Source organism: Bradyrhizobium sediminis, from assembly GCF_018736105.1.
Taxonomy (GTDB): domain Bacteria; phylum Pseudomonadota; class Alphaproteobacteria; order Rhizobiales; family Xanthobacteraceae; genus Bradyrhizobium.
Genome location: NZ_CP076135.1, coordinates 4042953 through 4098759, shown reverse-complemented (window position 1 = coordinate 4098759; position 55807 = coordinate 4042953). Strand labels below are relative to the sequence as shown.

Annotated in this window: 59 protein-coding genes (2 of these 59 only partly in view); 36 read left to right on the top strand and 23 right to left on the bottom strand. The window is 61.8% G+C overall.

What is annotated here, in order from left to right; all coding sequences use genetic code 11:
* A protein-coding gene (locus KMZ68_RS19725; protein ID WP_215612842.1) for a cytochrome b5 domain-containing protein crosses the window boundary here: on the top strand, positions 1-1136 show its 3' portion. It extends 547 nt beyond the left edge of the window; the window shows 1136 of its 1683 coding nt (coding positions 548-1683); its start codon lies beyond the left edge, outside the window; it ends in the stop codon at positions 1134-1136.
* 188 nt (positions 1137-1324) lie between these two features.
* Here the strand turns inward: KMZ68_RS19725 and KMZ68_RS19720 are convergent, their stop codons facing one another.
* Positions 1325-1843, bottom strand: a complete 519-nt coding sequence (locus KMZ68_RS19720) for a winged helix-turn-helix transcriptional regulator (protein WP_215612841.1) — start codon at positions 1841-1843, stop codon at positions 1325-1327.
* Between the two features lie 222 nt (positions 1844-2065).
* Here KMZ68_RS19720 and KMZ68_RS19715 point away from each other — a divergent pair, with 222 nt between their 5' ends.
* From KMZ68_RS19715 to KMZ68_RS19705, 3 genes are all read left to right on the top strand, one after another.
* Positions 2066-2722, top strand: coding sequence for a 2-hydroxychromene-2-carboxylate isomerase (locus KMZ68_RS19715; RefSeq protein ID WP_215612840.1), 657 nt, complete (start codon positions 2066-2068; stop codon positions 2720-2722).
* 29 nt (positions 2723-2751) lie between these two features.
* Positions 2752-3489 carry an SDR family oxidoreductase gene (locus KMZ68_RS19710; RefSeq protein ID WP_215612839.1) on the top strand — a complete coding sequence of 246 codons (738 nt, stop codon included), beginning with the start codon at positions 2752-2754 and terminating at the stop codon, positions 3487-3489.
* A gap of 77 nt (positions 3490-3566) precedes the next feature.
* Positions 3567-4574: an NAD(P)H-dependent flavin oxidoreductase gene (locus tag KMZ68_RS19705; RefSeq protein WP_215612838.1), complete on the top strand. Its 1008-nt coding sequence runs from the start codon at positions 3567-3569 to the stop codon at positions 4572-4574.
* Positions 4575-5342: 768 nt separating this feature from the next.
* Here KMZ68_RS19705 and KMZ68_RS19700 read toward each other — a convergent pair.
* A complete protein-coding gene (locus KMZ68_RS19700; protein ID WP_215612837.1) occupies positions 5343-6245 on the bottom strand; it encodes an NAD(P)-dependent oxidoreductase in 903 nt (300 codons plus the stop codon).
* Positions 6246-6455: 210 nt separating this feature from the next.
* On the opposite strand from KMZ68_RS19700, the gene KMZ68_RS19695 reads away from it, so the two are divergent.
* Genes KMZ68_RS19695 through KMZ68_RS19685 form a run of 3 tightly spaced genes read left to right on the top strand, consistent with a single transcriptional unit; the run spans position 6456 to position 8920 of the window.
* Positions 6456-7658 (top strand): acyl-CoA dehydrogenase family protein, encoded by a 1203-nt coding sequence (locus KMZ68_RS19695; protein ID WP_249779418.1) that lies wholly within the window; start codon positions 6456-6458, stop codon positions 7656-7658.
* A gap of 9 nt (positions 7659-7667) precedes the next feature.
* On the top strand, positions 7668-8222 hold the full coding sequence (locus KMZ68_RS19690) for a flavin reductase family protein (protein ID WP_215612836.1): 555 nt from the start codon (positions 7668-7670) through the stop codon (positions 8220-8222).
* Positions 8219-8920, top strand: coding sequence for a TetR/AcrR family transcriptional regulator (locus KMZ68_RS19685; RefSeq protein ID WP_215612835.1), 702 nt, complete (start codon positions 8219-8221; stop codon positions 8918-8920). Before KMZ68_RS19690 ends, KMZ68_RS19685 begins: the two co-directional genes overlap by 4 nt.
* A gap of 25 nt (positions 8921-8945) precedes the next feature.
* Here KMZ68_RS19685 and KMZ68_RS19680 read toward each other — a convergent pair whose 3' ends face one another.
* The gene (locus tag KMZ68_RS19680) at positions 8946-9821 is read right to left on the bottom strand and encodes a polysaccharide deacetylase family protein (RefSeq protein WP_215612834.1); all 876 of its coding nucleotides are present in this window, start codon (positions 9819-9821) and stop codon (positions 8946-8948) included.
* A 23-nt stretch (positions 9822-9844) separates the two neighbouring features.
* Positions 9845-10951, bottom strand: a complete 1107-nt coding sequence (locus KMZ68_RS19675) for an LLM class flavin-dependent oxidoreductase (RefSeq protein WP_215612833.1) — start codon at positions 10949-10951, stop codon at positions 9845-9847.
* Between the two features lie 185 nt (positions 10952-11136).
* On the opposite strand from KMZ68_RS19675, the gene KMZ68_RS19670 reads away from it, so the two are divergent.
* From KMZ68_RS19670 to KMZ68_RS19630, 9 genes are all read left to right on the top strand, one after another.
* The gene (locus tag KMZ68_RS19670) at positions 11137-12018 is read left to right on the top strand and encodes an FAD binding domain-containing protein (RefSeq protein WP_215612832.1); all 882 of its coding nucleotides are present in this window, start codon (positions 11137-11139) and stop codon (positions 12016-12018) included.
* Positions 12015-12500 carry a (2Fe-2S)-binding protein gene (locus KMZ68_RS19665; protein ID WP_249779417.1) on the top strand — a complete coding sequence of 162 codons (486 nt, stop codon included), beginning with the start codon at positions 12015-12017 and terminating at the stop codon, positions 12498-12500. Before KMZ68_RS19670 ends, KMZ68_RS19665 begins: the two co-directional genes overlap by 4 nt.
* A complete protein-coding gene (locus KMZ68_RS19660; protein WP_215612830.1) occupies positions 12497-14890 on the top strand; it encodes a xanthine dehydrogenase family protein molybdopterin-binding subunit in 2394 nt (797 codons plus the stop codon). The genes KMZ68_RS19665 and KMZ68_RS19660 overlap by 4 nt, the downstream gene beginning before the upstream one ends.
* A 214-nt stretch (positions 14891-15104) precedes the next feature.
* On the top strand, positions 15105-16349 hold the full coding sequence (locus KMZ68_RS19655; protein ID WP_215612829.1) for an amino acid ABC transporter substrate-binding protein: 1245 nt from the start codon (positions 15105-15107) through the stop codon (positions 16347-16349).
* A gap of 137 nt (positions 16350-16486) precedes the next feature.
* Entirely contained in the window at positions 16487-17368 is an 882-nt protein-coding gene (locus KMZ68_RS19650) for a branched-chain amino acid ABC transporter permease (protein WP_215612828.1), read from the top strand.
* On the top strand, positions 17365-18324 hold the full coding sequence (locus KMZ68_RS19645; RefSeq protein ID WP_215612827.1) for a branched-chain amino acid ABC transporter permease: 960 nt from the start codon (positions 17365-17367) through the stop codon (positions 18322-18324). Before KMZ68_RS19650 ends, KMZ68_RS19645 begins: the two co-directional genes overlap by 4 nt.
* Positions 18324-19067: an ABC transporter ATP-binding protein gene (locus KMZ68_RS19640; RefSeq protein WP_249779416.1), complete on the top strand. Its 744-nt coding sequence runs from the start codon at positions 18324-18326 to the stop codon at positions 19065-19067. The genes KMZ68_RS19645 and KMZ68_RS19640 overlap by 1 nt, the downstream gene beginning before the upstream one ends.
* Positions 19057-19794 (top strand): ABC transporter ATP-binding protein, encoded by a 738-nt coding sequence (locus KMZ68_RS19635; RefSeq protein ID WP_215612825.1) that lies wholly within the window; start codon positions 19057-19059, stop codon positions 19792-19794. Before KMZ68_RS19640 ends, KMZ68_RS19635 begins: the two co-directional genes overlap by 11 nt.
* Positions 19795-20106: 312 nt before the next feature.
* Positions 20107-21699, top strand: coding sequence for an NAD-dependent malic enzyme (locus tag KMZ68_RS19630; RefSeq protein ID WP_215616403.1), 1593 nt, complete (start codon positions 20107-20109; stop codon positions 21697-21699).
* Positions 21700-21763: 64 nt separating this feature from the next.
* Here KMZ68_RS19630 and KMZ68_RS19625 read toward each other — a convergent pair whose 3' ends face one another.
* Complete coding sequence (locus KMZ68_RS19625) at positions 21764-22918, bottom strand: zinc-dependent alcohol dehydrogenase (protein WP_215612824.1); 1155 nt, start codon at positions 22916-22918, stop codon at positions 21764-21766.
* Between the two features lie 169 nt (positions 22919-23087).
* Here KMZ68_RS19625 and KMZ68_RS19620 point away from each other — a divergent pair, with 169 nt between their 5' ends.
* Complete coding sequence (locus KMZ68_RS19620; protein ID WP_215612823.1) at positions 23088-23276, top strand: hypothetical protein; 189 nt, start codon at positions 23088-23090, stop codon at positions 23274-23276.
* A 135-nt stretch (positions 23277-23411) separates the two neighbouring features.
* Here KMZ68_RS19620 and KMZ68_RS19615 read toward each other — a convergent pair whose 3' ends face one another.
* The 3 genes from KMZ68_RS19615 to KMZ68_RS19605 all read right to left on the bottom strand — a co-directional run bounded on the left by KMZ68_RS19615 (position 23412) and on the right by KMZ68_RS19605 (position 24875).
* A complete protein-coding gene (locus KMZ68_RS19615; RefSeq protein ID WP_215612822.1) occupies positions 23412-23606 on the bottom strand; it encodes a hypothetical protein in 195 nt (64 codons plus the stop codon).
* A 204-nt stretch (positions 23607-23810) separates the two neighbouring features.
* Positions 23811-24086: a hypothetical protein gene (locus tag KMZ68_RS19610; protein WP_215612821.1), complete on the bottom strand. Its 276-nt coding sequence runs from the start codon at positions 24084-24086 to the stop codon at positions 23811-23813.
* Between the two features lie 150 nt (positions 24087-24236).
* Entirely contained in the window at positions 24237-24875 is a 639-nt protein-coding gene (locus tag KMZ68_RS19605) for a LexA family transcriptional regulator (RefSeq protein ID WP_215612820.1), read from the bottom strand.
* A gap of 223 nt (positions 24876-25098) precedes the next feature.
* Here KMZ68_RS19605 and KMZ68_RS19600 point away from each other — a divergent pair, with 223 nt between their 5' ends.
* The 6 genes from KMZ68_RS19600 (at position 25099) to KMZ68_RS19575 (ending at position 29178) form a co-directional block, all read left to right on the top strand.
* Entirely contained in the window at positions 25099-25566 is a 468-nt protein-coding gene (locus KMZ68_RS19600) for a GcrA family cell cycle regulator (protein ID WP_249779415.1), read from the top strand.
* The gene (locus KMZ68_RS19595) at positions 25563-25742 is read left to right on the top strand and encodes a hypothetical protein (RefSeq protein WP_215612818.1); all 180 of its coding nucleotides are present in this window, start codon (positions 25563-25565) and stop codon (positions 25740-25742) included. Before KMZ68_RS19600 ends, KMZ68_RS19595 begins: the two co-directional genes overlap by 4 nt.
* Positions 25743-25885: 143 nt before the next feature.
* Positions 25886-26437, top strand: coding sequence for a DUF6456 domain-containing protein (locus tag KMZ68_RS19590; protein ID WP_215612817.1), 552 nt, complete (start codon positions 25886-25888; stop codon positions 26435-26437).
* Positions 26438-26533: 96 nt separating this feature from the next.
* Positions 26534-27154, top strand: a complete 621-nt coding sequence (locus KMZ68_RS19585) for a TRAP transporter large permease subunit (RefSeq protein ID WP_249779414.1) — start codon at positions 26534-26536, stop codon at positions 27152-27154.
* A 126-nt stretch (positions 27155-27280) separates the two neighbouring features.
* The gene (locus KMZ68_RS19580) at positions 27281-28546 is read left to right on the top strand and encodes a CaiB/BaiF CoA transferase family protein (RefSeq protein WP_215612816.1); all 1266 of its coding nucleotides are present in this window, start codon (positions 27281-27283) and stop codon (positions 28544-28546) included.
* 233 nt (positions 28547-28779) lie between these two features.
* Positions 28780-29178 (top strand): hypothetical protein, encoded by a 399-nt coding sequence (locus KMZ68_RS19575; protein ID WP_215612815.1) that lies wholly within the window; start codon positions 28780-28782, stop codon positions 29176-29178.
* Positions 29179-29368: 190 nt separating this feature from the next.
* Here the strand turns inward: KMZ68_RS19575 and KMZ68_RS19570 are convergent, their stop codons facing one another.
* On the bottom strand, positions 29369-29554 hold the full coding sequence (locus KMZ68_RS19570; RefSeq protein ID WP_215612814.1) for a hypothetical protein: 186 nt from the start codon (positions 29552-29554) through the stop codon (positions 29369-29371).
* A 25-nt stretch (positions 29555-29579) separates the two neighbouring features.
* Here KMZ68_RS19570 and KMZ68_RS19565 point away from each other — a divergent pair, with 25 nt between their 5' ends.
* Positions 29580-29765: a hypothetical protein gene (locus KMZ68_RS19565; RefSeq protein WP_215612813.1), complete on the top strand. Its 186-nt coding sequence runs from the start codon at positions 29580-29582 to the stop codon at positions 29763-29765.
* Between the two features lie 33 nt (positions 29766-29798).
* Here the strand turns inward: KMZ68_RS19565 and KMZ68_RS19560 are convergent, their stop codons facing one another.
* The 4 genes from KMZ68_RS19560 to KMZ68_RS19545 all read right to left on the bottom strand — a co-directional run bounded on the left by KMZ68_RS19560 (position 29799) and on the right by KMZ68_RS19545 (position 32900).
* The gene (locus KMZ68_RS19560) at positions 29799-30119 is read right to left on the bottom strand and encodes a cupin domain-containing protein (RefSeq protein ID WP_215612812.1); all 321 of its coding nucleotides are present in this window, start codon (positions 30117-30119) and stop codon (positions 29799-29801) included.
* Positions 30116-30802, bottom strand: a complete 687-nt coding sequence (locus tag KMZ68_RS19555) for a YqcI/YcgG family protein (RefSeq protein WP_249779413.1) — start codon at positions 30800-30802, stop codon at positions 30116-30118. The genes KMZ68_RS19560 and KMZ68_RS19555 overlap by 4 nt, the downstream gene beginning before the upstream one ends.
* A gap of 92 nt (positions 30803-30894) precedes the next feature.
* Entirely contained in the window at positions 30895-32187 is a 1293-nt protein-coding gene (locus KMZ68_RS19550) for an MFS transporter (RefSeq protein ID WP_215612810.1), read from the bottom strand.
* Complete coding sequence (locus KMZ68_RS19545) at positions 32187-32900, bottom strand: hypothetical protein (RefSeq protein WP_215612809.1); 714 nt, start codon at positions 32898-32900, stop codon at positions 32187-32189. Before KMZ68_RS19545 ends, KMZ68_RS19550 begins: the two co-directional genes overlap by 1 nt.
* 62 nt (positions 32901-32962) lie before the next feature.
* Between KMZ68_RS19545 and KMZ68_RS19540 the strand changes: the two genes are divergently transcribed.
* A complete protein-coding gene (locus KMZ68_RS19540) occupies positions 32963-33979 on the top strand; it encodes a GlxA family transcriptional regulator (protein WP_215612808.1) in 1017 nt (338 codons plus the stop codon).
* A gap of 45 nt (positions 33980-34024) precedes the next feature.
* Here the strand turns inward: KMZ68_RS19540 and KMZ68_RS19535 are convergent, their stop codons facing one another.
* Positions 34025-34705 carry a transglutaminase-like cysteine peptidase gene (locus tag KMZ68_RS19535; RefSeq protein ID WP_215612807.1) on the bottom strand — a complete coding sequence of 227 codons (681 nt, stop codon included), beginning with the start codon at positions 34703-34705 and terminating at the stop codon, positions 34025-34027.
* Positions 34706-35143: 438 nt separating this feature from the next.
* On the bottom strand, positions 35144-35332 hold the full coding sequence (locus tag KMZ68_RS19525) for a hypothetical protein (protein WP_215612805.1): 189 nt from the start codon (positions 35330-35332) through the stop codon (positions 35144-35146).
* Positions 35333-35570: 238 nt separating this feature from the next.
* Between KMZ68_RS19525 and KMZ68_RS19520 the strand changes: the two genes are divergently transcribed.
* On the top strand, positions 35571-36701 hold the full coding sequence (locus KMZ68_RS19520; RefSeq protein ID WP_215612804.1) for an alpha-hydroxy acid oxidase: 1131 nt from the start codon (positions 35571-35573) through the stop codon (positions 36699-36701).
* Between the two features lie 49 nt (positions 36702-36750).
* On the opposite strand, the gene KMZ68_RS19515 is transcribed toward KMZ68_RS19520, so the two are convergent.
* Complete coding sequence (locus KMZ68_RS19515; RefSeq protein ID WP_215612803.1) at positions 36751-38853, bottom strand: HAMP domain-containing methyl-accepting chemotaxis protein; 2103 nt, start codon at positions 38851-38853, stop codon at positions 36751-36753.
* Positions 38854-39237: 384 nt separating this feature from the next.
* Here KMZ68_RS19515 and KMZ68_RS19510 point away from each other — a divergent pair, with 384 nt between their 5' ends.
* Positions 39238-40035, top strand: a complete 798-nt coding sequence (locus KMZ68_RS19510; protein WP_249779412.1) for a Crp/Fnr family transcriptional regulator — start codon at positions 39238-39240, stop codon at positions 40033-40035.
* A 206-nt stretch (positions 40036-40241) separates the two neighbouring features.
* Positions 40242-40892 carry a hypothetical protein gene (locus tag KMZ68_RS19505; protein ID WP_215612802.1) on the top strand — a complete coding sequence of 217 codons (651 nt, stop codon included), beginning with the start codon at positions 40242-40244 and terminating at the stop codon, positions 40890-40892.
* 118 nt (positions 40893-41010) lie between these two features.
* Here KMZ68_RS19505 and KMZ68_RS19500 read toward each other — a convergent pair whose 3' ends face one another.
* Positions 41011-41256 carry a DUF6894 family protein gene (locus KMZ68_RS19500; RefSeq protein ID WP_215612801.1) on the bottom strand — a complete coding sequence of 82 codons (246 nt, stop codon included), beginning with the start codon at positions 41254-41256 and terminating at the stop codon, positions 41011-41013.
* Positions 41257-41694: 438 nt separating this feature from the next.
* On the opposite strand from KMZ68_RS19500, the gene KMZ68_RS19495 reads away from it, so the two are divergent.
* Complete coding sequence (locus KMZ68_RS19495) at positions 41695-42048, top strand: phasin (protein WP_215612800.1); 354 nt, start codon at positions 41695-41697, stop codon at positions 42046-42048.
* 13 nt (positions 42049-42061) lie between these two features.
* Here the strand turns inward: KMZ68_RS19495 and KMZ68_RS19490 are convergent, their stop codons facing one another.
* The gene (locus KMZ68_RS19490; RefSeq protein WP_249779411.1) at positions 42062-42631 is read right to left on the bottom strand and encodes a 2-keto-4-pentenoate hydratase; all 570 of its coding nucleotides are present in this window, start codon (positions 42629-42631) and stop codon (positions 42062-42064) included.
* A 427-nt stretch (positions 42632-43058) separates the two neighbouring features.
* Positions 43059-43379: a c-type cytochrome gene (locus tag KMZ68_RS19485; protein WP_215612799.1), complete on the bottom strand. Its 321-nt coding sequence runs from the start codon at positions 43377-43379 to the stop codon at positions 43059-43061.
* 116 nt (positions 43380-43495) lie between these two features.
* Between KMZ68_RS19485 and KMZ68_RS19480 the strand changes: the two genes are divergently transcribed.
* A complete protein-coding gene (locus KMZ68_RS19480; RefSeq protein WP_215612798.1) occupies positions 43496-43750 on the top strand; it encodes a hypothetical protein in 255 nt (84 codons plus the stop codon).
* A gap of 287 nt (positions 43751-44037) precedes the next feature.
* Here the strand turns inward: KMZ68_RS19480 and KMZ68_RS19475 are convergent, their stop codons facing one another.
* The 4 genes from KMZ68_RS19475 to KMZ68_RS19460 all read right to left on the bottom strand — a co-directional run bounded on the left by KMZ68_RS19475 (position 44038) and on the right by KMZ68_RS19460 (position 47139).
* Positions 44038-44178, bottom strand: coding sequence for a hypothetical protein (locus KMZ68_RS19475; protein WP_215606880.1), 141 nt, complete (start codon positions 44176-44178; stop codon positions 44038-44040).
* A 247-nt stretch (positions 44179-44425) separates the two neighbouring features.
* Positions 44426-44755: a hypothetical protein gene (locus KMZ68_RS19470; RefSeq protein ID WP_215612797.1), complete on the bottom strand. Its 330-nt coding sequence runs from the start codon at positions 44753-44755 to the stop codon at positions 44426-44428.
* Between the two features lie 204 nt (positions 44756-44959).
* Positions 44960-45145, bottom strand: coding sequence for a hypothetical protein (locus KMZ68_RS19465; protein WP_215612796.1), 186 nt, complete (start codon positions 45143-45145; stop codon positions 44960-44962).
* Positions 45146-45318: 173 nt separating this feature from the next.
* Complete coding sequence (locus KMZ68_RS19460; RefSeq protein ID WP_215612795.1) at positions 45319-47139, bottom strand: ShlB/FhaC/HecB family hemolysin secretion/activation protein; 1821 nt, start codon at positions 47137-47139, stop codon at positions 45319-45321.
* 128 nt (positions 47140-47267) lie between these two features.
* On the opposite strand from KMZ68_RS19460, the gene KMZ68_RS19455 reads away from it, so the two are divergent.
* The 6 genes from KMZ68_RS19455 to KMZ68_RS19430 all read left to right on the top strand — a co-directional run.
* Positions 47268-48476 carry a FecR family protein gene (locus tag KMZ68_RS19455; protein ID WP_215612794.1) on the top strand — a complete coding sequence of 403 codons (1209 nt, stop codon included), beginning with the start codon at positions 47268-47270 and terminating at the stop codon, positions 48474-48476.
* Positions 48477-48558: 82 nt separating this feature from the next.
* Positions 48559-51327, top strand: a complete 2769-nt coding sequence (locus KMZ68_RS19450; RefSeq protein WP_215612793.1) for an EAL domain-containing protein — start codon at positions 48559-48561, stop codon at positions 51325-51327.
* A gap of 101 nt (positions 51328-51428) precedes the next feature.
* Complete coding sequence (locus tag KMZ68_RS19445) at positions 51429-52358, top strand: hypothetical protein (RefSeq protein WP_249779410.1); 930 nt, start codon at positions 51429-51431, stop codon at positions 52356-52358.
* Positions 52359-53386: 1028 nt separating this feature from the next.
* On the top strand, positions 53387-53797 hold the full coding sequence (locus KMZ68_RS19440) for a hypothetical protein (protein WP_215612791.1): 411 nt from the start codon (positions 53387-53389) through the stop codon (positions 53795-53797).
* 280 nt (positions 53798-54077) lie between these two features.
* The gene (locus KMZ68_RS19435; protein WP_215612790.1) at positions 54078-54473 is read left to right on the top strand and encodes a hypothetical protein; all 396 of its coding nucleotides are present in this window, start codon (positions 54078-54080) and stop codon (positions 54471-54473) included.
* A 12-nt stretch (positions 54474-54485) separates the two neighbouring features.
* Positions 54486-55807: the 5' portion of a hypothetical protein gene (locus KMZ68_RS19430; RefSeq protein ID WP_215612789.1), read on the top strand. It continues 85 nt past the right edge of the window; 1322 of the gene's 1407 nt are visible here — the first part of the coding sequence; its start codon is at positions 54486-54488; its stop codon lies off the right edge, out of view.

The window sequence follows — 55807 nt, the reverse complement described above, 5'->3', positions numbered from 1 at the left end:
TGCAGCTGGCGTGGCCGAACCCGCGTCCCAAGCGCTGGACCGAGGTGACCTGCTTTCGTGGGCTGATTCCGCGGACGGCGGTCGCCTCGCTCCGGAAGGCTGACGGCAGCCCGCTGGACCACAATCCCGTCGACTCGTTCAGCATGGACCGCCATCGGAACGACAAGAGCGGGGCGACGACGTACTGGGTGCGCGGCGGCGAGTTGTTGAACGTGTGGATCGCCCGATATGAGCCCGACTCTGCCGCGTTCGAGCAGGAGGAGGGCGACTGGTTTCCCGTCAGTCAGGAGGAGATCCTTCGCGAGGTGGGCGAGGCATTCACGGGGAGCGCCAGCAGAGACGACCTGCTCGCTCTGGCGGGGGCGATCGTTCGTCCCACGAAGTGGGGCCTCTACGATCGTGACGCGCTCGAAACCTGGGTGCAGGGCCGCATCTGTCTGCTCGGGGACGCGGCGCACCCGATGCTTCCCACGTTTGGCCAGGGCGCCGCGCAGTCCTTCGAGGACGCCGCCGCGCTCGCCAGCGCCTTCGCCCTGCACAAGCGCGATGTCGCAACGGCGATGTTGCACTACGAGCGCGTGCGGCATTACCGCGCCACCCGCTTCCAGCTCGGCTCCAAATTCGCCTTCGATCATTTGCGCGCCAAGGACACCGCTGAGCAAAAGGCGCTACTCGAGAAGCTCGACGAGCGAGTGAGCCCGGCCTTTGCCCACGACAAGCGCGGCGGCGAGGACGACTCCTGGATCTATGCGTACGACGCCCGCAATATCGGCACCGAATTGCCTTACAAGAGATTGGGGCCGTGGGACTTCCGTCGGGCCGCCAAGGCCAACTACGCCACGATTACCGGCAAGCTCTGGACGCCAGCTGCTCCCGCCAAGGGTACACGTCCCGTCACGCGCGAAGAGGTCGCCCTGCACAACACCCGCGACGACTGCTGGATCATCGTCTCGGGAAAAGTTTACGACATCACCGAGTGGGCACCCCATCACCCCGGTGGCGCTGGAATCGCCCGAATGTACGCCGGCAAGGAAGCCACTGCCGAATTCGGTGACTACCACAGTGCCGAAGCTGTCGCGCACATGGCTCATTTCTGCATCGGCGACCTCGTCGGGACTCCAGCCAGCTTGCCGTGACTGGCCACGCTGACTGGCCGGCATTTCCAGCGCGCCGCATCGCGCGGCGCCGACTACGCCCGCTCCGCGCTGGTCGCCGAACCATGACGAGCAGTTCGCCGTCTGCGCGAAGCAAGAGTCTGCCTTGGCTTGAGGACTACTCACGGCCTGGACTGGATCGCAGCTCGATCGGAAGCAGCGGCCGAAGGTCAGACCGCGCGGCCGCGGGCTTTCGTTTTAACCATCCTGGGTAGCTCCGCAGCGGCTCCTGCCGGCTGCCGCTTGCCTGGTCCGGGATGCACGTGGACGTCCTTGGCCGTGACGGGCTCGCCGCATTCCGAGCAGACCAGCACCGGATCGAACATCTTGCCGCAGCTCTTGTGCTCATGGAGCAGGGGCCTGCCGCGCTCGTCGACCATGTGGGTATCGCCCCAATGCACGATCGCCATGATGATCGGGTACAGGTCGAGGCCCTTCTGGGTCAGGATGTATTCATGCCGTTTCGGCGATTCCTGGTACGGAATCCGGCGCAGCACGCCGAGGCGAACCAGTTTCTTCAGGCGCTCCGCGAGCAGGTGCCGGGTAATGCCCAATGCCGACTGAAAGCCCTCGAACCGCCGGGTCCGCAGAAAGCATTCGCGCAGGATCAGCAGGGTCCAGCGATCGCCGATTACCCCGACCGTCCGGGCCAATGAACACGGCTCCTCCTCGAGTTCATCCCACTTCATCGCATTCTCCGGTCGGTCCCGTCTGAATCGGTTCAATTTTAGATCATTCTAATTAGGAACCAAGTTTGGAACAACCATCCAATTATGGCAAATAACATGCGGCGCAGTCGGAAAACTGCATCCGGCTTGACAGTTCAATTATAGAACTTTAGTGCTTGATCCTCGCCCGGTGGCCGGATCGCCGCCGCGGGTCAGAGAGAATGACTCCAGGAGGAGGGTTCGTTGGCAGGTCCCCTGAAGGTTGAATTTCAGTTCGATTTCGGTAGCCCGAATGCCTATCTGGCGGAGAAGGCGTTGCCCGGCATCGAGCGGCGCACCGGGGTGAAGTTCGACTATGTGCCGGTGCTGCTCGGCGGCATCTTCAAGGCCACCAACAACCTGTCGCCGTTCGAGTCGCTCCGCGGCATCAAGAACAAACCCGAATATAATGCGCTGGAGACCCGGCGCTTCATCCGGCGCCATGACATCACGACGTTCAGGCAGAATCCCTTTTTCCCGGTCAACACGCTGATGCTGATGCGGGGCGCCGTCGCCGCCCGGTTCGAGGGCACGTTCGAACCCTATTTCCGTGCCGCCTACCATCACATGTGGGAGGAGCCGAAGAAAATGGACGATCTCGAGGTTTTCCGGAATGCGTTCATTTCGTCCGGCATCGATATCGACAGGTTGATTGCCCGCGCGCAGCAGGACGAGGTCAAGAAGAGGCTGATCGAAGCGACCAACGATGCCGTTGCCCGCGGCGCCTTCGGTTCGCCGACCTTCTTCGTCGGAAGCGAAATGTTCTTCGGCAAGGACCAGCTTCGCGACGTCGAGGAATCGATTGTCGAGCAGACCAGCCGCGACGACGGTCCGACACCATCGACGCAGATCAGAAATTGACGGAATTAGACCTGACCGGGAGCAGACCCTTGCAGAAGAGAAACGCGACCGTGGCCGTAATCGGCGCCGGTGATTTCATCGGCAGCGAAATCGCCAGGAAGTTTGCCTCTGAGGGCTTCACGGTATTCGCCGGACGCCGCAACGGCGCCAAGCTCGAACCGCTGGTGAAGGAGATCGAGGCGGCGGGCGGCGAGATCCACGCCCGCTCGCTCGATGCGCGCAAGGAAGAGGAAGTCGTCTCCTTCCTGGAGGATGCCGACAAGCACGCGCCGCTCGAGGTCTGCATCTTCAACGTCGGCGCCAACGTCAACTTCCCGATTCTGGACACCACCGAGCGCGTGTTCCGCAAGGTCTGGGAAATGGCCTGCTATTCCGGCTTTCTCGCGGGCCGCGAGGCCGCGCGCCTGATGCTGCCCCGGGGCAAGGGCAATATCTTCTTCACCGGCGCGACCGCGAGCCTGCGCGGCGGATCGGGCTATGCCGCCTTCGCCAGCGCCAAGTTCGGCCTGCGCGCCGTCGCCCAGTCGATGGCGCGCGAACTCGGACCAAGGAATATCCACGTCGCCCACCTCGTCATCGATTCCGGCGTCGATACCGAATGGGTGCGCCAGCGGCGGCTCGAGGCGCTGGGGCCGGGTGCGCTCGATAACCCCGATCTCCTGATGCCGCCATCGTCGGTCGCGGAATCCTATTGGCTGCTTTATCGGCAGCCGCGCAGCGCCTGGACGTTTGAACTGGAAATACGCCCCTTTGGCGAGAAGTGGTGAAGGAGCGCCGTTCGCGGGCTTCGAAGCGTGATATAGGCTTGCCAGGACATTGCACGTAAGAAGAACCGGAGGAATTCGTGAAGACAGCAATCACTGAAATGTTCGGCATCGAGCATCCCATCATTCAGGGCGGCATGCATTATGTCGGCTTCGCGGAGCTGGCGTCCGCGGTGTCGAACGCCGGCGGCCTCGGCATCATCACCGGTCTGACGCAGCGGACGCCCGAATTGCTGGCCAAGGAGATCGCGCGCTGTCACGACATGACGGACAAGCCGTTCGGCGTGAACCTGACATTCCTGCCGACCTTCGCCGCGCCGCCCTATCCGGAATACATCGCCGCCATCAGGGAAGGCGGGATCAGGATTGTCGAAACCGCAGGACGCAGCCCGGAGCAATACATGCCGGCGCTGAAGGCCGCTGATATCAAGGTCATCCACAAATGCACCTCGGTCCGGCATTCGCTGAAGGCCGAGCAGATCGGCTGCGACGCGGTAAGCGTCGACGGCTTCGAATGCGGCGGGCATCCCGGCGAAGACGACATGCCGAACATGATCCTGCTGCCGCGCGCCGCCGAGGAATTGAAGATTCCATTCGTGGCGTCGGGAGGCATGGCGGATGCGCGCAGCCTGGTGGCGGCGCTGGCGATGGGCGCGGCCGGCATCAACATGGGCACGCGCTTCATCGCGACCAAGGAAGCGCCGGTGCATGACAACGTCAAGAAGGCGCTGGTCGCGGCCTCCGAGCTCGATACCCGGCTTGTGATGCGCGCGCTCCGGAATACCGAACGCGTGCTGAAGAACAAAGCCGTCGACCGCCTGATGGAAATCGAACGCGAGAAGGGCGCCGGCCTGAAGATCGCCGATATCCACGAGGAGGTCGCAGGCGTCTATCCCAAGGTCATGATCGACGGCGAGATGGACGCTGGGGCCTGGAGCTGCGGGATGGTGGTCGGCCTGATCAAGGATGTGCCGACCGTGAAGGAATTGATCGACCGCATCATGACGGATGCGGAGCGCATCATCCGCGGGCGTCTGGTCGGATTTCTCGACGGCGCCGTTCCTGCACAGCCGGAGAAGGTCGCCTGAAGGCAAACCCAGGTCCCTCTCGACCTCATGGTGCAGGTGCGACAAATCAACCCGACGGGCAAGATTCCGCTTAACCCGTCGGGCAAATCAGCACTACGACTTCGCGCGTCTCACCCGATGAGAGGGGCGGATCGCGATCGTCACGAACGCGCGGTGGGATGCGATGGACGCGGAAGTTGCGACTGACGAGCGTGACTCGAGCGGACGGCAAAGACGTGTGGTCCTGACGCCCCGACGCTGGCGTCAAGTTCGCGGGAAGCAAAACTTCCCGCGGATGATGGTGGCAAGAAAGCCCGGTCACCAGGGAGAGCTCGGAATAAGCCGTAGAACCATTGCGCAGGGAAGGCCGGATTGCCTCCGCTGAACCTGTATGCTCGTGTGCGTTTTTCCCAATAACAATTGCACACGGGACCGCGGGTGCAGCGCGCACCCGGTCTTCCCTGCGCCCTCTTCTTTCAGAGGGTGACCATCGACGCAAAGCTCGGGCGCATCGCGCCGCGAGAATGTGAAGCTGTGTCTTCGGACACGCGCTGTTCGAAAAATGAATCAGCAGATTTGGATCGTGCACGCATGCGACAGGTGCCCCACGTTGTCATCGCCCGGCTTGACCGGGCGACCCAGTACGCCGCGGCCTCTCGATTGATCTCAAGCGCCTCTGGAATACTGGGTCCTCCGCTTTCGCGGAGGATGACGAGTTGTGGTGAGGCGGCCACCTGCGGCAACGGAAACGTAGCCCGGATCGAGCTCTTGCGAAATCCGGGGCCACAGTTATCGCTGCGGGCCTATGCCGGCCTTGGGATCGGTGACGATGGTCTTCTTCAACACTTCGAACACCGATGCGGTGTCCTGATCTCCGAGCCCCATCGCCAACGCCTGCGCGTAGACCGGCTGCGTCAGCGTAAACAGCGGGGTCGCGCAGCCGACGTCATCGGCGAACTCGGCGATGATGGCCATGTCCTTTTTCCAGGTCGAAACCTTCATGGTCGCGGGTTCATAGACACCCTCGACCATCATCGGAGCGCGCATCTGAAACATTCGCGAGCCGCCGGCGCCGGGACCGATCATGTCGACCACCATCTTCGGATCGAGTCCGGCGCGCTGCGCCAGGACCATCGCCTCGGCGGCGGCGACATTGTGAATGGCGACCAGGTGATTGGCGATGAACTTCATCCGGCTGCCATTGCCGTAGGCGCCGAGATCGGCGCTTTGTTTGGCAAAATCGGCGAACAGATCGGCGCACCGGGCAATAGCAGCGCTGTCGCCGCTGGCATAGACCACAAGATCGCGATTTCTGGCTTGCGCGCCGGTTCCGCTCAGCGGGCAATCCAGTGCGACGTGGCCAGCCTGGTTCAGGATGGCTTCGAAGCACAGCTTGTCGGGGATGCTGAGTGTGGAGAGTTCGACCACAATTCGCTTTGTCTGACCGGAATTGGCGATGGTAGCTGCAACATCCTTGACCGCCTCGGGACTGGAAAGGCTGGTCATGATGATGGGCGCGTCGCGCGCGACCTGTCCGGCGTTATCGGCGATAATGACGTTGTCGCGCGCAAGCTCGGCGCATCGTGCGGCGTCGATGTCAAAGCCGACAACGCGCCACCCGCGCTCGACGAGATTGCGGGCGATCGCGCCTCCCATGATACCAAGCCCAACGATCCCAACGGTCTTGTCCATGCGAGTTCGCTCCCGGCCAGTTGAATTTGCGGGCGGCGCCGGCCGCGCCTTGAATAATTAGTGATCAGGCGATAAACAATCATCGGATAGTTTCGACCGGTCAAGTACGGTTCGTAAGTGACTTGCTGCTTAGCTCGACCGGTCGCACCTCAAGACCGCAACGACCGGCGAGATAGAGCAAGGGACGCGCAAATGGGAGGTGTTGGCAATATGCCAGACGCAGGTCCGCCCGCGGACGACCGCACCTATGCCGCCATGATCGACCGCGCCAGAGCGCTCGTTCCGCGCTTGCGCGAACGCGCCTCCAGAACCGAAGAGCTGCGGCGTTTGCCGCCGGAGACGGAGCGCGATCTGCATGATGCCGGCTTGTTCAGGATCATGCAGCCGAAGCGGGTAGGCGGTTCCGAGCTGGACTATGTGGCGCTGGTGGATTGCTCCGATGTGCTCGCGCAAGGCGATGCGTCGGTGGCCTGGAATTTCGCCAATCTCGCGAGCCACCACTGGATGCTCGGCATGTTCGATCGGCGCGCTCAGGACCTGATCTGGAGCAACAACGCCGATGCCCTGATCGCATCTTCCTTCATTTTTCCCTCCGGCCGGGCCAGCAAGGTCGACGGCGGATATCTGCTGCAGGGACACTGGCCGTTCTCGTCGGGAGTGGGCTCGAGCGAATGGAACATGCTCGGCGGCGTCGTTGCCTCGGAGGATGAAGCCGACGGTATCGAATACCGGATATTCCTGCTCCACAAGACGGACTACAAGGTCACCGACACCTGGAATGCGAGCGGGCTGAGGGGAACCGGATCGAACGATGTCGAGGTCGCCGAAATCTTCGTCGCGGAACCGATGACGGTTGCGGTGGGCGATCTCGCAGGCGGTTCGACCCCTGGCAGCGCCGCCAATCCAAATCCGCTCTATGCGCTTCCGGTCTTCTCGTTATTCCCCTATGTGCTTTCCGGCGCGGGCCTGGGTAACGCACAGGCCTGCCTGGACGACTATATCGACATCACCCGTCATCGCGCATCGACCTATAATCGCGCCAAGCTCGGTGACTTCCAGAGCACGCAGATCAAGATTGCCGAGGCGTCCGCGAAGATCGACGCCGCCCGCCTGATCATGCGCTCGCGATGCCTGGAGGCGATGGCCGATGCAAGGTCCGGCCAGATTCCGGATATGGCTGAAAAGACCAGATTGCGGCGTGACGGCGCCTATTCCGTCAATCTATGCACCGAAGCAGTCTCGCTGTTGTCCTCGGCGAGCGGCGCGCGCGGCTTGTTCACGACGGGCGCCCTGCAGCGGCAGTTCCGCGACGCCCACGCCATCAATTCGCACCTTGCGTTCAATTTCGACGCGGCTGGCACCAATTTCGGCCGCGTGGCCCTTGGCCTGCCGTCCGAAAATCTGACGCTCTGAGGCCCGCGCATGACCGACGCGCCCAAGCATCCGATCAACCGGGACCCGGCCAACGAGTTGGCCAGCGACAGCTCGTTGATCGATCCCCGGGACTTTCGCAACGCGCTGGGCACCTACGCCACCGGCGTCACCATCATCACGGCGGTCGCCGCCGACGGAAAGCCTTATGGGCTGACCTGCAATTCGTTCGCCTCGGTATCGCTGAATCCGCCGCTGGTGCTGTGGAGTCTGGGGATGTTTTCGCAGGGCCTGAGCATCTTCCAGAACGCCAGCCATTTCGCGGTCAATGTTCTCGGCGCATCGCAGCAGGCGCTCGCCAACAAATTCGCCAAGTCCTCGGAAGACAAGTTCGCCGGGGTCGAATGGACGCCGGGCCTCGGCAATGCGCCGGTTCTCGCCGACAGCGTTGCGAATTTCCAATGCCGCGCCGCCAACCGATACTATGGCGGCGACCATGTGATCTTCCTCGGCGCCGTCGAGGCCTATGCCTACAACCGGCAAGAGCCGCTGTTGTTTGCGCGCGGCAGCTATGGCCGGTTTCTCAAGCCCGACGCCCCGCCATGAGCACGAAAGCGTTACCCAAGCGTGCACGCGTCAAGCAGAAGCGGCTGTCGCCGGACGACCGCCGCCGGGAGTTCGTGGCCAAGGCCACCGAGTTTTTCTCGGAGGAGGGATTCGACGGCGGGACACGCGATCTGGCGCGGCGGCTCGGCGTCACGCAGCCGCTCTTGTACCGCTACTTTCCAAGCAAGGACGACCTGATCAAGGAAGTCTATCGCACCGTCTATCTCGAGCCGTTCGATCCCGGCTGGGAGAAGCTGCTGACCGATCGCTCCCGGCCGATCCGCGACCGGTTGCAGGAATTCTACAACGCCTACACCGACGTTATCTTCACCCGCAAATGGCTTCGCATCTATTTCTACGCGGGCCTGAAGGGGCTCGACATCAACCGATGGTACATCGGCGTGGTGGAGGACAAGATTCTGTCACGCATTGTCAACGAATGCCGTCATGAAGCGGGGCTTCCGGAGCAGAGCAAGCCGAGTTCTTCCGAGCTCGAGATGGCGTGGGTGCTGCAAAGCGGAATCTTCTACTACGGAGTTCGCAAATACATCTTCGAGTCTCCGGTTCTGGAAGACAAGAGCCAGGTGATCAGCGGCGCGCTGGACGCTTTTCTGACCGGCTTCGCGCGGTTCTTTGCGTCAGCCGGTGGATCCAGGTGTGCAACCGAGAAGACGGTCGGAAGAGCGGCCTTGGCATGATCTCTTCGACCCCGTCCGGTCCGGATCAGGATTTCGACATTTCAGTCCGGTACCAGTCGCCGATCTCGCTTGCGGTCATCAGTGCGACGCCGTCATGGCCGATGACGTAATCGAGCAGCGCTTCGAGATACTTGATCCGATGCGGGACGCCGGTGATGTAGGGGTGGATCGAGATCGCCATCACCCGCGCATTGCTGGCGCCCTCGAGATACAAACGGTCGAACTGGTCGGTGCAGCGCTGCAGAAATTGCCCGGACGAGAGATGCTGTAGCGCGTGGATGACGATGTCGTTGGTCTCGACCGAATACGGAATGGTCGTGATGGTGCCATGAGGCGTCGCGATATCCTGCGGGAGATCGTCGATCACCCAGTCCGCGACATATTCGATGCCGTTGAGGCGCAGCAGATCGAGGGTTTCCTCGGTTTCCGTCAGGCCCGGGCTTTCCCACGATCGCGGCGGCTTGCCGGTGAATTTTGCGATCGTCTCGATCGCCCGCCTGATCGCATCGGCCTGGTCGTCCAGTTTGTGCATCGGGCCCTGGACGAAGCCATGGCCCATGAATTCGAAGCCAGCCTCGCGCGCCGCCGATGCGACGCGGGGGTAGGAGCGGCAGACGTTGGCGTTCAGCGCCAGCGTTACCGGAATATGGCGGTCCGTCAGCGCCTTGAACTGGCGCCAGAAGCCGGCGCGCATGCCGTATTCGTGCCAGGACCAGTTCGGCACATCCGGCAGCAACGGCTGTCCCATCGGCGGGCTAAGCACGGTTCGCGGCATCGCGTTCTCGATCCGCCACTCCTCGACGTTGAGGATGATCCATACCGCGAGCCTCTTGCCATCAGGCAGCCGGAGTTTCGGCCGGTCGACTTGCGCCTGATAGGGGATGCGATCGGTCCAGGCCACGGCGCGCCCTCCTCAATTGCGGATTATTCCGCGGCCTTGGATCGGCTCGCCGTGCCGGCATTGATGCGCGGCATCACCTTCTCGGCCATCAGGATCATGGATCGGCGTCCAAGCTCGCGATCCATCCAATCCTTGCCGGCATAGAGCAGCGTGCCGAATTGGCCGACCTCGTCCTGGAAAGCCAGCAGTTGATCCGCGACGCTATCAGGCGTTCCATGAATGATCAGCCTGTCGCAGATCGTCTCCAGCGTCACCTCATCGTCGGGCTGGTCACGGCGAGTCTTGAACAGCTCGATGCGGCCGTTCTTCTTCAGTTTGGTGAACAGCGAACGGTAATAATAGACGTAGGGCCCATCCGGATCGGTCGCATAGGCCTTGGCGGTGGCCGCATCCTTGGCGACAAAGACGCTTTTTGCGACGCGCCAGTTTGCAGGATCAGCGGCGCGGCCGCCGCGTTCGCAGCCCTCGGCGTATTTCGGCCAGTGGCTCTTTACCCAGGCCGGCATCAGGAAGTTGGCCGAGATCGGATCCCAGCCTCGCGCGGCGGCCTCGGTGACGCCCTTCGAGAACGGCGCGACGGCGGTCACGACGATGGGCGGATGCGGCCGCTGCAGGGGGCGGGCGATGATTCCCTGGCCGATGTCCCTGATCAGGGTCTTCTGCGTCGTGATGTTCCAGTATCTTCCCTGGAGATCGTAAGGCGCTTCGCCGACCCAGATCTCCAGCACCTGATTGATCGATTCAAGGAACATCGCGTTGCGATCGGCGTCCAGATTGCCGAACAATTCCGCATCCGACAACAGGCCGCCGGGGCTGATGCCGAAGATCAGCCGGCCGTCGAGCATGTGGTCGAGCATCGCCATGGTGGCGGCGACGGTGCCGGGATGGGTGTTCGGCATGTTGATCGTGCCGGTGCCGAGCCTGATCTTCTTGGTCGCGGCCGCAATCCAGGCAATGAACGCGATGCAGGAAGTAATGTTCTCGGCCTGGTCGGTGATGTGTTCGCCGACATAGGCTTCGGTGAACCCCAGTTCGTCGGCGAGCAGGAAGGCTTCGCGGTCTTCCTGCAGGGACAGCCGCCAGTCCTTGCCGAGAGGATGGATCGGCATCGTGAAGAATCCCAGATTCATTGCCTCTCCTCCCTGGTTTCCGGGCTTGACGCGAGCCGGGTCGTCTGTCGTTGAGGCCATTATGACAAGTCCGAAAGTCGAGTCATCAGAAATAATCGCTCGATAAACAAACTTGACCTTTAGAGGTCGCCGCCGTCTAATCCAAAGAAAATGCGCCAAACGGCCCCCGGGGGAGGTCTCGCCAGATGAAAGCTGCGGCTTTCGCTTACGCACGCGCAACCAGCGTCGTGAACGCGCTGGATTTGCTCCAAGCGCATGGGGACAGGGCGAAGGTGCTGTCGGGCGGCCAGAGCCTGATGCCCGCGATGAATTTGCGCCTGATCTCGCCCGAACTTGTCGTCGATATCGGCGAGGTCGCCGAACTGCGCGGTATTTCCGTGACCGGCGATACGGTCAGGATCGGCGCGTTGACCCGCCATGTCGAGCTCCAGAGATCGCCGGAAATTGCCGCGCACGCGCCGCTGTTGACCGAAGCGATTGCGCATGTTGCGCATCCCGCAATCCGCAACCGCGGCACCATCGGCGGCAGCCTCGCCCATGCCGATCCCGCGTCGGAACTGCCGGCCTGCATGGTAGCGTTGAATGCGACGATTATCATCCGCGGCAAGACCGGCGAGCGGCGCGTGGTGGCGACGGATTTTTTCACGGGCATCTATGAGACGGCGCTGTCGGCGCAGGAACTGTTGGTTGCCGTTGAGCTGCCGGCGGCGCGAAGAAAGTCTGCGCATTTCTTCTGCGAATTCGCGCGGCGGCATGGCGACTACGCCATCGCCGGCCTTGCGGCGCAGGCGGTCGTGGAGGGCGATCTCTTCGCCGATCTCCGGCTTGCCTTTTTTGCCGTCGGCAACCGGCCGGTGTTGGCCAAGGCCGCGACCAAGCTGGTCAACATAGCTATCACGCCCGCGGTATTGTCGGCGGCTCTGGCAGCCCTCAGCCAGGAACTCGATCCCCAGTCTGACCTGCAGGCATCCGCCTCCATGCGGCGACATCTCGCAGGAGTGTTGCTGACGCGATGCGTCGGCACGCTGCTTGGCCGCAGCGATCTGGGCGCCGGGGGATCTGCGTGACCGCTCCCGTATCGATCTCGCTCGATGTCAACGGCGAGCGCGTCGATGCGCTGGTCCTGCCGCGCCTCAATCTGGCGGATTTTCTCCGAGAGCAGCTGCAACTGACGGGGACACATGTCGGCTGCGAGCATGGGGTTTGCGGCGCCTGTACAGTGCGGGTGAACGGCGAGATCGTTCGGTCCTGCCTGATGCTGGCGGTGCAAGCACACGGCGCCGCGGTCCAGACCATCGAAGGATTGTCCGACAGCGGCGAAGTCGCCGACCTGCAGGCCGCCTTTCGCGATCGCAACGCGCTGCAGTGCGGGTTTTGCACCCCGGGCATGCTGATGGCGGCGCAGGATTTGCTGAAGCAGGAGGCCAGGCCGGACCGCGACCGGATCCGCGAGCATCTTTCCGGCAATTACTGCCGCTGTACCGGCTACCAGGCCATTATCGATGCGGTCGAGACCACGGCGCGGGCGCGTGGAGGACGCAGGGTATGACGATCACGTCGGCAAATCCCGAGATTCTCTCCGAGCTCGACCGGCCGAATTCCTATATCGGCAAGACGGTGCCGCGGCCGAACCTCGAGCGGTTGATGCAGGGGCGTGGGCTCTATGTGAGCGACATGGAGCTGCCGCGCATGGGGCAGGTGGTGTTCCTGCGTTCGCCTCATGCCCATGCGAAGATCATCGGTATTGATGCCGCCGCAGCCCGGCGCGTGCCCGGCGTCATCGCCGTGGTGACGGGTAAGGAGCTTGCTGATGTCATCACGCCGTGGGTAGGCGTGCTCTCGCATCTGAAGGGTCTCAAGTCCGCTCCCCAGCACGCTATCGCCATCGATCGCGTATGCTGGCAGGGCGAAGCCGTTGCCGCCATCGTGGCGACCAGCCGCGCCGTGGCAGAAGACGCCGCGGAGGTCGTCAGGGTCGAATACGAGGAACTGGAGGCGGTGACGGACATGCGCACCGCGCTCGATCCGGCAACCCCGGTGATTCATTCCGCGTTGGGCGACAACCTCGCCTTCGAGCGCAACCATGACGCCGGCGAGGTCGATGCGGCGTTCGCCGGCTCCGACGAGGTGGTGGAAGCCGATTTCATCTTTGGACGGCATACCGGCGTGACACTGGAGCCGCGTTCGGTCGTGGCCGACTGGAACGTCGCCGAGGAGCGGCTGACGATCTACCAGGGCACGCAGGCGCCGCACATGGTGCAGAATATTGCGGCGCTGCACCTTGGACTGCAGGAGCAGCAGGTCCGCGTGGTCTGCAAGGACGTCGGCGGTTCCTTCGGCATCAAGGTCCATATCTACGCCGACGAAATGGCCACCTATGCGCTGTCGAAGCTGTTGCGCCGTCCGGTCAAGTTCGTGGCAGACCGGGTCGAAAGCTTCAATACCGATATTCACGCCCGCGACCATCGCTGCAAGGGACGGATCGGCGTCAAACGCGACGGGACCATCACGGCGTTCGAGATCGACGATCTCACCGGCATCGGGCCCTATTCGATGTATCCGCGCACCAGCGCCATCGAGGCCAATCAGGTCGTCAATCTCGTCGGCGGCCCCTATGTGATGAAGAATTATCGCGCCCGCGCCCGCGTCGTGTTCCAGAACAAGAATGTCATGTGCCAGTATCGCGCGGTCGGCCATCCGATCGCCTGCTCGGTGACGGAAGGCCTGGTCGATCTCGCGGCGGCGAAGATCGCGATGGATCCGGTCGAGATCCGCCGCCGCAATCTCATTGCCGATGACGGCTATCCCTGCACTTCGCCCTCGGGTCTGAGGTTCGAACTGCTGTCACATCACGCCGCCATGAACAAGCTGATGGCGATGATGGATTATGACGCGCTGCGTGCCGAGCAGGCGGCATTGCGGGCCAAGAAGGTTCATCGCGGCATCGGCATCGCCAGTTTCATCGAAGTCACCAATCCCAGCGCGGCGTTCTACGGTGTTGGCGGCGCTCGCATCTCGTCGCAGGACGGCGTAGCGGTGCGGCTGGACGCCCAGGGGTCGGTGATATGCCAGACCAGCATTACCGAACAGGGGCAGGGCTCGGAATCCCTCACCGCCCAGATCGTCGGCAGCGTGCTCGGCGTCTCGATGGAGCGGGTTCGCGTCATTCTGGGCGATACCGACAACACGCCCTATGGCGGCGGCACCTGGGCATCGCGCGGCGCCGGCATCGGCGGCGAGGCCGCGCTTCAGGCAGCGAAGATCTTGCGCAGGAACATCCTGGATGTCGCTGCCGCCATCCTGCAATCTTCGCCAGCCGAGCTCGACATCGCCGGCAGCGCGATCGTGAACGGCAGCGACGGCGCGCCGCGCATGGAGCTGCGCGAGCTCGCACGGATCGTCTATTTCCGTCCCGATACGCTGCCGCCGGGCACTCAGCCCGAGCTGATGGCGACGCGCCACTTCGTGCCGCGCGAATATCCATTTGCCTTCACCAACGGGGTTCAGGCCTCCTGGCTGGAAGTCGACACCGACACCGGTTTCGTCAAGCTGCTCCGCCATTGGGTGGTCGAGGATTGCGGCACCCTCATCAACCCGCAGCTGGTCGACGAACAGATTCGGGGTGGCGTGGTGCAAGGCCTAGGTGCTGCGCTGTTCGAGAAGTGCGTCTACGATGAACGCGGTCAGCTGACCAACGCCAACATGGCCGATTACCTGGTTCCGATGTCCGGCGAGATGCCCGACATCGATGTCGGCCACGTGGTGTCGCCGACCTCGGAGACGGAGTTGGGTGCAAAGGGCGCAGGGGAGGCCGGTACGGCGGGAGCTGCCGCGGCGGTAGCGAATGCAGTGAACGATGCGCTCAGGCCGCTCGGCGCCGTGATCACCGAGATTCCCTTGACGCCGCAGGTGATCCTGACCGCGTTGGGACGGATTTGAACGAAGACGAGCCGGGAAACCCGCATATGGTGCAGCCAACAATATGAAACGCAGAGGAGGAAGCGCGCGGGCCAGCTCGCGGTCGCCCAATTCAAATGACCCGGCGGGCGCTTGTCCACTTCGGGTCAAAAGCGGACATGATCCTTTTTCATTGTGATGTCCGCTGTGTTCATCCAATATACCACCAAAACAAGAGACAAATGGGGAGAATCAAATGAAACGCAGGACACTTCTCGGCGGAACAGTCGCGGTTGCCATGCTTGGGTTGACCTCGGGCGCAGTCGCACAGCAGCCGCCGATCAAGATAGGCATGAGCATGGCGCAAACCGGCGGCCTAGCCGGCGGCGGCAAGGCCTCGCTGCTCGGCATCGAGGTCTGGCGGGATGACGTCAACGCCAAAGGCGGCCTGCTCGGCCGCAAGGTCGAACTCGTCGTCTATGACGACAAATCGAGCGCTTCGGAGACGCCTGCGATCTACTCGAAGCTGCTGGACGTCGACAAGGTCGATATCCTGTTCGCCCCCTACGCGACGGTGCCGACGGCGCCGCTGATGCCGCTGGTCAAGCAGCGCGGCATGCTGCTGATGGGCAACTTCTCGTTCCAGGTGAACAGCAAGGTCGGCCACGACATGTGGTTCAACAATGCGCCGTGGGGACCGGCCGACAGCTGGGCATCTTCCTTCCTCGATCTCGGCCAGAAGGCCGGCGGCAAGACCATTGCACTGCTCGCGGCAGACCAGGAATTCGCCCAGAATCTGGCCAAGACCGCCAGGGAGGTCGCGACCAGGCTCGGCATGAAAATCGTGTTCGATCAGGCCTATCCACCGAGCACCGTGGAATTCTCCGGCATTCTCCGCGCGCTCAAGGCCGCCAAGCCCGACATCGTCTATGTCGCGTCCTACCCGCCGGATTCGGCTGGAATCCTGCGCGGCGTGAACGAGATCGGGATCGGCGACAGCGTCAAACTGTTCGGCGGCGGCATGGTCGGCCTGCAATTCGGCGCGGTCATGGAAAATCTCGGTTCGCTGCTCAATGGCGTCGTCAACTACAACACATGGCTGCCGGAACCGAAAATGTACAACGAGGGCACGAAGGCGTTCTTCGAGACCTATACGAAACGCGCCGTGGAAGCCAAGGTCGATCCGCTGGGCTACTACCTCGCGCCCTACGGCTACGCCAACGGTCAGATGATCGAGCAGGCCATCAAGGCCGTGGGATCACTCGACCAGAAGGCGCTGGCGAAATATCTGCGCGAGAACACTCACAAGACCATTGTCGGGTCGATCACGTTCGCGGCGGACGGCGAGTGGAAGGAAAGCGGGGTCGTGCAGGCCCAGTTCCGCGGCATCGCGGACAAGAACATCGAGCAGTTCCGCAGCCCGGGCAAGCAGGTCATCCTGTTTCCGGAAAAACTGAAATCGGGCGATCTCATCAGTCCCTTCGAGGCTGCCCGGAAGTAAATCTCGCGGCTTTCTTTCAGAGCCATGGTGCGCTGCCAGGGGGCAGCGCACCTGCGTCTTAGACAACTGGGATGGGATAGACGGCGTGCGCAAACCGGGGCAGCGGCGGCTTAACGGCGGGTCAAGGGGGACCTTACGTGTTTTCATTTGAACTGCTGCTCGACGCGGTGGTGATCGGGGTGCTGCTCGGCTGTTTCTATGCCGCGGTCAGTCTTGGATTATCCGTCTCGTTCGGCCTGCTCGACGTTCCCCACGTCGCGCATCCGGCCTTCCTGGTGCTGGCGTCCTACGCGGTGTTCTTCCTCAACGAGCATTACGGAGTCGATCCGCTGCTGGCAGGGCTGTTGATCACGCCGATCTTCTTTCTGTTCGGTCTCGTCGCCTATCGCCTGTACTACGAAACATTCGAAAGACGCGGCAGCGACGCCGGCGTGCGCGGCATCGCGTTCTTCTTCGGCATCGCCTTCATCATCGAAGTGCTGATCATTCTGCAATTCGGTGTCGATCAGCGCTCGGTCACCGCGACCTATGTCGGCAAGGCCTGGCGGATCGGCGATATGCGGATTCCGTTCCGGCTGGTGGTCGCGTTCGGGGTCGCCGCGGCGCTGACGATCCTGCTGACGCTGTACCTGTCGCGAACGTACATGGGACGCGCGATCCGCGCGGTCGCGCAGGACCAGGAGGCGCTGCGGCTGATGGGCGCCAACCCGATCTGGATCAAGCAATGGGCGTTCGGCATCGCAACGGCCGTACTCGGGATCGCCGGCGCCTTGCTCATTATCGTTGCGCCCGTCGAGCCGACGCTCGACCGCACCTATATCGGGCGGACATTCTGCGTCGTGGTCATGGCCGGGCTCGGCAGCATGAGCGGCACGCTGGTCGCCGCTATCATCCTCGGCGTCGCCGAAACGATCGTCCTGACCCTGTTCGGCGCCTCCTGGGCGCCGGCCATTTCCTTCGCGATGCTGCTCGGCGTTCTCGCCGTCCGGCCGCAAGGCCTGTTCGGCAGGCTGTCATGAAGCGTAACGGTATCTTCTTCTGGATCGGAGCGACCCTGTTTCTCGCCGCCGCCCTGCTGATGACGCAGATCATCGGCAACCAATATCCCTTCTTTGCCGGCTACGTGATCCTGCAGTTCATCGTCCTCGCCGTCGCATGGAGCATCCTCGGCGGCTATGCCGGCTACGTAAATTTCGGCACCAGTGCGTTTTTCGGCATGGGCGTCTACACCGCGGTATTCCTGTTCAAGTCGGTCGGCGCGCCGCTCGCCGTGCAGATTGCCGCCGCGGCGGTCATCGGCGCCCTGATGGGCTTCGCCCTGGGCCTCCTGACCTTGCGCATGAAGGGCATCTTCTTCTCGATCGCAACCATTGCGCTGACGATCGTCATCGAAACGTCGATCACGAACTGGCGATATGTGGGCGGCGCGGCCGGCATCCAGATGCAGCGGCCGGCGGTGACGGCGCCGTTCGACAACTATGTAGAGATGCTGTTTTTCGTCCAGGCGCTTCTCGTGGTGCTCGCGGTTGCGAGCTCGCGCTACATTCACAATTCATGGATGGGCCGCGGCTTGCAGGCGCTCAAGGACGATGAACTCGCCGCGGAATGCACCGGCGTGCCGACCCTGCGGCTGAAGCTGCTGGCATGTGTCATCTCCGGGGCGCTGATGTGCGCGGCCGGCGCCCCCGCCGCGATGTACCTGCAATACGCGGACCCCACGTCCGCATTCAATCTCAACTACTCCGTCTCGGTGCTTGCGATGTCGCTGATCGGCGGCACCGCCCATTGGGCGGGCCCGGTCGTCGGCGCGATCCTGCTGGGCACGACGCAACAATTGCTGACCGTCACCATCTCGTCGGAAGTGAACGTGCTGGTGCTCGGCGTGATGCTGGTGCTGTTCGTGGTGGCGGCGCCTGAGGGCATCATTGGCCTGATCCGAAAGGTTCGCCGCAACCGCAACGAGGGCGAAGGATGATGCCCCCCGAAACCCAGGCACCCCTGCTGCGGATATCCGCGCTGACCAAGCGTTTCGGCGGCTTCACCGCGCTCGATAACGTCAGCGTCGACATTCGTCCCGGAGAGCGCTTCGGCCTGATCGGCCCGAACGGCTCGGGAAAGACGACGCTGATCAACTGTATTTCCGGCGCTTTCCGTACCGAGCCCGGCACCGTGGTGTTCCGTGACGAGGACATTACGCGGTTGCAGCCGCATATGCGCACGCGCCGCGGTATTGCGCGCAGCTTCCAGATCCCGCGGCCGTTCAAAAGCATGACGGTTGCCGAAAATCTCATGGTCGCGCTCGACTTCGCGGCGGTCACCGGCGAGATCGTCTCGGCGGCGCAACGGCGCGACGCCATGATGTCGATTCTGACGCGGATGGGTCTCGCGTCGAAGGCGAACGTGTCGGCAACGAAGCTGAGCCAGGTGGAATTGCGCAAGATGGAGCTCGCCCGGGCGATGGCGACGCACCCCAAACTCCTGATTTCCGACGAAGCCATGGCCGGCCTTTCCAGTTCCGAAGTCGACGAGGTGCTCGATCTCCTGATGAGCCTTGCGGGCCAGGACATCACCATCATCATGATCGAGCACATCATGCAGGCAGTGATGCGGTTTTCAGACCGCGTGATGTGTCTCGACGCCGGCCGGATCATCGCGATCGGCACGCCGACCGAAGTCATGGCCAACCAGCGCGTGCAGGAGGCCTACCTTGGCACTTAGCCTTGCCATCAAGGACCTCGATGCGGGTTACGGCGCCGTGAAGGCGCTGCGCGGCGTCAGTCTCCATGTCGAGACCGGCGAGACCGTCGCCTTGCTCGGCACCAACGGCAACGGCAAGAGCACGCTGATGAAGTGCGTCGCAGGCCTGGTTCGGCCGGAGCGAGGAAGCGTGTCGTTGACGATTGACGGAACGACGCACGATCTGGCCAGGCTGTCGACCGAGGCCATCGTCGATCTCGGCGTGGCGCTGGTTCCCGAGGGGCGGCGGCTGTTTCCCAAGCTGACCGTGCTGGAAAACCTGATGCTCGGCGCCTTCCGCAAGGCCGCCCGGCAAAACATCGATCGCAACCTTGCGCTCGCCTTCGAGACATTTCCGGCGCTCAAGGGGCGGCAGGGCCAGCTCGCCGGCACCATGTCAGGCGGTCAGCAGCAGATGCTGGCCATAGCGCGGGCGCTGATGTCGTCGCCGCGCCTGTTGTTGATCGATGAGCCTTCGGTAGGCCTGTCGCCGCTCCTGGTCTCGCAGACCATCGCCAAGATCGGCGAGCTCAATCAGCATCTCGGCCTGACGGTGCTCATGGCGGAGCAAAACTTCAATCAGGCGATCCGGATCGCCGATCGCGGTTACATCATCGTCCATGGCGAGATCGTTGTCGCGGCCGATTCGGTGGACGAATTGCGAGGCAACGACATCGTCAAGCGGCTCTATCTCGGCGGCGTCGCATGATTGCCCGCCAGGAGCCGCGGCGGAAAGATTGCCGACGACGAAGCGACGAGTTCCAGCGTCTGTGCCGGCTTCGCCGGGATTGAGCTCATCGTTGCGCAGGAGCAGTTCCATCTTCGTCGCATTGCAACGCATCGGACAGAACGACGGGCGCTGGAGCCGGAATGCACCCTTCCGGTCTTGATTTTTATCAACGCTTTCTGCTTCAATCGGGCAGATGCTACAATTAATAAATCAAGCGGCCCTTGGGGGAATATGATGAGTGTGCCAGTCCGAGCGAAGCGCAGTTCAGCGCCTTCCGATTCGCCGCACGGCTTGGCGCTGCTGCGCGATCCGCTGCTTAACAAGGGCACCGCGTTCACGGAAGCGGAGCGCGATGCGCTGGGATTGCGCGGCTTCCTGCCCGCACACGTGCTCTCGATGAAGGATCAGGTCGAGCGTGTGCTGACCAATCTGCGCAGCCTGCCCACCGATCTGGAAAAATACATCGCACTCAACTCGCTGCACGACCGCAACGAGGCGTTGTTCTTCCGCGTCGTGTGCGATAACATTGATCAGATCCAGCCGCTTATCTATACCCCGACGGTGGGGTTGGCCTGCCAGCGGTTCGGTCTCATCTTCCAGCGGCCGCGCGGCATGTTCATTGGCGCCAACGACCGCGGGCGTATCGCGGAACTGCTGGCCAACTGGCCCTATCCGGCGAAGCTTATCGTCGTCACGGACGGAGAGCGTATCCTCGGCCTCGGCGATCTCGGCGCCCATGGCATGGGCATTCCAGTCGGCAAACTCTCGCTTTATTCGGCCTGCGCCGGCATCCGCCCCGAATACTGCCTGCCGGTGATGCTGGACGTCGGCACCAACAACGAAGAGTTCCTGAACGATCCCTATTATATCGGCCTGCGCCAGAAGCGCCTGAGCGGCCCGGCGTACGACGAACTGGTTGACGAGTTCATCACCGCCGCGCGCGGGACGTTCCCTGGCGTGCTGATCCAGTTCGAGGATTTCGCCAATCACTCGGCGTTCCGGCTGCTGCACAAGTATCGCGACAAGATAAATGTCTTCAACGACGACATCCAGGGAACGGCCGCGGTGGCGCTTGCCGGCCTGTTCTCCGCGTTGCGTGTGAACGGCGGAAAACTTGCCGACCAGAAGGTGCTTTTCCTCGGGGCCGGCGAGGCTGCGACCGGCATCGCCGACCTCGTAGTATCGGCCATGATGGCGGAGGGCGTATCGGAAGCCGAGGCGCTCAGGCGCACATGGCTCGTGGACTCGCGCGGCCTTGTTGTGAAGAACAGGGCCGGCGTCACCGACCACAAACTTCGCTACGCGCACGATCATGCGCCAATCGGCGACTTTCTGACCGCGATCGAAACGCTCAAGCCCACAGCCATCATCGGCGTTGCGGCGGCCGGCGGCGCCTTCACGCCCGAGGTGCTGAAGGCCATGGCGCGGATCAACGATCGACCGATTGTGTTCGCGCTCTCCAATCCGACCTCGAAGGCGGAATGCTCCGCCGAGGAAGCTTATCGCCATACCGGCGGCCGCGCGCTGTTCGCATGCGGCAGCCCCTACGATCCGGTGAATCTCGACGGCAGGAGGTTCGTACCGCGCCAGGGCAATAATTCCTACATCTTCCCCGGCGTCGGTCTCGGCGCGATCGCGAGCGGATCAAGACTGGTGACCGACGAGATGTTCATGGCCGCCGCGCACACGCTGGCCTATCTCGTCAACGACGCCGATATCCAGCAGGGCAGTCTTTATCCGGCGCTGCCGCGGATCCGCGAAGTCTCGGCACACATCGCCGTGGCGGTTGCCGAGGTCGCTTACCGGCGCGGTCTTGCGACTACACCGGCGCCGAATGATCTGATGGCGTTCATCCAGTCGCAAATGTACGACCCTCACTATTGAAGTGAGCTGATCCGGTATTCTCAAGACCACGAGCGAAGTTGCAACTTTCCGCTTGATAATTGCCTCACTCTGCCGCCACGCCCTTCAACATGCTCGCCGCCCGCGTCGTGACCACCACCTTGATGGCGTCCTCGACCCGATCGCGCGCGTATCGGAGGGCGGTAGGGAGATCGGCGAGCGCAAACGTATGGGTATGAATTTTCGTCGCGTCGAAGCGTTTCTCCGCCATCAGGGCCATCGCCCGGCGCGTGGCGCTACGGCCCTCGCCGCGAATGCCGTAGACGTAGATATTGTTCTTCACCAGATGCGGCAGGTCGGTCTTCACCGGATCGTGCGGAAATGCCGCCAGGCAGATCTTGCCACCGCGGTTAGCCATGTGAATGGCTTGATTGACCGTGGCCTCGGTGCCGGCGCATTCGATCACATAGTCCGCGCCGATCCCTCCGGTGAGTTGCTTGACGACATCGACGGCATTCTCGTCCGCGATGTTGACGACGCGATCCGCGCCTAACTCCCTGCCGATCTCCAGGCGCTTGTTGCGGGTTCCCGTCAGGATGACCGGGCTTGCGCCCAGCGCCTTTGCAACGGCCACAGCGAGCAACCCGATGGGGCCGGGGCCGATCACCACGACGCTTTCACCGGCGACCAGCCCGCCAAGTTCGGTGAGGCCGTACATCGAGGTGCCGGCGGTGACGACGAGCGTGGCTTCGGCGTCGCTCATGGTATCGGGCACCCGCGCCAGCGTATTGATGTGATTGACCGCGTATTCGGCAAAACCGCCATCGGTCGTGAAGCCGTTGGCGCGGTGACCCTTGTCGGGCTTTCCATAGTTGAGGCACGAAGTGTACATGCCCTGGCGGCAGCGCTTGCATTGACCACAGCCGGCATGGATTTCCACGCTAACTCGTTCGCCGATGGCGAACTCGTCAACATCGGGTCCGAGGGCGGCGACCGTGCCCATATACTCATGGCCGGGGGTGAAGTTCTTGTTGAAGGGCAGGCCGCCCAGAATGCTCGCGGGCGACCCGCCATGGATGATTTCAAGGTCGGTTGCGCAGATCGCGACGGCGTCGATCCGGACCAGAACCTCCGCGCGCCCGGGAACCGGCGTGGGCTTGTCGCGCAGGGAAAGCTCGTCCGGGTCGCCCAGGACCCAGGCTCTCATCCGAGCAGGAATGGAGAATTCGGGCGACGTCGTGACGCCGGCAGGTTCGTACATTGGAGCGGTCCTCATTTTGCCAAGACCCTACGGGAAAGGGCCGGACAAGATTAGACAACAAACCTGTCTCATTTGCAGGAAAACGTAAGGCGGGAAAACGGAAAGACTATCGATCCCCGCTCTGTTAGCATTACAGAATGGATCGGCTTCACACCCCGGAGTGGAGTTCATGAAGAGGCTCATCGAAATTCGCAACCAGGAATTTCTGTGTCGGGAGCGTGCGTTACTGGATTCCGAGCGCAAGATCTTCTGGCTGGCGAAGGCAGAAGAATGGGAACGGTGCGCGCTCGACGAAATTGCCCTCCACTTCCGGGAATGCAACCTCGATGTCACCCATTCACTGCCAGCCGCCCATTAGCGCGCAGACGTTCCGGAGTTCAGTAGCGTGTGAAGCGACGGCTGCGGTGCGCATGACGGGCGCGGCTCGCTTTTACGCGGGGCGCGCGCGCCCTTCGATGCGCGCCGAGGTGTTTCATGGGGCGACGTCAATCCCCTAGTGGCGCCGGAACGGCTTCGTCACGGTTTGCCTGACTTCGGCGCCGCAGTCGGAGCACTCATAGATGAAGTCGATCCTTGCCATGCTCCAGTGGGGCTCAACGTCTCTGACGTACATCGGCAGTACTCCAACACAGCCGGGGCAGATCATTGGCGCGGTCTCAATTTCGTGATGCTGGATGTAGGCTGGCATGTCGGCTCTCCTTCACAGCGGAAGCACGGTAATTTCAACCCCGAGCTAACTTACCGCGCAGGCCGGATGCTCATCATCAACTCTTGTGAACGTACAAAGAACAACTGCACAATCCTGGCGAGTGTGGCTTTGTGGTAACATCCAAAATCTGCAACGGATGCCTGCGGATTTGGCTCTGCGATCTCGACCCGGACCCCGTGCCGATCATAGCGGCTCATGCTTCCTGAGATCGCGCGCGTGATCGAAACGGCCTGCCTGCAGATCGGCATCAGCCGCCTGAATTTCGGGGACGGCTGCCTCGGCCAGAATTTCCGCCGTGATGTCGTCGACCGAGGAATCGGCGATCTCGTGAACGAAGCTGATGTTCTTGTACTCGCCAGACGCCACCCGCGAGATGACTTCGCGCCGCGTAATCTCGGGGTCGACGATGGCCTCGCGCCCGCGCCGCCCGTAATCGATCATTACGACGAAATACTGCATGGCCCTCTCATTAGCCGCCCGGCGGAACGTCAAGGGCAGTATTTCGTAAAATCAGAAATTAGTCAAGTTAATAATTCTGAAAAACAGAAATTTGGCCTCTTGACCCAGGCGCGCCTCCACTGCGGGCGAGAATCGTGCGGAGTGAACTCTCTATTTTTCGTGGACACGCCCGGCATGGGATTTTGCCGCCTTGCGCGCCCGGGCGGCGGCTTTGGCCCGCAGGCGCTCGATCTGGCCCCTCGGCAGGGTGACGCAGATCTCTCCGATCCATTCGAGCTTGACCCCGTTGATCGGCTTGGCGTTGAAGCTCGTGAGGTTAAAAAGCGCAGCGGATTTTCCCCGCTCGATGGTTTTCAGGTAGCGCTCGCCGGTCTTCAACCTGACCGCGGCTTCTTCGCCGTAGAAGCTCGAGAAGGGGTGGCGCTGTTCCTTGTAGACCACGATAATGTCGCCATTTTCGTATTTCGGCAGCATGGAATCGCCGGCCACCTCGAAGGCGATGGTTTCCTCCGCTATCGGGAAGGGCAATTCGACCTCGCCGAGGCCTTCCGGCGGCACCTGCTCGTATTCCGGCTCGATCGTAGCGCCTGCGCCGACGCGGCCCATGATCGGCACCGAATTCAGTTCGAGATAGTCGATGATATCGGCAATTTCAGACGCCTTGATCAGGCGCAGCCCCGACAGGATTTCCGAGACGGCCCCAGGGCGAACGCCCATTGCCGCGGCCAGACCTCCCTTGGTCTTGCCCGGTTTCTGCAGCCCCCGCTCGATCAGCTTGATATCCAGCATGGCGGTATCTTTTCCGAATTTCAGAAATAATAGCAATTCCGATTATCAGAAATCAAGCTTGACTTTAAGTTCGGAATATCAGAAATTGATGGCCGGTTGCCCGCGACGGACGGTTCGTCCTGGCTGCCGTCATCACGATTGGAAGGGCAAGGGAGAAACGCTATTGCAGACAGACTGGGCACCCGCGCATTCCGACGCGCTGCGCGAATACCTTGCGAAGGGCATGTCCTTTGCCGACATCGCCCGTGCGATCAATGCGAAGTTCGACACCGCCTATTCCCGCAATGCCACCATCGGCCGCGCCAAACGAATGGGGCTCGCGGGCCCTGACCGGCGTGCCGAGCCGAACAGGTGGCCGCAGCAGCTCGGTGCGCCGCGGCTTCACAAACTTCGTGAGCGCCAAGCCGCCGAATCGAAACGGCTCCTGCCGGTTTCCGAGCGCGCGGAAAGGATCAATCTCCGTTGCGTCCAGATCCTGCCGCGGCATCTGTCGCTGATAGACCTTGAAGCCGGCGATTGCCGGTATCCTTACGGCGGCGACGAGGAGAGCGAACCCATCACCTTCTGCGGCCATCCGCAGCGCGAGGGATCGAGCTATTGCACCGGACATTTTCACCTGACCCACGGCCCCGGTACGGCCTCGGAGCGAGCCGCCGTCCCGGTCTCCCTGCGGCTCGTGGAGGCAGCATGAAAAGCGGACCGGCCATGGCCATGAGGATGACGCGGCTGCCGCGTCGCCATCGCATCGCGCATCTTTGCGCACTGATCCGGCAGCAATCGGTGCGTTCGATCCGGCGCAAGGAGTTGGTGACGTTGTTGCGCACCGAAGTGACAGCTCAGCTCTGTAAAGCGGTTCGGGCAGGGTGAGCCGACCCCTGCGGGTGGGACGCGGCTGGCTGAATCTTGCGGCACATTAGCTGGAAGTGACTGCGGAAGACCCTCCGGTCTTGCCGGCCCGGCGATTGACGCGCCGGCGAGTCGGATTTCATCATCATACGGAGAAGCAAGAAGTGGCACGAGCGAGACGCAAGAAACCGCATAGTCCGGCGAAGGCGCATGACCGGCGATCCCGTGACTTGCCGCGCAATGCGGAAGTGGCTGCGATTGAAGTCGACGATCCCCTTGGCCTGGAGCCGGGGGATAAGATTGTCACCCTGCGTTCGATCCGCAACGATCCCTTGGGGCGGTTGCACTCGCACCGCCACATCGATGAAGCGCAGTACCAGGGTGGGCGCGCTTTTCAGGCGGATTGGGAAAAAGCCGAACGCGGACCGCGGGCCGTCGACCCCACCAGGGAATATGTCGATGGCGGCGAGATGCGGGAGCCGATTACCGAAGGCCAGCGCAAGGCCGCGCTGCGGCTGAACCGCGCCGAGCGCGAACTCGGCGCCGACGGCTCGGCACTGGTGCATGATGTCCTCGTTCAGGGAATGACCATGGAGCAGATCGGACAGCGGCGAGGCTTGCGCGGCCAGCGCTGGATCGACTATTTCGCGCGCAGGTTCAAGGAATGTCTCGATCGGCTGGCGTTGATGTACGGATTCGCGACGGAGAAACGGTAGTGTGCGCCGCACACGAAGCCGGCGCCCCAACATGTAGGCCGGCAACTGCGCTGTCGTTGCCGGCAGCCTCGTTCAAGCGCTGACGGCTTCGGATCGGTGCGTGAAATTTCCCTTCTGGCCGCCGCATCCCAAAATTGGCTTCCATGGAGGCCCTCTTTTGCATACGCTTGGTATTGCAGCCACGCTGCACGGCGACTGCCATCAGTCGCGAACACCCAAAATCCCGACGACAAGGGATGGGGGCGCCTGGCTGGCGTCGCATTGTTCTGTATCGGCACCGCGAGCGCGTTCGGCTGGTTGCTGGCCTACTACAAGATCCCTGAGGCGCTGCTGGCCAACGTCTCGACCTGGGGCATGGGACCGATTGCTGCAGGCTTCTTCATATCGTTCTGCTTCCTGGTCGTCGGCTGCTTCCTCGACGCCATTCCGGCGATCGTGATCGTCGGCACCGTGCTTGAACCGCTGGCGAGGTCGGTCGATCTTCACCCGGTGCAGTTTGCAATCATCTCGATCGTCTCGCTGGCGTTCGGGCTGGTGACGCCGCCCTACGGCCTGCCTGTGCCTCATGATCGCCTGCGCCATAGCTGGAGTGCGGCTGCGCTATGCGCTCAAGGATACGGTCATCATGCTGATACCGATGCTGCTCGTGCTGGCGGCGCTCATCATCTGGCCCAGCGTGTCCCTTTTTCTGCCGCGCCTGATTGCCAGATATGTTGAGATAGCGGGGGTGCCGGGTAGTCGCGCACTCTGGGCTTTCCCGAAAATCGACATTAAACTCGTACCCCGGCGCTAACCCGCGGGTGGCTGCCAATCGCGATATAAGAAGAAAAGGAAAATCTGCCCGTGACTGCAAGACCGCATTTGCCGCAGCGCACACCGCGCGCCAGGAACGAACCGACCGCTCTCGATGGACTGCTGGTCGTCGATTTCACCCGTGTCGTCGCTGGTCCCGCCTGCACGCAGACGCTTGCCGATTTCGGCGCCGAGGTCATCAAGATCGAGAACCCGGATGGCGGCGACGATACGCGGAGCTATGAACACGCCGATCTCGCCGGCGAAAGTGCCGCCTATGTCAGCTTGAATCGCAACAAGCGCGGCATCGTTCTCGATTTCACCAATCCGGCGGCTTGCGAGGTCGCGCGCGAATTGATCGCGCGGGCCGATGTGGTGGTGGAAAACTTCTCCGCCGGCGTGATGAAGAAGTATGGCCTGGATTACCCGTCGGTCGCGCCATCCAATCCCCGGCTGGTCTATTGCTCGATCTCGGCTTACGGCCGCCAGGGGCCGTTTGCATCGCGTCCCGGCTTCGACCCGATCACGCAGGCTGAAAGCGGGTTCATGTCGCTCAACGGCTTTCCGGACGGACCGCCGGTGCGGACCGGGCCGCCTGCGATCGACATGGTGACGGGCATGTCGGCCTGCAATGCCATCCTGCTGGCGTTGTTCGCCCGCGACCGGCTCGGCCGCGGCCAGCATGTCGAGGTGGCGCTGTTCGATGTGGCGTTGGGGATGACGGGATTTTACGGCATGGCCCATTTGATGACCGGTGAGAATTTCAGCCGCCAGGGCAACTCGCCAAATGGCTCTCCATCGGTCGGCCTCTACGAAGCCGCCGACGCGCCGTTTTATATTGCCTGCGCCAATGACCGGCTGTACCGGCGCCTCGTCATCGACGTGCTGGGCCGGCCCGATCTCGCCAGCGGAGAATTCGCCGACCGGCGTCTACGAACCGCCAACAAGGACAGACTGCGCGCGATCCTCACCGGCATTTTTGTGCAGGACCTTCGCGAAAACTGGGTGACGAGGATGAAGGCGGCCAACATTCCGGTCGGTTATCTTCGTACCGTCGAGGAAGCCTTCAACTCGCCGGAAGTGCGCGAGCGCCATCGCGTCAGCCAGATCCCGCACCCGGCCGCCGGCACGGTCCCCAATATCGAGCAGCCGATCCGTCTCAGCCTGACGCCGGTCGCCGACCCCGTAGCCGCGCCCTTGCTCGGCGAGCACACGATGGACGTCCTGCGCAAGACGCTCGGCTATGACGCCGCGCGGATCGCGGCACTTGCCGAGGCGGGAGCTTTCGGGATGGTTGCAACGGTCGGAGTGAGCTGACGCCGCGCCGGACCGGATGCGAGGTATCCGATATCGGCCGAGGCGTTGAGAATGCCGACGCCAGACGGAACATGAGGCCGGACGCTCGGTCATCAATGTCATGCCTCGGCGGCGCCGGAAGGCGGCTTTCAGGACCTGCGAGGATGGCGGGAAAACCTTGAGCTGCATCAAGCATTACGCGAGAGAGGATACCTATTCTACCTTCTCAACTCATTCACGATGAGGGGATTGAGATGTCGAAGCGAAAAGCGTCAACTTCCTGGATTGGCCGCGGCGCCGCCGTGGCGACAATCGCCGCGCTGGCACTCACGATGTCAGAGCCGCTGACGGCTGCCGCCGGCTCGGTCAAGGCCGCATCAACCGACGTTGCGTCGACCGCGCAGTCCAGCGATGCCACGGACTTCAGCGCTCGCCGTCGCCGCTACTACCGCGGCGGCAACGCCGCCGGGCTCGCTATGATGGGCATGATGATTGGAACCATCGGCGCGATTGCCGCGCAACAACGGCGCGACGACTACTATTACTATGGACCCGGCTATTACGGTTACGGACCCGGTTATTACGGACCTGGCTACTACGGCTATGGACCGTATTATTACGGCCCTCGTTACTACCGCTATTACCCATACTAGCCTGCGGGTCAGGCGGGGGCGCGGGCGAATATGCCGCCGTGACCTGCGCCGCTCGCTGGAAGCGAAGCGGAAAGAGGTCGCCACCAAGGCGGCCTCGAGTTGGCGATTTTGGATATAGCCAAGCCCGCCCAATGCGTCGCGCCGGACCCGAATCTGGCACGGTTTGGCGGTTGGTGGCGGTTTTAGGCCCTCAGTTTGGCTTGCCGCGCGGGTTGTTCCTTGGCATAATTTCAACTTCGTCGGGTTCCGCCCGGTCAATTTCGAGGCGCGCCATCCGGAGTATCAATGTAGCTGTCGTCAGGCCGAGGCGCTCGGCCTCCTGCGCTGCTGTATCGACCTTTCGGGCCAGGCCTTCGCGTTTATCTGGATATGTCATTCCTGTTCCTCATCTAAGGTGCGAGATGAAAAATCCCACATTTGTTGCAGAGCTGCAGAAGAGGCTCGGAGCTCCATCGAGCGAAACCGTCGAAAGCCTGCGGCTATTGAAGGCCTTCCTTAAACTTGCGCCCGGCCAGCGTTTTGAAATCATCGAACTGGTCGAACGTCTCGCGGCCGACTCGGCCGACAGCGATCCCACATTGTCCTGATTACCCTCGTTCTCCCAATAACGTACCGCTGCCTCAGCTGCCGGTCGGATTGACGGCGGGTGGGCGCGTTGCGATCGCGTAGATCGCTTCATCCAGCGCCTCGGATTGGTGCAGCGTGCCGGCGGGCAGCAGGATGGTGTCGCCAGGACGGCAGATGCGCTCGCCGCCCTCCCACTCAAATTTCAGCGCGCCTTTGATGATGACGAGGATCTCATCCACAGGGTGGGTGTGGAAATGATGCACCTTGCCCGGGGCATCGCGCTGCAATTCGACGCAGCCCTGCGCCGGAAGCAACGCCAGGATGGCGGGGTCGATCGAGAATTCTGTCTTCGTGCCGGCGATGATCCGGGTCATGCTGCTTGCTCCCTGTCTTTGGCTGGAGAGGCCTTGTTCTGCGCGAGTTTGGCAAACGGACATCCCACCTCGGTTTGATTGTCGTCTGCCAGGAAGTATTGCTTGTGTTCGCGTCCGTCGGCGTCGCCGTAGCGTCCAAGCAGCGGCGAGGGGCTGGTGCTGTCGTAGGGGATAAGCCGCTTGCGTACTTCGGCGAATGCGGCGGCGGCGGCCTTCTCCGTTCCGAGGATCTTTTCAAACACCCAGCGCGGTTGAAACGTCATCATGAATGCGCTGGAGCGGCGGCTTTGCCGCATCACATGCGCAGGCGTGCTGCATACCACGAAGATCGGCTCACCCGCGAACGAGAACTCCCACATCGGATGATCGATCTGTTCGGGGATCATGTCCGGCCACGGACTCCTGTCCAGCCGCGCCAGTTGATCGAGCGTGTGCCACATCTTCCGGTAATAGGCCTCTAGCGTCTGCACCGGGCGCGGCCGGGTAAACACGATCAGCGACGTGTTCGGCCCGTGCGAACGGGATTCGGCGACAAACCGCGCGAGCTGCGCCCCGAGGACCTCGACATCGAATGGATCGAGGAACAGGTAGCGCAACTGGTCCTGCCGGTAGCCGGCGACTCCGAACACACAGGGGAAGGGTCTCGCCTCGCTGCTCATCTGCGCTTCGAATTCGGAGAACATCACGCTTTGCCATGTGCTCACCGCGTAGCTCGAGGCGACTTCGCCCTTTCTCAAATACAGTCGCGACATTCCATCCCCTCCCATTAATGCGGCTAACGAACTATCAATTTGCTCCTCATCAGCAGCGGGCCGGCAATGCCTGGCAGCGACATGAGCAGCAGAATTCCAATGAGCGCGCCGTAGCCGGCATCGCCGACCGAGCCCGTGCCGTGCCCAAGATCGGTCCCGGCAAGCTGGCTAACGCCAACCATGGCGAATCCGATAACGGGCTGCGAAGCGCCTGCGAAAATTCCCGCAGCCGTGGTGTTGACCGATGCGCCGACGCCGATCAGATCGGCCGTGTAAATCTTCTTCGTGCATTTCAGGACCAGCGGTACGGTCCCGCCGGCGACCAGTCCGAGGGCCGAGAACACGACGGTGACGTAGAGAAAGCCCAGCGCGTGGGCGACCGGGGGCAGCAGCATCGCGATCAGGACCATCCGCAGCAGGCAGATGCGGACCAGGGCCATGTCAAGCGCGGCCGCCGCGCGGTCCGCCATGTGGCCAAGAAAGATCGAACCGATCGCGTTGCCGATCATGAAGGCGAGCAGGGGTGTGCTCGCGGCGGACGGTGAGATGTTGAAGAAATGCGCCACCATCGGAATTCCCCAGACGCCCGACAGCGTCGTCACCACGGCAAAGTGGGACGCAAAGGTCATGGCGCATCCCCAGTTCGCCAATTGCGAAAGGGACTGCCGGCTGGCGGCAAGAACGCTCTTCAAGGTCCTGGTGCTGTGCGACGCCGGATCCGGCTTGAGCGCCACGGAGGCAAAGGCGAGGTTCGCCACGCCGACGCAGGCGATAAAAACAAAGCACGCTCGCCAGCCAAAACCGGTCACCGCAGCGGCGAGCGGTGTGGTCGCCAATACGCCGCCGACATAGCCCGACACCTGCGAGATGCCCGACATCACGCCGAACCGTTCGTCCTTGAAACTAAGCGCAACAAGCTTCAGAAGCGCGGTGAAGACCAGCGCATCGCCGCAGGCAATGACCAATCTTGCCAGGAAGACGTCGAGCAGGTTTGGCGCCAACGCAAACGCCGCGCTGCCGAGTGAAGACGCCGTCATGCTGAACAGCACCACGCGCTTGACGCCGAAACGGTCGACCAGAACCCCCGCCGGAATCTGCATCAGGGTGTAGCCCCAGAAGTAACTCGAGGCGAGCATCGCTACACCGGCGGCATCGGTGCTGAAATCGGCCATGAAATTCAAACTGATCGATTGCGGCGACACCCGCTGCAGGAAGGCGATCGCGTAGGCGGTGGCCACCGCTGCCCAGGCCAGATAGGTGCGATCCGTCGGGCGGACGGCGGGGCTAAACGCGGTGTGTTGTTCAGTGAGCGCCATCAGCCCCTCACGAGACCGACCGAGAACAGGGCGTCTGCCGAGTCCGGGATGGTGCGCTGCATCGCAGCGTCGACCAGCGACGCTGCGCCGCGATAGACCTGCCGGTGATGCCTGATATGGCCGTAGGCGCCGCGCATGATCATGCCGGGTACTTCGAGGCGCTTGCCGGGATAGAGCAATTCGCACATTTCGACGCAGGCCGCCTGGAGTACTGCGTCCTGGGTGTCAGCGAGCAGCGAGGGCGTAACCTTCTCGCAGATCTTGGCATTTGCGGCCCACACGATGGGATTGCGGGTGCGCCATCCATAGAGGATGCCGGCATCGCCGCTGTCGGCGGCGCCCGATGACTTCAGGACCTCCGTCGTGAAAAATCCGTAGAGGCCGCGGCCTTGATGGGCCGGAAGTACCTCGGTGCCACTGCGGTAGATAGCCAGCCGGCCCGCGATCCGCAGCTTGCGGTAGACCGAAAAGGCTATCAGTCCGGTAGCGTCATAGACCAGGACGAGGCTGAATTTCCTGTCGAACGGGGAGGATTCTGCCGTCCAATGCGGCTCCGTCGCTTGCCAGTTGACGGCGATGATATTGTTCATCGCGTCCATCAGTGCCCGCTGTTCGTTCGGGCTGACCCGCGAGGCATCAGGAAAACTATAGACCGCGTAGTCGGGCCAAGGCGATTCGATCGTTCCGTATTGGCGGCGCAGCTCTCGTGACATGTCCGGCACCCCGCTATCCTAGCGAGCTATACAGGCGAGCCCTGAATGGCTTAAAGGACAATATGCCCTCGAAATCTGCCAAATTCCGGCGGCCGGAGCCGCGCGAAAAGGCCCCGGCAAGGCGCGTGGCGATCGTCGCCTTTCCCGGCGTGACCCTGCTCGACATCTCGGGTCCCGCGCAGGTATTCGCGGAATTGCAGGCGATCGACCTGCCCGGCGCGGGCTACTCGCTGTCGTACCTCTCGACCTCGGGCGGATTGGTGCCGACCGACGTCGGGATGATGGTCGACACCGCCCCGCTCGCCAGCATTCGACCGAACCAGGTCGATACCCTCGTGATCCCCGGCGGCCCGGGCATCTGGGCGCTGCGGCAGGACGCGGTTCTGATGAAGTGGATTATGGAGGTGCTGCCCAAAGCCCGGCGGGTGGCATCCGTTTGTCTCGGAGCGTTCGTGCTGGCCTGGATCGGCGCGCTGGATGGCAAGCGCGCCGCGACGCATTGGCGCTACTGTCCGAGGCTGGCGGACGGTTTTCCAAAAGTCCGCGTCGAGCCGAATGCGATCTTCGTCAAGGACGGGCGGGTCTGGACATCGGCCGGCGTCAGCGCCGGCATCGACCTTGCGCTCGCCATGATCGAGGAGGATTTCGGCCATACCACCGCGCTCGACGTCGCGCGCAGGCTGGTGGTGTTTCTCAAGCGCCCTGGCGGCCAAAGCCAGTTTTCGACGGTGCTCGCGGCCCAAGCCTCCGACGTCGAGGGGCGGTTCAGCGCACTGCACGCATGGATCATTGAAAATATTGCCGGCGACCTCAAGGTGGAAACGCTCGCCAAGAAGGCTGGCATGACCCCCCGAACCTTCGCGCGCGCCTATGTCAGCAGGACCGGAATGACGCCGGCAAGCGGCGTCGAGGCGCTGCGCGTGGAGACCGCGCGGCTGTTGCTGGAGAGCAGCGAAATCCGCGGCGTGATCGAGGTGGCGCGGCGGGCCGGGTTCGGCGACGACGAACGAATGCGGCGGGCATTCATTCGGCACCTCGGCATATCGCCCTCGGAGTACCGAAGCCGCTTTTCGGGATGAGCGGCACCCATGCGGGCACGGACGAACAGCCGCGCCGGGGCATGGCTAGCCGACAGCCTTGTTGCAGGGCAGGCCTGAAACGGCTGTACCCGGCAGCGTCCGAAACTCTCTGACGCCGGAGTGATCGAGCGCCAGAATTGGCAGATAATTGTGCCGGGCGGTGCTCTCGACCAATGTCATCGATCTGTTGTCAAGGAGGACCCATTGTGCCGAAATGCGCACCGCCACGACCAGATGGGCGCCCTGTTGGGGCGATTTGGGGTGGACGATGATCAGTCGACGGTCATTGGCAGGAATGCCCGCATCCCCCAGTGCTGCGTATTTGGTGACCGCATAGTTCTTGCAATCCCCTGATGATGCCAGCGCGTCGAGAGGCGATCTCCAAACTCCATCCCTGGTTGGGTGAATCGCAAGATTGACGGCGCGATTGATGTGACCGACCCGCGCGCGTCCCTCGTATTGCCGTGCTTCGTCGACGATTTCGATGAACCGGAGGGCGGCAGGCGAGCCACATCCATCGGGTTGAGCGCGGCACCGGGCGACCGTCCGCTCGTCAGCCTCGATGTCCAGTTGCAGTTGCCGCCAAATCGCCGACAAGGAACTTGACGGCGCCTCGACGGTGGGAAGCCCAAACGGCTCGTCAGAATCGGCGCGCGCGGCGCCCCCCGACAGGAGAACCCCGAGCACGGCCGCGCGAAACAAGCGTGCGAAAGGAGCGGCCTTCATGATTAATGATAGCCGTCTATGGGCTACATCGGTTTGACAAGGGTCAAGGATCGCCGCCACGATGTTTCTCCGGTTGGTCCCGAAAATGTGCCAAGCTCTGACATTTTCGGCCACAATCGAAAATGACGATGGTGCCATGAAAACGCTGGCCGTCATTTCGATTCTGGCGCTGCTCACGGTCTCGGGGGCGGCCTATACGGATCAGCTTCTGACCGGCGATCAACAGATGACGCAAGGCGCGAACTGAAGCCGGCTGTGGGGGCCGGCTTTTTCCATTTGGCTACCTGGGGGACGACAACGATGCTTTCTATGGATCAATTCTTGAGATTCATCAGCGTGCCGGCGGTCATGGCGGCATTCTTGATCGCATCGCAGGTCTCCGGGGCGGGAATTTTCCATTCTGCGCCGGTGCAAATCGCCAGCCAGTGACAGAGCGGCCTATCGCGCCGCCTTCGAAAAGACCAGCGACTGATCCGCGAAGTCCTCGATCGGGAGCTTGCTGACGTCGCTCGAGACTTGAAAGCCCTGCAACGACATCATGCCTGCGGATCCGGCGGGACGTTCCGCCGAAGGCGTAGCAGCGAGCATGACGACCGCCGCAACAGCAGAAACCATCAGGCGCTTCATGGGAAACCTCCGTTCGGCTCTCCCCCTAAGAGTCTGCGCCGTTTGATTAGCGCGGACTGCAACGCAGCCATGTGAATGGCTTTACACCTCACCTTTATGTGTCCTTATCCGGCGCGGGCTGCTTAATGGGCGGCGGGGGCGGGGGTCGCAATTCGGGCCTCAAAAAAGCGCCCCGGGCGGTAGCTTTTCCAGTCTGTTGGCAGCGGCTATTGTCCTCAAAAAGCGGGGGAGAAACACCATGAACGACGGGACGCCCATTCGGCCGATGGACGTGGAACTTGGCGCGAGCGGCGAAGAGTTCCAAAACCTTCACGAATTCGTACGCAAGGCGCGCACGAACCTCAATCAGAACGCCTGGGACTATATTGTCGGCGCGGCCGAGACCGAGACCACCTTGCGCCGCAACCGCATGGCGCTCGACGAGATTGCGTTCCGGCCGCGCGTGCTGCGTAACGTCGCCAAAGTCGACACGTCCGTCGAGGTGTTTGGCCGTAAATTGCGATTGCCTGTCATGTTGGCGCCGGTCGGCGCGCTGGAGATGTTCGACCCCGACGCAGGCGCGGCCGTGGCGCGCGGGGCTGGCGCGTTCGGCGCCGCCCACATGCTGAGTTCGGTGACCGAACCGGGGCTCGAGAAGACCGCCGAGGCAGCGCCCGACACCTTGCGCATATTTCAGCTCTACGTTCGCGGTGGCGATGCTTTCGTCGAAGATTGCGTCGGCCGCGCCATCGCCAATGGCTACACCGCGTTCTGCCTGACCGTGGATACCGCGCATTACAGCCGGCGCGAACGCGATATCGCCAAGCGCTACGTCCGCGCCAGCCGCGTGCGCGCCACCGGGGGCGACTTCCAGAAGGGGCTGGAGTGGCGCACCGTGAAGCTGATCAAGGACAAGTTCAAGATCCCGCTTGTCATCAAGGGGATCGCGACCGCAGAGGATACGGCGATTGCGCTGGACCACGGGGTTGACTGGATCTATGTGTCAAATCACGGCGGCCGTCAGCTCGACCATGGCCGTGGTGCCATGCAGGTGTTGCCCGAAATCGTCGCCGCCGTCGCCGGCCGTGCCAGGATCATGGTCGACGGTTCGTTTTGCCGCGGCACCGACATCGTCAAGGCGATCGCAATGGGAGCCGATCTCGTCGGGGTCGGCCGCCTGCAATGCTGGGCGCTCGCGGCTGCGGGCGAGGCCGGCGTCGTGCGGATGCTGGAATTGCTGGAGGACGAGGTGATGCGGTGCCTGGGACTGCTCGGCGTGACGAGTTTCTCCGAACTCGACAAGTCCTATCTGCACCCGGCGACGCCGACCAATCTGCCTCATGTGTTCAGCGCATTCCCGCTGCTGGACATTGAGCCCTACCGCTATTGACGGCCGGTCCTCTCCGCGCCCGGGGCGCGGAGAGTTTGTCTGATTGCGATCAAGCGGCCTTGATGTTGCTGAGGAAGGCTTCGACGTGGGCCCGCATCGTTTCGGACTGCCTCGACAATTCGTTGGACGCCTGCAGCACCTGATGTGCCGCGGCGCCGGTATCGCCGGCGGCTTGCTGAACACCGGCCACGTTCGATGAGATTTCACCGGTGCCGAGCGCCGCCTGCTGCACGTTGCGTGCGATCTCCTGTGTGGCCGAGCCCTGTTCTTCCACCGCGCTGGCAATCGCCGAGGCAATCTCGTTCATATCGTTGATCGTGGTGGTGATCCCCTTGATGGCGCCGACGGCCTCGCTGGATGAGGTCTGGATCGACGAAATCTGGGCACTGATCTGATCCGTTGCCTTTGCGGTTTGTTCGGCGAGACTCTTGACCTCGGCGGCTACCACGGCGAATCCCCGGCCGGCCTCGCCGGCGCGTGCCGCTTCGATCGTGGCGTTGAGCGCGAGCAGGTTGGTCTGGCCGGCGATATCGCTGATCAGCTTGACGACGTCGCCAATGCTGGCGGCGTCATTGAACAGTCCCTGCACCGTCGTATTGGTGCGATCGGCCTCCGCCACGGCCTTCTGGGCGATCGCGGCCGATTGGGCTACCTGACGGCTGATCTCGGTGACGGAACTGGCCAATTCTTCTGACGCCGCCGCGACCGTTTGCACGTTGGTAGATGCTTCTTCAGTCGCCGCCGCCACGGCGGTCGCCTGATTGCTGGTCTCCTCAGCCGTTGCCGTCATCGACGATGCGGTCGCCTGCAACTCGGTCGAGGCCGATGCCACTGACCTCAGCACCGTCGAGATATCCGCATCGAACGTCTCGGTCAGGCTGTTCACCCGCGCCGCACGCGCAACACGCGCGCTTATGGCTTCGGCTTCCTTGGCGGCCAGCTCCTTGGCCCTGATCATGTTCTCCTTGAAGATCAGGACTGCTCTGGCCATCAGGCCGATCTCGTCCTTCTTGTCGGTCGCCGGAATTTCGACGGAGTGATCGCCGCCGGCAAGCTGCCCCATCGCGGCCACCATCTTGAGAATAGGTGGCACGATCGACCGATTGGTCAGGTAGACCACGGTCGCGGCGACGCCGATGCCGACGCCCATCAGCACCCAAAGCAGCGTCGTGAGGAAATTGGTTTCAGCCAGAACCGCCGCTCCGTCGGCCTTCAGACTGTTTTGTTGTCGTGAGACCATTCCGCCCGAACGCGAGCCCGCGGTATCTTTCGCTCCCGCGAAGATGTCGAGCAGTTTGTTGGCGCGGGGGGCGGCTTCGTTGGTCAGGAACCATTGCGCCATATTCCAGCGGTCCGATGCCCGGATATCGAACATCTTCTGCGGCAAAGGCGCGAACTTGGCACGCGCCGCGACGAGTTCGTCGAAGGCCTTCTGCTGGTCGCTGGTCATTTCCGACCGCCGCTGCGACAGCGCATCGAATTTCTTTTGATTGAGCGCCCAGAGTTCCTCGAACTCCGTTTTGAACGCCTTGTCGGCCGTCAGCAGATAGGCTCGTATCGCGCCGATCGCCATCGCCATGCTGCCGCGCATATCGGCAAAGGCGATCAACAGGCTCTTGCGCTGATCGGTCGAGGCAATGTTGCCCTCCTCATCGATGATGGAAGTCGCCTTCTGCAGCATGAGCCTGGCGAGGGGGGCGGCCTCGGTGGCAAGGATCTTGGCCGCGGGCTGTTCGTCGATGGTGTGAGCGATCGCCTCGGCCTTGTCTTGCGCGCTACGCAATTCGTCAAGCAGCGGCTTGGCTTGTTTCCAGTCCTGCTTGTTCTGCTCGATGGTCCAGTTGCCGGACAGGCGATCCATCTCGGACCCGCGGGTCTGGATCTCCTTCCAGAGCCCGGCGCGCTCGGTCTTGAAGGCTTCGTTGCCGGTGACGAGCCAGCCGCGCAGCGAAGCGAGTGACGCGTAAATTCCGGCCACCAGGTCGCTGGCGGTCATGGCGGTCGGAACCCGAAGGTTGACGGTGCGGTCGGTGGATTCGCTGACCGTGTGAACCTTGAGGATGCTGGTGCCGACCACACCGGCCAGGAGAAGGCAAAGGACGCTGAAACCAAGAATCAGTCGTCCTCGAATGTTCAATTGTAAGGATGCCACGGCGGTGTCTCTCTGATTGATTTGCCCAGGGGAAGTAGTTCGCGGTCTTGGTAGATGCGCATAAGACGCATCCGGCACTCGTGATCTTGAATGGCGTCGGTGGAGTTCGTGCTCCTCCATCCCCCGTAGTATTACGGGCATCGACTTTTCTATCCTGAGATCATTGTTGATTCTGGGTTAAGATGGATCTCTGCAAGTTGATGCAGATTGTTAATCTAGATCAACTTGAAAGGGTGCCGCTGCGACGCCGCGCGAATTTTCATGTGCTGGATGCAATCTTGGAGCCTTCGCTTCGCTCCGTTGCTGCGTGGTTTCGTCGCAGGCGCGGAGGTTTGATCCAATTGCATTGATGTGGATCAATTCTAGAAACTTGGCATATCTGCCATGCGTAATCCGGGCCAGGAGAATCGCGCCGCTCTTGTTAGGAAATGTGACGTCTTCCTCATTCTGGTCAACGAAGACTCCATGCAAAGCGTGTCACCTTGCACAATGTGCCCGCACCGCGATCAGAGCTTCTGCGGCACGCTATTGGAGGAACGCCCCGAGAGATTGCGTGCGCAGCAAGACGCAAATTGGCAGCATTATCGTATCGTCCCGGCAGGCAAGCAGATCGCCACTCGAAACCAGGTATCTGAGGACGTCTTCCTGCTGTGCGGTGGTTGGGGATTTCGGTACTTGCAGTTGCCCGACGGCCGCAGACAGATATTGAATTTCCTGCTGCCCGGCGATCTCTTCTCCGCAACCTCGGTGTTTGAGGAGCGATTCCACTTCTCGGTCAAAGCGTTGACGGAGGTTCAAATAAGCGGAATGCGACGTGCGGAAGTCCAAGCAAGACTCGTTGTCAATCCCAACATTTTGATGGCGTTGGCAGCATCTTGCACCGCAGAGAGCGAAGCCGCGGATAAGATGCAGACTGCGCTCGGCCAATATTCCGCGGAAGAGCGCATTGCTCATTTACTACTGCACCTTATGCGACAGATCTCGGCCCGAAGCGTGATCCGCGAACAGCGTTATCCCTTTCCGTTGCGCCAGCAACACATCGCCGATGCCGTCGGACTCACGAAAGTCCATGTGAGTAGGGTCCTCAGCCTTTTCCGCGATCGCGGTATCGTGGAGGTGTCGGACGGCACTCTTCAAGTCGGCAATTTCCCCGCGCTTGAACAAATTGGGGCGCCGCATTGATCGCGACAGAAGTGCGCGGCTATTGGTCGTTTGGTGCAGAGCGTTGGTTTTTGCACTGCCGCCCCGAGAGATATATCATTGCCCTTTAACCATGCTTCTTCATGCTCAGGTTGAACGCGGCCTTCTCTTGCGTCTCATCACTTAAGATTTGACGCCGGTGTCTGGCCAAGCGACCGTTGCGTATGCACTGCGGAAGGGGAACAGCGATGGGCGCCGCTATCAGAATTGTCGGCACGTTGCGGGAATGGGGGCGTCCGTGCCTTGTGGCACCCCTCGTAATCGGGGCACTCGTCGCGGCAGGTTCGGCTCAGTCGCAGGGGAGTGGCGATACGATTGGGGACCTGGTTAGAACGTCGACCTTCAGCAGTACCGAACACGTCAATGTCGGGAAGTCGAATGTGGTCAAGCAAGCGTGTTTCTTCCGCGAGCAGGGAAGCAGCCACATGCTCGATATCGGCGTTAGCGCCGATGGGGCCTTCATCCGTCTCGCCTATGGCGACGGCCCGTTACCGGCCGATTCGATTCCAAAGCCGCCGCTGCAGGTGTTTGCCGGCAAACAACTGACGAAGCTGGTTGGCGGCGACATGAAGGTGACGGGTGAATACGAGCCGATCCAGGTCTATGACGGCGCGGCGAATTACACGCCGAATATCGCAACCAGATACGGCAGCGGATTCATCGTTGTGACAAATGGCGACACCAGATCATTTTTGGAGATCGTCGCTCGTGCCCGCGGCGAATTCATCGTTGTGAGCTCTGCCTCCGTTCCCCGGAAGGTCGATGTCGTAGCAATCTATGATTTCAAGGAAAGCACGATGTCGGCGCTGCTATCCTGCGCGAAGAAGCTGTTCCGCTAGCTGACGCCACAGACGAGGCAGTGAAGGTCCATTTCTTGCGTTGGTTTCAGCCATTGCGGCAAGCATAGCGGCGAAGAAGGCATGCCAAGGTCGGAGCCGCGCCCCCACTTGACTGTCGTCAGGTCTTCGTAAGGGAGATGCCGGGCCTTGCCTCGTCCGGGTAAACCGGCTCGCGATGAACCTCGGTGCCGGACTCGTCGACGACGACGATCGAAAGGCTGCGATCCTTGAGCCGGGGGTCATGCCTGAGCAACCGCGCGAGCTCCTTGCTATGCTCAATCGCACCCACAGCGTTAGGAAATTTCAGTCCCTTTCGGTCTCTGGTTGGAATGCCGTCCTTCACGTCGAAATAATAGGTTCGCATTACGATCTCTGCGGCGGCCGCAATTGTTGAAGAAGACGGACGCTCCCGGCAGCGAGCGCTCAGGGGCATCCGTGACCCAGCGTACAAGGAAGCCTGCTCCGAACTCGATCGACCGCGATCTTCCTTTACAATGATAAATGAGCACTAATCAGCGGCGGCGGTCTTGACCTTGATCAAAAGGTGACTGTTTCGCAGAAGCCGGCAGAGGCTGCTGCCTGCGGCAGCTGCGGGTCGTGCAGCTGCGGCAAGTGCCGGGAAATTCCAGTGCCGGCAGAGCCAATTGCGATGTCGGCTCCCCGGGGCCGAGGTAACAAGATCCGGGGCATGATCGAGAGCCGTGTCGTTCCGGTAAGCTGACCCGCGCCGGGGCCAGGCAAACTCTGCAAAGACGCCGCTGCCGAAATGTGGTAGCTTGAGTTCAAACTGGAGGATGGTGGAATGATCGAACCGAAATTGGAAGTTCCGGCCGAATTGCGCGAGTTGGCCGAAAAGACGATCGACCAGGCGGAAAAGGCCTTCGGGATGTTCTTTGATGCCGCGGGCAAATCGATGGAGTCGATTCCGAATCCGGGAACGGAGATGTCGAAGCAGGCGCTATCCTTCACCGAACAGAACATGAAGGCCGCGTTCGATCATGCGCGCAGGCTGGTTCATGCGACCGATCTCCAGGAGGCGATGCGAATTCAGTCGGAATTCCTGAAGAGCCAGTTTACCAATGCCGGAGAGCATATGAGACAGATCACCGGCGGCGTCATGACGGCGGCCAAGGATGCGTCGAAGGGTAAATTCTGATAGCCGCAGCGTCTCAGACAAAACGGAGACGGATTTCGTCAAGTGCTATTCCCGTTGGCACCGCGGTCCATGTCTCGCCGGCAGCGACGGGCATGGCCTTTGTCAGCGTGCCGGTGCTGACGATCTCGCCGGCCGCGAGCGGCGGGTTGAAGGGATCGTTCGCCAGCAATCCGACGAGATGGCGTAATGCCGAGAGCGGGCCGCCCAGCACGTTCTCGGCATGGCCTCGGTCGATCGGTCGCCCGCCGCAACTCAGGTCGATCCGGAATGCCGGCAGCGTTCGTTGCCATTCCGCCGATTGCGGCGCAAACGGATGACGCGGTCCAATCAGCAGCGCGCCGTGTACGCCGTTGGCGGCAACCGTATCGGCTGCGGAAAATTTCCACCCCGGAAAGATCGACTGCACGATCTCGAAGCCGAGTGCGACCCAATCGATGCAAGACGACAAGGCCGCCTCGTCCATCTGCGCCGATGGCGCTGCCGAAAGGCCGAATACGATTTCCGGCTCGATGCGTGGCTCGGAAAACGGTGCCAATGACAGCGTATCGACGGCGGCAAGATCGCGCACGCTGCGGTCGAACACACATAGCCCCAGATCGGGGCATAGACGCCGTATTGTGTCCAGATCGTGCGATTGGTGAAGCCGATTTTGCGGCCCGCAGTTCTAGCGCCGCTGGCTTCGTACATCTGCCGCACAAGCGGTGTCAGGCGGTAAGCGTCATCGACGCTGAGACCACCGGGCCTTGAGGAGAAGGGCGAAATTTGCCGGCCGCCGACCAGCGCGGCAAATGCTTCGGCCGCCATGGATTCTTGAGGCCGGGCGCTTTTGCCTTGGTCCATTCGAGAAGGCCCACTTAAAGCAGGTTACTTAGTATCGAGCCAAGCCTATCCCGTCAGGGTGCGGCCGTACAGCAGACGGGACCCTCGCGACACTTGGCGGTGGCAGCCGCAGGTGGGCTGTTGTGCGCTGCGAGGAGGGGACCCGCCGCCGGAAATCTACCCTGCGCGTCCTATTTGCGCAGCGAGCCGATATAGGCGGCGATATCGGCCGCCTCGCTCCGGCTCAAGGGGAAGTTCGGCATCTTCGGGTGCGGTTCGATCAGGAAGGCAGCGATCTTTTCCGGGGAAAAATCGGGCTTCTTGGCGATCACCGCAAACGGCGGAACGTCGGCGCTGGCCTGCTTCTGATCGCCGTCAACCACGTGGCAGGTGGCGCACCAGCGCTTGGCGAGCGTGGCCCCCTGATCGGCGTCGGCGGCCATCGCCAGTGATCCGCTCAGTCCGGCTGTGGCGACAACCAATGCCCGAATTCCCTTGAAAACCGCTCGCATCCGATGCTCTCCTTCGACGTCAAATGGCCTACGCTATTGGCCAGCACCAATGCAATGGGCCCGGCCATCAGCTACACAAATTGGCGGGCGGGGCAAAGGCTACAAAGCGGGCAATAATGGCCGAAATCATCCATTTCGTGGCACTGGCTTTCGATCTCGTCGATGGCGCCCTCGTTCCCGGCGAAGGCGTGGACTGCGAGAACCCGGGGCTCGCCATCCAGACCGCGCAAGGGCAGTGGAAGCTGTTCGGTCACGCCGGTGCCGTTGCGTTCAGCCGGACCAGCAATTTCGAACAGGGCAAATTCAACCGACGGCATGTGCTGCGACGGTTTGGCCAGGTGCCGGACGAATATCTGAATGATGACGAGTGATCTCCGCATCGCCGCGATGGCATTTGCGGTATCGACCGCAGCGCCGCAGCTCTACCTCAGCACAGTCCGATGGAATGGTCATCCGCAGCATGGACCCGGAAAGTTCGGAACGTCGATTCGTGCGGTTAGAGAGCTGAGAAACCTCCGGGCCCGGCCAAAGGCGTAGCGGGCGAAATTCAGGATTCGGGATTGCGGGCGCAGTCGCTTCCTCTCCCGCCGTGACGGAGCGCCGAGCCTGATTTCGCCGGCCACATTTGCGACCAGACTTGCGGGATTGCTCGATACCTTCATTTATCCTTGTCGCCCAGCGTCTTGCCGGTGGTTTTGTTGACGAGATGCACCCGGGCGCAAGCCGGGCAAGTCACCGCCTCATAGCTATCCGCTCGCTCGGCTGGCGCCTCGTCGGGCAACCAAACCTGAACGTTCATGGCAGTCTGTGGGCACCGAAAGATGAGATTGGCCATTAATACAAAATGGCCGGGCCGACGGGTAGCGCATTGACCTGCCTCAAAGCCGTTTGATCTACGGGTGCGGCCTTCCTGATGCAGTCCCTGGGCGGCGGGTCCTGTGCGAAAGCGCAGGTTGCGGTCCCGCTCGTCAAGATCGGGCCGATCATTGTTGATTCGGACTGTCGATGTGCGCGCAGCGGGTGACCGGACGATTGACGGCAGAGGATTACGGTGGCGGCGCTTCGGAGGGGGCGGTGATCGCAGCGCGGATTCCCGTCAGCACGGAGGTAAAATGCTGATCGCGTTCGCGGTCGAAACGCTGTTGATGGGCGCGGAAAGCCGCCACCCGCCCTGCAATTTCTTCGCGAAGTTCGCTGCGGGTGACGGTCGACGTGCGCGGTGTCTCCGCGGCTGCAGCGGGCGGTTCGATCGGTTCAAATTCATCGACGGGTTTGGATTCAATCCGTGCTTCGGCCGCCGGCTTCTTCCCGGTGACCGACTGCACGAATGCCATTGTTTGCGCGATCAAGCTGTCGCGCTCCTTCACCCACTTCATCACCCACCTCGGCCCGAAGCAAGTTCAGCAAAAAGCCGGTAATCATTCAAGCGGGTTTTCTGTGCGGCACCCATGCGTGACGGTTCGGTCAAGACGACGGCAGAGGCTTTGCCGCGGCGCGTCGCTGTTGTGTTGCTCAGCCGTCAACCGTGGCTCAACGCGCGGCGTAGATTTCCATGATCCTATGTGATGCGTCGGTTGTCGTCAGCGGACGCTGACGAATGCGCCCCACAATGCCGCGAGGATGGCGCCGGCCAAGACATAGCTCGGGCTGTTGCAGAACGTGCTACCATATCGGCACATTTCCACACCGAGAGTGCCGATCTCATGATGGCTGGCGGCATAGAACAGGCCGGACAAAATCGCCAGTGCGGCAGCTATGAAATACATCGGGTATCCCTGGAGCAGCATTTTCGGTGGCAGATTCTGCGGGATTGTCCCGCACAGAGCGCGATCATATTGGGAGCCAAAGATTAAGCCGCGTTGACGTTGAAGCGTAGAAATTTTACCCAAAGTTGCTTCAACCAAGCCGCAAATAATTCCGAACCGGTATCCCGGTCGACCTAAAGGCAGCGCGCCTGGGCTCGTTCCGGACAAAGTCTGAAAGAGTTGGATAGCGAAAACAGCACGCGCGCACTGCGGGTCGTATTGTCGGGGGCGCGGTAACTCAAGGGGGCGGCCACCGCGATATCGGCCCGCAGATCGTTGCCCAGGAAGAACCGCACGCCGGCGCCGGCGGAGGTGAGCGCCAGACCGTCGTTGTAGCTGTATCCGGCGTTCCAGGCAGTGCCGGCGTCGACGAAGCTGTAGAGTTGATAACCCGTCAGGTAGCCAAGATTCAGCTTCTGATCGAAGCGCAATTCAAGCGATCCGGCCATGCCGTTGTCGCCGCTGATTTCTGCACTGCCATAGCCTCGTCCGAAGGCCGCACCGCCCAGGTAGAATTGCTGCGAGAGAAACAACGGGCCCGACGCGATCTGGCCGGCTGCCGACAGTTTGACCGACCATGCATCGGACAGCGTCTGATAGCGCGTGAACCAGAGACCCAGCACCGAGAACGTGCTGGCAGCACCGTAACGTGACGAAAAGACATCATTCTGCTGCGATGCGCCGAAGATATCGAGACCTTGCCGCCCCATCACCGTCAGGTAGTTGTTGCCGCCGAAATTGTCCTGCAGCCGATAATCTGAAGTCAGGCTCACGGTCCGGATGTAGTCCCTGTAGATCGGACCGATGACGTCGCTCTCTGAGACGTTGCTGAAGCCCATTGCCGCCGTGATCGTCAGCGTCGATTTCTGCGATTGCAACGGAACGACGCTGCCGTGAACCTCGAAGGCCTCGGTTTTGGTAACGTCGTTGAAGAGGCGGCGGATGTCACCAGGCCGAACTTCACTGTACAGCGCGGATGCGCCAATGCGCCCCCCGTCGGTGCCGACCGGTACATCATAGGACAGCCGGCCGAACGCAAGCTCACGCGGATCGCCAGGCGTGGTGGAAAGATTGAGTGCTAGCACATCGCCAGGCATGAGGTAGGAGTTGAAGGCCCCTGTGAAGTAGCTCTGCCAGGGGCCGACAGCCGAAGAGCCGAGATTGTCGAGGCCGAACGAAGTGAAGATGCGCCAGGTTTTCAGAAAGACGATGAGGCGGAAGCGACCGCTTGCGATCCCGAGCTCTTCGAGCGCGGTATCGGTAACGCGCACGCCCGGCCGGCCGTTGATCAGCAGCAACTGGCGTTCCAGCGTCGTCAGGCGCGAGGGCTGTTCAGCCAGGACCGGCCCGAGCAGGGGGCGCACGCCGAATCGGTCGGCGCCTTCGCCCTCTAATGCCACTTCCGCAATGCTGCCTTCGATTACCTGAAGGCGGACATGACCGCCCTGAATGTCCTGCGGCGGGACTATGGCCCGGCTCAGGTGAAAGCCGGCTGCGCGGTAGATGTCGCTGATCGCCGAGGCGATTGCCGCGAGGTCGGCCTGAGAGACTTTCTTCCCGAGATAGGGTTGGTAGGCTCTTACGAACTCTCCGATCGGTATCGCCCGGGCGCCGGTTAACGAAATCTTACGAAGGACGAACAGCGGTTTGGAATCCGCGCTCCCCTCCGACCGGGGCACTTGCGGCACCCGCGGCACCTGCAAGCCGGGTCGGGCGTCTGTCGTCGCCTGTTGGGATTCCTGGGCATCGAAACGTTTTTCGGTTTGTCTCGGATCGAAGCCTGGCTGGCTGGCCTGTTGTGCCGTTGCCGGACTCGGCACGACAGCGGCCAGCATCAGCCAGCCGACAAGAGCGAACTTGATGGTACGGCGCTGCTGCGCCAGCGCCGTCGCCGGCACGCATCCGTAGTTCCACGGAGGACGGCAGGTGGTTGCATCATGAGCTGTTAGCCGCATGATTTTTCTTAGGATTTTATGGTCAACGAATCGTTAAGATGTCCGCTGGACACTCGTAGTTCCCGCTCACTCAATGTTGAAACATTTCCGGTAAACGTGGACTTCGTTGCAGGTAGACGGAGGTTTCGATGATTGCGGTCAGTGGGGTTTCGCGTGTCCTGGCGGTGGCGCTCGTTCTCGGGGTAGCCTCCCATGCGCTTGCCGCGGAAGAGGGAGCCTGGTCGGTCAGCAAATCGTCAGGCGAAGTCTGGATGACCACGACCGGCGCCCAGCAGGTTTCCCTCGGCAAGGAAGAGGTGCTGAAATCGGGCGACACCATCCGGACCGGCCGCAACGGGCGGGTGCTGCTGGTGCGCGGCGAGGAAACCATCATGGTCTCGCCGAACTCGGTGATCGGCTTGCCCGCGGAAAAGAAGGAAGGCCTTTCGACCACGATCGTGCAGCAGGCCGGGTCGATCCTGCTCGAGGTGGAAAAGCGCAACGTCAAGCATTTCGAGGTCGAGACGCCGTATCTCGCCGCGGTGGTGAAGGGGACGCAGTTTCGCGTCTCGGTGAACGCCGCCTCTACCAGCGTCGACGTCATCAGGGGGCAGGTCCAGGTCGCCGATTTCAGGTCTGGCCAGATTGCGCAAGTGATGCCGGGGCAGCATGCGACCGCTTTCGCGCACGGCAACTCAGGTCTCTCCTTGAGCGGCTCCGGCACCTTCAGTCCGATCGAGCATGGCCAGCCGCGCGCATCGTCGATCGACCGGGTTCCGGTTCCGAGATCGGGGCTCACCGCGCCTCGCCAACCGGCCAGCGGGCCGCAGATCCGCGCGCTCGGGCACGGCAACACCGCGGCCCGCGCCGGCCTTGGCAACACCACGGTTCAGCCGCAGCGCAACGCAGTCAGTGCTCCAGGACGGCATGGTGTAACGCGGATATCTTCCTCGCTTGGCGAGGTCCGGTTGAATTTCCACCGCGTCACCCACGGTCTTGCCCGCGGCGCGACCTCGGCGCACGCCTCGGCGAGAAACGTTGCCAGCCGGGATACGATCTGGGGTTCGCGTGGTTCCGGTTCGGCGATGGGCAACGGAAACGGCTCCAGCAATTCGAACGATGCGAGCAGCAGTAACGCCAATGCCGCGACCGGCGTGAGCGCGACGGCCGCATCGGGCGCAGCCAGCGCGGTCGCCGCGGTCGTATCTCCCGGAGGCAGTAACGGCAACGGCAATGGCAATGGTGCAAACGGCAACGGCAATGGGAACGGCAATGGGAACGGCAACGGAAACGGAAACGGAAACGGAAACGGTAACGGCAATGGCAATGGCCATGGGTACGGCCGCGGCCATCGGTAGCCAGCCAGGGCCGGTCCGATAACGGCTGGTTTGAGATGGGGAGCGCACTTCGCCGGTTGAGGGGTGCGCAGGGGGTGACGACTTGAAACACTACCGGCCGCATATTTTTGTGGTGGTTGCGCTGGCGATCGTGCTGGCATCCGGCTGGCGCGGCACGCTTCGCAATGCGCTGACCGATTTGCGCTTTGCCTGGCAGTCGCGCCAAGCCAGCGGTGACATCGTCGTTGTCGCAATCGATGCCCCGTCGATCGAGAAGATCGGCGTCTGGCCCTGGCCGCGCCGTCTGCACGCCGACCTGCTGCGGCGGCTCGAAGCCGCTGATGTAAAGGACGTGGTATTCGACGTCGATTTCTCGACGCCGTCCGACGCCACGTCGGACCAAGCATTCGTCGAAGCGCTGCGGGCAGCGGGCGGATCCGTGGTATTGCCATCCTTCAAGCAACCGGCGACCGACGGCGGCAATGCTACGGCCGTGCACATCAATCGTCCGCTCAATCAGTTCGGCGATCATTCATGGACCGCCATCGTGAATGTCGCGGTCGAACCTGACGGACTCGTCCGGCGCTACCCGTTCGGGGAGAAACTCGCTGGAGAGTTTCTACCTTCGATGGGGGCGGTATTGGCGGGATTATATTCTGCAAAGAGCTCGCCTTTCCTGATCGACTACAGCATCCGCGCTGCCTCGATTCCGAAGGTGTCCTATGCCGACGTGCTGCGCGGCGATGAAGCCACCTTGAACAAGATCAGGGGCAAGAAGGTTATCATCGGGGGAACCGCACTCGAACTCGGCGATCGGTTCAGCGTTCCGAATGGCGGGGTTGTTTCCGGACCAATCCTGCAAACTCTCGCCGCCGAATCGATCCTGCAGAACCGAACGCTGCGCTGGACCTCAGACGTCGTTGCGTTGGCAGGGTTATGCGTCATTTCGCTGGCCATGATGTTCTCGTGGCGTCGCCTGTCCGCCGGCGTACGGGTCATCGTCCTTGTCGGAATGGCCGCTGCCGCCGAGGCCATCGCCATTCTGCTGCAGGCAAAGCTGCCCCTTGTTCTCGATACTTCGCTGCTTCTTACCGCGATCGCCGTCTATATGGCCGCAATTGCGCTCGATGAAATCGACTTCCGCGACTTGCTGGGGCGAATTGCCGAAAGCCGTTTTCAGCGCATCGCCATGTCATTGGGCGACGGCCTGGTGTGTACCGATTCCAGTCAACGGATTACGCTATGGAACCCGGGGGCGGTCGCGATCTTCGGCTACAGCCCGGAGGAAATGATCGGTCGGCGGTTCGAAACGATTCTTGCGCCGCACGCCAAGGCTGAGCCGGGCTATTCGTCGACCTGTGAAAAGGTCCGGGCGAGGTCGCGTCAGCCAGGCGGCCTGGTGACGGAATTCGACGGGCTGCGAAAGAATGGCGAGGTATTTCCGGTCGAGGCCTGCTTCTCCGGCTGGCAGGGCACCGACGGCTTTCAGTACGGCGCGATCCTGCGCGACATCTCGGTGCGGAAACGCGAGGCCGAGCGTATCAGGTATCTGGCGGAACACGACCCGCTCACCGGGCTTGCCAACCGCAACACGTTGAACGCCGGCCTGGCGGAGATGATTTCCGGCGCGGAAAAGGACGCCGGCGAAGTGGCGCTGCTGGTCATCGGCCTCGACGGCTTCCAGCATATCAATGACATGCTCGGGCATGCCTGCGGAGACCGTGTTCTGTGCGCCGTATCCGAACGATTGAACGCGCAGATCGGCGGCGCAGGCATCGTCGCGCGTTTGAGCGGCGATGAATTCGCCATTGCGATCCGGTGCGCCGAATTATCCGAAACCGCCGCGCAACTGGCCGAACGCATCGCGCTCGCGTTCGACGCGCCGCTGGCGACGGGAGGGCGGCAGCACCGTGTCAAGGTCAGCATCGGGGCCGCCGTCCATCCGGGCGACGGTCGGACGGCCGAAGAACTGCTGAGCAACGGCCATCTCGCGTTTTGCCGCGCAAAGGCGACCCGGCGCGGCAGGCATGTGGTATTCGAAAGCGCCATCCGGCGGGAGCTTGAATCGCGCCTGACGCTCGAGGCGGAACTGGTGCTCGCCGCCGAGCGAAATGAGTTCGAATTGTTCTATCAGCCGCAGGTCCGCCTCTCGGATGGCGGCTTGATCGGCGCGGAAGCCCTCATTCGCTGGCATCATCCGGTGCGCGGCCTGGTCTCGCCCGCGGAATTCATGCCGGTCGTCAACACCTCTTCCATTTCGGACCGGGTCGCGGGATGGGTTCTCGAAACCGCCTGCCGGCGGGCGCGGACCTGGGAGCAGGCCGGACACAATGTTCGCATCGGCGTCAATCTTTCGCCTTCGCAGCTTCAGTCGGGGGATCTCGCAACCTCGGTTGCGGAGGTGCTCGACATCACCGGCCTGACACCTTCGCTGCTCGAACTGGAAGTGACCGAGGACATTTTGCTGCTGGACGAGCAGCGGGTGCTCGACACAGTCTTGAGGATTCAGGAGCTCGGCGTGCGTGTCGTGTTCGACGACTTCGGCACCGGCTATGCCAGCCTGAGCTACCTGAAGAAATTCCCGCTCGACGGGCTCAAGATTGACCGTTCCTTCGTACTCGAGCTGCTTGCTGATTCCGGCGATGCGGCGATTGTCGGTTCGACTATCAGCCTGAGCAAGCAACTGGGCCTGTCGGTGATCGCAGAAGGCATCGAGAATCGGGCCACCGCCGATCTGCTCGCCAGCATGGGATGCGAAGAGGGACAGGGCTATTTCTTCGGTCGGCCGATGCCGGCCCAGGCGTTCGAGGAGCAGTTCCTCACAGTGCGAGAATCCACGGCCCGTGTGCTCGCAGGCGGCGAGGCGGCCTGAACAACTTCGCAAGCGCCGTCTTGGGCGATCGAGTCCCTTGAACGTAGGCCACCCTGCAGTATAACTCTTGAGCTGTTGGAGGGCATTGTATGGCAAGGGCCATGCTTCGGCCGGCCTGTCGGGTGGCGTTCGCCGGGTTGGTGTTGGTTTATTCGTCCGGCCTGGCCTTGGGTAAGGACGCGGGTGAGGGCGACGATGAATCGGTAAAGACCGCTTCAGCGCCCAACATCTATCTCGACCTCAGGACGAATTACGCCACTTTTCCTGCCGGCTCGCTCTCGGTCGGCTTCGGCAGCTTCGGATTGTTTGCCGGACATCCGGTGCTTTCGAGGCTTGCCAACCTCTCGAATCTTTCGAACATCGCGACACTTCCGACACTCCCAGCCGTGTCGCCGTCTTCCAGCCGGACCGTCGGGCTCGACGTTCCGCTCACGGTAGATTTGAACGACCAGGTCTCGGTGTATGGCGGCTTCAGCGCCAGCGCATCGCGAAGCGACGGGTCCGACTGGTCCGCGTTTACGATCAACAGCTGGAACGTCGGGTTCCAGGACGATGTTTATGAGCAGAACGGCGGTTCGATCCCGACAATTACGCTGCAGTCGACCGTCACGCGGTCGGCGCCGGGAGTCTCGCTTCCCACGACGTCGCTCAACACTATTCTCGAGTTCGACTACGCCCTGAACGCGGATGAAACCCGGGGGCTGCTCGCGGGCGCTCAATACACCGCGGTTGCCGTGGATTCCCCGCGCGTGACGATCAATCCAAACTTCGTCGGCTATGTCGGCGGCTACTATCAGTGGGATAACAACTGGAAATTCACCGGCCGGGTCGGGGTCCAATCATTCGGTGGCGGGCAGCTTCTCAACCGGACGGTGTTCGAACCTTTCACCCAGCCGATCGTAAGGCTCGACCTCGACCGCATGGATGACGACGACAACCGCCTGTTCGGCGTGACGGCACAGATCTCGTGGGTGCCGAAACCGTCCTACCAGTTGACGGTGAGGACGCCGCTCTATCTGGTGAAGAACTAGCGCGGTCGCCCGCGCTGGAAAAAATTTGACACGTCGGGCAAATCACCGGCATATCTTCATTATCGCAAGACTATCAGAGCCCGCACCGGGGAACCGGCCGCGGGCTTGTTGGCTCCTGAATCGGACGTTGGGCTGCCACCACATTTCCCTTGTGCCGCCGCATTTTTGCGGTCCTGTGGGTTGCGCTGGGCCCAGGGAAATTGCGATGAACAAACCGCTCGTTGCCGCACTGATTGCAGCATCGCTGATATCGTTCGAGGCACGAGCCCAGGAGCGGGCCGGAAGTGCCGCTCTCGGCGCGGTGTCGGGGGCCGTCGTTCTTGGACCGGTCGGCGCAGTGGCAGGTGCATTCATCGGATATACCGCAGGACCGGCGATCGCGCGTTCCTGGGGAGTGGGGCGCTCCGGATCGCGATCACGGGCGCGACATGCCGCGCAATCCACTCCGGGAGCCCAGCAACAGGCGGTCGCCCAGGCGAGTTTGCAGCCGCCAGCCAGGACGGCAGGCCCGCGTCCGGCAAGGAACGCCGCGCCGCCGGTTCAGGGATTTGAATAGCAGCGTCGGCGGCACGTCGCCGGCCGCCTTCAGGATTTGACACGTCGGGCAAATCACCGGCATATCTTCATCATCGCGAGACTATCGAAGCCCGCGCCGGGAAACCGGCCGCGGGCTTTTTCAATCTGATCTATTCAAACGGCCGGCACCGGCATGAGCCGTCTGCATAAAATCTCCTGAAACTATCGGCGATAGGTAGTGAGGAGGCACCCAAAAAATCCTTCGGGAGAGCGCAGCTTGGATGGCAGTTTGTTGAACAAGAACGAGGAATGGAGATGTCTCGCTGGAGGCCAGTAGCTGACGCTGCTCGCTTGAAAAACCGGTGTCCTGATGGTGAGCAAGGTTATGCGAGATCAGCCGTAGCATCAGCTGCTCTGCGTCCTTTGATCTTGCGTGTCGCTAGGCTTGTCGCCTGCTGCGGTTTGCATTATCGCCGGGCGCTCACGTGACGCGTCTGAAATGTCTCCTGGTCATGGCCGTGCTTGCGGGCTGGGTTGTCTCTGAAAAACGTTTCATTGATGGATTGCCCATGCTCGCGGCTTCAATGTTGGCCGCGAGTTATGTGTTGGCCGTACTTTTCCTCGCGCCATTTGCTTCAGATCGGAAGGTGGCGAACGAGGTGCCAACATTCGGCGTCGGAATGAAATTCCTTCTATTTGGCCCCCTCTCGTTGGCGGCGATAACTTCCGTCGGCGCAACGATCGTTAACCTGAAGCATCGCGATTTTTGCAGGATCGTGGACTGCTTTTCGTTTTATGCGGTTTACAGATTCCACATGCCGCTTCTCGTTTCCGAATTCGTGGCCGTTTCGTGGAAATTGTTCTACATCGTATTCATCGCTGCGGTTCTTGTTCGGTTAATTCAAGTGATTCAAAAAGGTTGATAGGAGGGCTTGGTTGGCCAAGTAGTCTTGAATCCAAAGGTCGTCGTCCCGCGCGGGCCGGCCAGTTCTCTTGCGCAAGATCTCCTGGGATTATCGGCGACAGCTGAGGAGGAGATGTGCGAAGAGTCTCCACGAAGCAGGAAAGATTGACATCGTTCTGAAGACACATCTGTCCTCCGGGATTGCCGTGGCCCATGATATCCGCGACCTCGGATGGCAGTGGGTTCGACAGCGCGACATGTCGTGCTGGATGCCAGAAGTTAGGCTGGGGAATACGGAAATGTCCAATCGCATCTTCTACGTTGCTGGGCGGGCGGCGCTTGGCGCGCTCTTTCTGTGCGTGGCGCCGGTGACGAGCGCGCGCGGCGACTTCGGTTCATGTATTGCGAATGCTTCTGCGTTTGTGGTTGAGCTGGATAATCTTCTTTTAAGAGAGGAGAACCGGCTTGCGCCGTATGACGATCTCAACGAGCGATCGTTTCCGCTGCACGATTGTGAGACGGATGCCTTGTTGGAAGTAGTCAAGCGATCACGCTTCATTCGGTTGATAGATTACAATCCGCTCTCCAAAAAATATTTCATATATTTCTCAAGCGACTACATGCGGGCCAGCTTCACGTATCTGGTTCCCGAAAAAAGATCGACTTTCAAGACCGCCTCACGGGTCCACAAGTAGCGAATCTCAGCAATGTCCGAAAAAATCTTCCTCACTTACACTAATGCCTCGGCGGTGCCTTATCAGGGCTCGGTGCTTGGCTATCACATTGTGCTGAACTACATAGATTCCGAGGGAAACCATCATACGCTTGAGGGCATTCCCCAAAACGGGTTTGGTCATAATATCGATAAACTGGCGGCGGCGGTCAGTGAGGAGTATCTCTCGGACGGCATGAAAAACACCGATTCACCCTTTCAACGGCTAAGAGCACGAGCGGGCGAAGGTCGCGGAGCCTCTCTGAATCAACCACATACGATCGTCGCCGAAGGCGATGATTTGAGTTCGCGGTGGGCGCTGATGAAGGGCTTTGCCGACGAGGTGGATTCGATCGGCTATGAATATCGTCCAATATCCCAAAACAGTAACTCCTTTGCCGGCGGGGCACTGCAACGTGCGGGCTTTTTTGGGCCGGGTGCGGAGTTTCCGGAAAGACTCGATCATCAACCTGTGTTCGACCCAGCACGTGGAGAAACCAGATCTCTGAGCGTCCCTGGATTTGAGAAGCCGTTAGCAAACTCCATCAACACCTCGACGCCGATGCCCTTTCCTCTGGATGTATCGGCAGGGCCTGCTGTTCCAGCCGATGGTTTTCCGGTACCCAATCGTCCGAACTCGTTCAATGGGCGCTTTGGAAATTGGGGCACTGCCCCGGCGGGCGGCTTGGGCGATGCCCGTTCTCCGGTCTTGCGTGAACTGGAGAAGTACCGGAAATCTTCGGCTCCCGACGGTTCAGCACCGACTGCGGTACACGGCGCGCCTACGCCGGCGTTCCAACCGGATGCGGTATATTCGCCTGCTGGCGACTTCTTCGGGAATTTTCCGCGGGTTTCTGCTGGTGCGACACCGTCACCCATCGCCTTCAACGTGCCAGGGCCGGCCGTTGGTACAGGCGCCGCCGACAATTTTGGTGCCGCCGGGAGGGGGCCCGTAGGTGTCCTCGGTAGTTTCGTCGGGGATGCGGAGGTGAGGCCGCAGTTGCACGGCGTGAGCGCACCGGGTCTTTCGAACGAGGAAACCGCCTATGGCGATCAATCGGGAAATATGCCCAGCGGGCCGCGGCCTGTGGGTTATCCGCGGCTACGGAGCCGCGTCGTCAACCCTGCTTTCCCGGCCATCATGCCTCCCGATGCTGTTCCGCCGGATCCGCCAGAACCTGCGCCGCTGCTGGGGATCTTCAGCGGCAAGCCGATGGTGCCGCTTCCACATGAGTTCTGGAGCTTGCCGAAAAAATCCGGTGCATCTTCCAACGGCGCCTTGTTCGATCTTCTGGCTGGCCTCGCCTTGCGGAACCC

Coding starts and splice junctions, on each gene's coding strand:
- KMZ68_RS19720 (WP_215612841.1), bottom strand. CDS start 1,843: ATGAAGTGGGATGAACTCGAGGAGGAGCCGTGTTCATTGGCCCGGACG.
- KMZ68_RS19700 (WP_215612837.1), bottom strand. CDS start 6,245: ATGGACAAGACCGTTGGGATCGTTGGGCTTGGTATCATGGGAGGCGCG.
- KMZ68_RS19695 (WP_249779418.1), top strand. CDS start 6,456: ATGCCAGACGCAGGTCCGCCCGCGGACGACCGCACCTATGCCGCCATG.
- KMZ68_RS19690 (WP_215612836.1), top strand. CDS start 7,668: ATGACCGACGCGCCCAAGCATCCGATCAACCGGGACCCGGCCAACGAG.
- KMZ68_RS19685 (WP_215612835.1), top strand. CDS start 8,219: ATGAGCACGAAAGCGTTACCCAAGCGTGCACGCGTCAAGCAGAAGCGG.
- KMZ68_RS19675 (WP_215612833.1), bottom strand. CDS start 10,951: ATGAATCTGGGATTCTTCACGATGCCGATCCATCCTCTCGGCAAGGAC.
- KMZ68_RS19670 (WP_215612832.1), top strand. CDS start 11,137: ATGAAAGCTGCGGCTTTCGCTTACGCACGCGCAACCAGCGTCGTGAAC.
- KMZ68_RS19660 (WP_215612830.1), top strand. CDS start 12,497: ATGACGATCACGTCGGCAAATCCCGAGATTCTCTCCGAGCTCGACCGG.
- KMZ68_RS19655 (WP_215612829.1), top strand. CDS start 15,105: ATGAAACGCAGGACACTTCTCGGCGGAACAGTCGCGGTTGCCATGCTT.
- KMZ68_RS19645 (WP_215612827.1), top strand. CDS start 17,365: ATGAAGCGTAACGGTATCTTCTTCTGGATCGGAGCGACCCTGTTTCTC.
- KMZ68_RS19640 (WP_249779416.1), top strand. CDS start 18,324: ATGCCCCCCGAAACCCAGGCACCCCTGCTGCGGATATCCGCGCTGACC.
- KMZ68_RS19625 (WP_215612824.1), bottom strand. CDS start 22,918: ATGTACGAACCTGCCGGCGTCACGACGTCGCCCGAATTCTCCATTCCT.
- KMZ68_RS19620 (WP_215612823.1), top strand. CDS start 23,088: ATGAAGAGGCTCATCGAAATTCGCAACCAGGAATTTCTGTGTCGGGAG.
- KMZ68_RS19615 (WP_215612822.1), bottom strand. CDS start 23,606: ATGCCAGCCTACATCCAGCATCACGAAATTGAGACCGCGCCAATGATC.
- KMZ68_RS19610 (WP_215612821.1), bottom strand. CDS start 24,086: ATGCAGTATTTCGTCGTAATGATCGATTACGGGCGGCGCGGGCGCGAG.
- KMZ68_RS19605 (WP_215612820.1), bottom strand. CDS start 24,875: ATGCTGGATATCAAGCTGATCGAGCGGGGGCTGCAGAAACCGGGCAAG.
- KMZ68_RS19600 (WP_249779415.1), top strand. CDS start 25,099: ATGTCCTTTGCCGACATCGCCCGTGCGATCAATGCGAAGTTCGACACC.
- KMZ68_RS19595 (WP_215612818.1), top strand. CDS start 25,563: ATGAAAAGCGGACCGGCCATGGCCATGAGGATGACGCGGCTGCCGCGT.
- KMZ68_RS19575 (WP_215612815.1), top strand. CDS start 28,780: ATGTCGAAGCGAAAAGCGTCAACTTCCTGGATTGGCCGCGGCGCCGCC.
- KMZ68_RS19570 (WP_215612814.1), bottom strand. CDS start 29,554: ATGACATATCCAGATAAACGCGAAGGCCTGGCCCGAAAGGTCGATACA.
- KMZ68_RS19565 (WP_215612813.1), top strand. CDS start 29,580: ATGAAAAATCCCACATTTGTTGCAGAGCTGCAGAAGAGGCTCGGAGCT.
- KMZ68_RS19560 (WP_215612812.1), bottom strand. CDS start 30,119: ATGACCCGGATCATCGCCGGCACGAAGACAGAATTCTCGATCGACCCC.
- KMZ68_RS19555 (WP_249779413.1), bottom strand. CDS start 30,802: ATGTTCTCCGAATTCGAAGCGCAGATGAGCAGCGAGGCGAGACCCTTC.
- KMZ68_RS19550 (WP_215612810.1), bottom strand. CDS start 32,187: ATGGCGCTCACTGAACAACACACCGCGTTTAGCCCCGCCGTCCGCCCG.
- KMZ68_RS19545 (WP_215612809.1), bottom strand. CDS start 32,900: ATGTCACGAGAGCTGCGCCGCCAATACGGAACGATCGAATCGCCTTGG.
- KMZ68_RS19540 (WP_215612808.1), top strand. CDS start 32,963: ATGCCCTCGAAATCTGCCAAATTCCGGCGGCCGGAGCCGCGCGAAAAG.
- KMZ68_RS19535 (WP_215612807.1), bottom strand. CDS start 34,705: ATGAAGGCCGCTCCTTTCGCACGCTTGTTTCGCGCGGCCGTGCTCGGG.
- KMZ68_RS19525 (WP_215612805.1), bottom strand. CDS start 35,332: ATGAAGCGCCTGATGGTTTCTGCTGTTGCGGCGGTCGTCATGCTCGCT.
- KMZ68_RS19520 (WP_215612804.1), top strand. CDS start 35,571: ATGAACGACGGGACGCCCATTCGGCCGATGGACGTGGAACTTGGCGCG.
- KMZ68_RS19510 (WP_249779412.1), top strand. CDS start 39,238: ATGCGTAATCCGGGCCAGGAGAATCGCGCCGCTCTTGTTAGGAAATGT.
- KMZ68_RS19505 (WP_215612802.1), top strand. CDS start 40,242: ATGGGCGCCGCTATCAGAATTGTCGGCACGTTGCGGGAATGGGGGCGT.
- KMZ68_RS19500 (WP_215612801.1), bottom strand. CDS start 41,256: ATGCGAACCTATTATTTCGACGTGAAGGACGGCATTCCAACCAGAGAC.
- KMZ68_RS19495 (WP_215612800.1), top strand. CDS start 41,695: ATGATCGAACCGAAATTGGAAGTTCCGGCCGAATTGCGCGAGTTGGCC.
- KMZ68_RS19485 (WP_215612799.1), bottom strand. CDS start 43,379: ATGCGAGCGGTTTTCAAGGGAATTCGGGCATTGGTTGTCGCCACAGCC.
- KMZ68_RS19480 (WP_215612798.1), top strand. CDS start 43,496: ATGGCCGAAATCATCCATTTCGTGGCACTGGCTTTCGATCTCGTCGAT.
- KMZ68_RS19475 (WP_215606880.1), bottom strand. CDS start 44,178: ATGAACGTTCAGGTTTGGTTGCCCGACGAGGCGCCAGCCGAGCGAGCG.
- KMZ68_RS19470 (WP_215612797.1), bottom strand. CDS start 44,755: ATGAAGTGGGTGAAGGAGCGCGACAGCTTGATCGCGCAAACAATGGCA.
- KMZ68_RS19465 (WP_215612796.1), bottom strand. CDS start 45,145: ATGTATTTCATAGCTGCCGCACTGGCGATTTTGTCCGGCCTGTTCTAT.
- KMZ68_RS19460 (WP_215612795.1), bottom strand. CDS start 47,139: ATGCGGCTAACAGCTCATGATGCAACCACCTGCCGTCCTCCGTGGAAC.
- KMZ68_RS19455 (WP_215612794.1), top strand. CDS start 47,268: ATGATTGCGGTCAGTGGGGTTTCGCGTGTCCTGGCGGTGGCGCTCGTT.
- KMZ68_RS19445 (WP_249779410.1), top strand. CDS start 51,429: ATGCTTCGGCCGGCCTGTCGGGTGGCGTTCGCCGGGTTGGTGTTGGTT.
- KMZ68_RS19440 (WP_215612791.1), top strand. CDS start 53,387: ATGGCCGTGCTTGCGGGCTGGGTTGTCTCTGAAAAACGTTTCATTGAT.
- KMZ68_RS19435 (WP_215612790.1), top strand. CDS start 54,078: ATGTCCAATCGCATCTTCTACGTTGCTGGGCGGGCGGCGCTTGGCGCG.